Origin of the sequence: Gluconobacter cerinus, assembly GCF_002723935.1 — a bacterium.
Classification (GTDB): Bacteria; Pseudomonadota; Alphaproteobacteria; order Acetobacterales; family Acetobacteraceae; genus Gluconobacter; species Gluconobacter cerinus.
In genome coordinates, this window is record NZ_BEWM01000008.1 from 1 (window position 1) to 55,299 (window position 55,299).

Annotated in this window: 48 protein-coding genes, 4 pseudogenes and 1 other annotated feature; of the genes and pseudogenes, 28 read left to right on the forward strand and 24 right to left on the reverse strand. The window is 55.4% G+C overall.

Features of this window, described 5'->3' with window-relative positions; all coding sequences use genetic code 11:
* Positions 1-446: 446 nt before the first annotated feature.
* Complete coding sequence (locus GCE01_RS17200) at positions 447-908, reverse strand: Fic family protein (protein WP_244591252.1); 462 nt, start codon at positions 906-908, stop codon at positions 447-449.
* Positions 909-1,712: 804 nt separating this feature from the next.
* Between GCE01_RS17200 and GCE01_RS14495 the strand changes: the two genes are divergently transcribed.
* From GCE01_RS14495 to GCE01_RS14515, 5 genes are read left to right on the forward strand one after another with little or no spacing between them, the layout of a single operon-like run.
* A complete protein-coding gene (locus GCE01_RS14495; protein ID WP_099213420.1) occupies positions 1,713-2,270 on the forward strand; it encodes a hypothetical protein in 558 nt (185 codons plus the stop codon).
* Entirely contained in the window at positions 2,248-4,401 is a 2,154-nt protein-coding gene (locus GCE01_RS14500) for a hypothetical protein (protein WP_099213421.1), read from the forward strand. Before GCE01_RS14495 ends, GCE01_RS14500 begins: the two co-directional genes overlap by 23 nt.
* Positions 4,388-4,807 (forward strand): endonuclease toxin domain-containing protein, encoded by a 420-nt coding sequence (locus GCE01_RS14505; protein ID WP_099213422.1) that lies wholly within the window; start codon positions 4,388-4,390, stop codon positions 4,805-4,807. Before GCE01_RS14500 ends, GCE01_RS14505 begins: the two co-directional genes overlap by 14 nt.
* Positions 4,804-5,043 carry a hypothetical protein gene (locus GCE01_RS14510; protein ID WP_145995807.1) on the forward strand — a complete coding sequence of 80 codons (240 nt, stop codon included), beginning with the start codon at positions 4,804-4,806 and terminating at the stop codon, positions 5,041-5,043. Before GCE01_RS14505 ends, GCE01_RS14510 begins: the two co-directional genes overlap by 4 nt.
* Positions 5,040-5,642, forward strand: coding sequence for a contact-dependent growth inhibition system immunity protein (locus GCE01_RS14515; protein WP_145995808.1), 603 nt, complete (start codon positions 5,040-5,042; stop codon positions 5,640-5,642). Before GCE01_RS14510 ends, GCE01_RS14515 begins: the two co-directional genes overlap by 4 nt.
* A gap of 383 nt (positions 5,643-6,025) precedes the next feature.
* On the opposite strand, the gene GCE01_RS17480 is transcribed toward GCE01_RS14515, so the two are convergent.
* Positions 6,026-7,789 (reverse strand): Hint domain-containing protein, encoded by a 1,764-nt coding sequence (locus GCE01_RS17480; RefSeq protein ID WP_099213424.1) that lies wholly within the window; start codon positions 7,787-7,789, stop codon positions 6,026-6,028.
* Between the two features lie 439 nt (positions 7,790-8,228).
* Here GCE01_RS17480 and GCE01_RS14525 point away from each other — a divergent pair.
* Positions 8,229-9,397, forward strand: a pseudogene (locus GCE01_RS14525) (IS3 family transposase).
* Positions 8,510-8,626: a sequence feature (AL1L pseudoknot), on the forward strand. Its footprint overlaps the pseudogene before it by 117 nt.
* 254 nt (positions 9,398-9,651) lie before the next feature.
* Here the strand turns inward: GCE01_RS14525 and GCE01_RS17215 are convergent.
* Positions 9,652-9,959, reverse strand: a pseudogene (locus GCE01_RS17215) (transposase); the annotation flags it as partial.
* Positions 9,960-10,154: 195 nt separating this feature from the next.
* Between GCE01_RS17215 and GCE01_RS14530 the strand changes: the two are divergent.
* The 3 genes and pseudogenes from GCE01_RS14530 (at position 10,155) to GCE01_RS14540 (ending at position 14,266) form a co-directional block, all read left to right on the forward strand.
* Positions 10,155-11,403 (forward strand): annotated as a pseudogene (locus GCE01_RS14530) (autotransporter strand-loop-strand O-heptosyltransferase).
* 1 nt (position 11,404) lies between these two features.
* The gene (locus GCE01_RS14535; protein ID WP_167386176.1) at positions 11,405-13,666 is read left to right on the forward strand and encodes a Hint domain-containing protein; all 2,262 of its coding nucleotides are present in this window, start codon (positions 11,405-11,407) and stop codon (positions 13,664-13,666) included.
* A gap of 57 nt (positions 13,667-13,723) precedes the next feature.
* Positions 13,724-14,266, forward strand: a complete 543-nt coding sequence (locus tag GCE01_RS14540) for a helix-turn-helix domain-containing protein (protein ID WP_244591255.1) — start codon at positions 13,724-13,726, stop codon at positions 14,264-14,266.
* A 12-nt stretch (positions 14,267-14,278) separates the two neighbouring features.
* On the opposite strand, the gene GCE01_RS14545 is transcribed toward GCE01_RS14540, so the two are convergent.
* Positions 14,279-15,358, reverse strand: a complete 1,080-nt coding sequence (locus tag GCE01_RS14545) for an IS5 family transposase (RefSeq protein ID WP_099213426.1) — start codon at positions 15,356-15,358, stop codon at positions 14,279-14,281.
* Between the two features lie 332 nt (positions 15,359-15,690).
* Here GCE01_RS14545 and GCE01_RS14550 point away from each other — a divergent pair, with 332 nt between their 5' ends.
* Positions 15,691-16,221, forward strand: a complete 531-nt coding sequence (locus GCE01_RS14550; protein ID WP_099213427.1) for a hypothetical protein — start codon at positions 15,691-15,693, stop codon at positions 16,219-16,221.
* Positions 16,222-16,631: 410 nt separating this feature from the next.
* Here the strand turns inward: GCE01_RS14550 and GCE01_RS14555 are convergent, their stop codons facing one another.
* The 5 genes from GCE01_RS14555 to GCE01_RS14575 all read right to left on the reverse strand — a co-directional run bounded on the left by GCE01_RS14555 (position 16,632) and on the right by GCE01_RS14575 (position 22,723).
* Entirely contained in the window at positions 16,632-18,041 is a 1,410-nt protein-coding gene (locus GCE01_RS14555) for an FRG domain-containing protein (protein WP_211516783.1), read from the reverse strand.
* A 53-nt stretch (positions 18,042-18,094) separates the two neighbouring features.
* On the reverse strand, positions 18,095-18,811 hold the full coding sequence (locus GCE01_RS14560) for a hypothetical protein (protein ID WP_099213428.1): 717 nt from the start codon (positions 18,809-18,811) through the stop codon (positions 18,095-18,097).
* Positions 18,812-21,664: an HsdM family class I SAM-dependent methyltransferase gene (locus tag GCE01_RS14565; RefSeq protein ID WP_211516784.1), complete on the reverse strand. Its 2,853-nt coding sequence runs from the start codon at positions 21,662-21,664 to the stop codon at positions 18,812-18,814.
* Positions 21,665-21,691: 27 nt separating this feature from the next.
* Positions 21,692-21,886 (reverse strand): hypothetical protein, encoded by a 195-nt coding sequence (locus tag GCE01_RS14570; protein WP_099213458.1) that lies wholly within the window; start codon positions 21,884-21,886, stop codon positions 21,692-21,694.
* A gap of 429 nt (positions 21,887-22,315) precedes the next feature.
* Positions 22,316-22,723 (reverse strand): MerR family transcriptional regulator, encoded by a 408-nt coding sequence (locus GCE01_RS14575; protein ID WP_099213429.1) that lies wholly within the window; start codon positions 22,721-22,723, stop codon positions 22,316-22,318.
* A gap of 64 nt (positions 22,724-22,787) precedes the next feature.
* Here GCE01_RS14575 and GCE01_RS14580 point away from each other — a divergent pair, with 64 nt between their 5' ends.
* Positions 22,788-23,540 carry a cation transporter gene (locus GCE01_RS14580; protein WP_099213430.1) on the forward strand — a complete coding sequence of 251 codons (753 nt, stop codon included), beginning with the start codon at positions 22,788-22,790 and terminating at the stop codon, positions 23,538-23,540.
* A 556-nt stretch (positions 23,541-24,096) separates the two neighbouring features.
* Here GCE01_RS14580 and GCE01_RS14585 read toward each other — a convergent pair.
* Positions 24,097-25,434 carry an aminotransferase-like domain-containing protein gene (locus GCE01_RS14585; RefSeq protein ID WP_099213431.1) on the reverse strand — a complete coding sequence of 446 codons (1,338 nt, stop codon included), beginning with the start codon at positions 25,432-25,434 and terminating at the stop codon, positions 24,097-24,099.
* Positions 25,435-25,714: 280 nt separating this feature from the next.
* On the opposite strand from GCE01_RS14585, the gene GCE01_RS14590 reads away from it, so the two are divergent.
* From GCE01_RS14590 to GCE01_RS14615, 6 genes are read left to right on the forward strand one after another with little or no spacing between them, the layout of a single operon-like run.
* The gene (locus GCE01_RS14590) at positions 25,715-28,105 is read left to right on the forward strand and encodes a TonB-dependent receptor (RefSeq protein ID WP_099213432.1); all 2,391 of its coding nucleotides are present in this window, start codon (positions 25,715-25,717) and stop codon (positions 28,103-28,105) included.
* 23 nt (positions 28,106-28,128) lie between these two features.
* Positions 28,129-28,980, forward strand: a complete 852-nt coding sequence (locus tag GCE01_RS14595) for a carbon-nitrogen hydrolase family protein (protein ID WP_045541378.1) — start codon at positions 28,129-28,131, stop codon at positions 28,978-28,980.
* Positions 28,981-28,989: 9 nt separating this feature from the next.
* On the forward strand, positions 28,990-30,234 hold the full coding sequence (locus GCE01_RS14600; RefSeq protein WP_045541379.1) for an MFS transporter: 1,245 nt from the start codon (positions 28,990-28,992) through the stop codon (positions 30,232-30,234).
* Positions 30,224-31,021 (forward strand): N-formylglutamate amidohydrolase, encoded by a 798-nt coding sequence (locus GCE01_RS14605; protein WP_052427071.1) that lies wholly within the window; start codon positions 30,224-30,226, stop codon positions 31,019-31,021. Before GCE01_RS14600 ends, GCE01_RS14605 begins: the two co-directional genes overlap by 11 nt.
* Positions 31,018-31,479 carry a hypothetical protein gene (locus GCE01_RS14610; RefSeq protein WP_099213433.1) on the forward strand — a complete coding sequence of 154 codons (462 nt, stop codon included), beginning with the start codon at positions 31,018-31,020 and terminating at the stop codon, positions 31,477-31,479. Before GCE01_RS14605 ends, GCE01_RS14610 begins: the two co-directional genes overlap by 4 nt.
* Positions 31,463-32,992 carry a S10 family peptidase gene (locus GCE01_RS14615; protein WP_167386177.1) on the forward strand — a complete coding sequence of 510 codons (1,530 nt, stop codon included), beginning with the start codon at positions 31,463-31,465 and terminating at the stop codon, positions 32,990-32,992. The genes GCE01_RS14610 and GCE01_RS14615 overlap by 17 nt, the downstream gene beginning before the upstream one ends.
* 122 nt (positions 32,993-33,114) lie before the next feature.
* Here the strand turns inward: GCE01_RS14615 and vapC are convergent, their stop codons facing one another.
* From vapC to repC, 5 genes are all read right to left on the reverse strand, one after another.
* Positions 33,115-33,519 (reverse strand): type II toxin-antitoxin system tRNA(fMet)-specific endonuclease VapC, encoded by a 405-nt coding sequence (gene vapC / locus GCE01_RS14620; RefSeq protein WP_099213435.1) that lies wholly within the window; start codon positions 33,517-33,519, stop codon positions 33,115-33,117.
* Positions 33,519-33,743 (reverse strand): type II toxin-antitoxin system VapB family antitoxin, encoded by a 225-nt coding sequence (gene vapB, locus GCE01_RS14625; protein ID WP_099213436.1) that lies wholly within the window; start codon positions 33,741-33,743, stop codon positions 33,519-33,521. Before vapB ends, vapC begins: the two co-directional genes overlap by 1 nt.
* A gap of 336 nt (positions 33,744-34,079) precedes the next feature.
* Positions 34,080-34,271, reverse strand: a complete 192-nt coding sequence (locus GCE01_RS14630; protein WP_244591256.1) for a hypothetical protein — start codon at positions 34,269-34,271, stop codon at positions 34,080-34,082.
* Between the two features lie 69 nt (positions 34,272-34,340).
* The gene (locus tag GCE01_RS14635; protein WP_099213437.1) at positions 34,341-34,625 is read right to left on the reverse strand and encodes a DUF2312 domain-containing protein; all 285 of its coding nucleotides are present in this window, start codon (positions 34,623-34,625) and stop codon (positions 34,341-34,343) included.
* A 52-nt stretch (positions 34,626-34,677) separates the two neighbouring features.
* On the reverse strand, positions 34,678-35,922 hold the full coding sequence (gene repC, locus GCE01_RS14640) for a plasmid replication protein RepC (RefSeq protein ID WP_099213438.1): 1,245 nt from the start codon (positions 35,920-35,922) through the stop codon (positions 34,678-34,680).
* A 988-nt stretch (positions 35,923-36,910) separates the two neighbouring features.
* Between repC and GCE01_RS14645 the strand changes: the two genes are divergently transcribed.
* Positions 36,911-37,210 (forward strand): hypothetical protein, encoded by a 300-nt coding sequence (locus GCE01_RS14645; RefSeq protein ID WP_099213439.1) that lies wholly within the window; start codon positions 36,911-36,913, stop codon positions 37,208-37,210.
* Between the two features lie 33 nt (positions 37,211-37,243).
* Here the strand turns inward: GCE01_RS14645 and GCE01_RS14650 are convergent, their stop codons facing one another.
* Genes GCE01_RS14650 through GCE01_RS17220 form a run of 9 tightly spaced genes read right to left on the reverse strand, consistent with a single transcriptional unit; the run spans position 37,244 to position 45,741 of the window.
* The gene (locus GCE01_RS14650; RefSeq protein WP_099213440.1) at positions 37,244-37,771 is read right to left on the reverse strand and encodes a hypothetical protein; all 528 of its coding nucleotides are present in this window, start codon (positions 37,769-37,771) and stop codon (positions 37,244-37,246) included.
* Entirely contained in the window at positions 37,768-38,781 is a 1,014-nt protein-coding gene (locus GCE01_RS14655) for a thiol:disulfide interchange protein (RefSeq protein WP_099213441.1), read from the reverse strand. The genes GCE01_RS14650 and GCE01_RS14655 overlap by 4 nt, the downstream gene beginning before the upstream one ends.
* Positions 38,782-38,829: 48 nt before the next feature.
* Complete coding sequence (locus GCE01_RS14660) at positions 38,830-39,258, reverse strand: hypothetical protein (RefSeq protein WP_244591257.1); 429 nt, start codon at positions 39,256-39,258, stop codon at positions 38,830-38,832.
* A 13-nt stretch (positions 39,259-39,271) separates the two neighbouring features.
* The gene (locus tag GCE01_RS14665; RefSeq protein WP_244591258.1) at positions 39,272-41,602 is read right to left on the reverse strand and encodes a DotA/TraY family protein; all 2,331 of its coding nucleotides are present in this window, start codon (positions 41,600-41,602) and stop codon (positions 39,272-39,274) included.
* Positions 41,603-41,605: 3 nt separating this feature from the next.
* A complete protein-coding gene (locus tag GCE01_RS14670; protein ID WP_099213443.1) occupies positions 41,606-43,150 on the reverse strand; it encodes a hypothetical protein in 1,545 nt (514 codons plus the stop codon).
* 1 nt (position 43,151) lies between these two features.
* Positions 43,152-44,345 (reverse strand): hypothetical protein, encoded by a 1,194-nt coding sequence (locus GCE01_RS14675; RefSeq protein ID WP_099213444.1) that lies wholly within the window; start codon positions 44,343-44,345, stop codon positions 43,152-43,154.
* Complete coding sequence (locus tag GCE01_RS14680) at positions 44,345-44,887, reverse strand: hypothetical protein (RefSeq protein ID WP_099213445.1); 543 nt, start codon at positions 44,885-44,887, stop codon at positions 44,345-44,347. Before GCE01_RS14680 ends, GCE01_RS14675 begins: the two co-directional genes overlap by 1 nt.
* Entirely contained in the window at positions 44,884-45,270 is a 387-nt protein-coding gene (locus GCE01_RS14685) for a hypothetical protein (protein ID WP_099213446.1), read from the reverse strand. The genes GCE01_RS14680 and GCE01_RS14685 overlap by 4 nt, the downstream gene beginning before the upstream one ends.
* Positions 45,271-45,324: 54 nt before the next feature.
* A complete protein-coding gene (locus GCE01_RS17220) occupies positions 45,325-45,741 on the reverse strand; it encodes a hypothetical protein (protein WP_099213447.1) in 417 nt (138 codons plus the stop codon).
* A gap of 163 nt (positions 45,742-45,904) precedes the next feature.
* On the opposite strand from GCE01_RS17220, the gene GCE01_RS14695 reads away from it, so the two are divergent.
* From GCE01_RS14695 to GCE01_RS14740, 10 genes and pseudogenes are all read left to right on the forward strand, one after another.
* Entirely contained in the window at positions 45,905-46,681 is a 777-nt protein-coding gene (locus tag GCE01_RS14695; protein ID WP_099213448.1) for a helix-turn-helix domain-containing protein, read from the forward strand.
* A 98-nt stretch (positions 46,682-46,779) separates the two neighbouring features.
* Positions 46,780-47,823 carry a hypothetical protein gene (locus tag GCE01_RS14700; protein WP_099213449.1) on the forward strand — a complete coding sequence of 348 codons (1,044 nt, stop codon included), beginning with the start codon at positions 46,780-46,782 and terminating at the stop codon, positions 47,821-47,823.
* A 127-nt stretch (positions 47,824-47,950) separates the two neighbouring features.
* Positions 47,951-48,580 (forward strand): DotI/IcmL/TraM family protein, encoded by a 630-nt coding sequence (locus GCE01_RS14705; RefSeq protein WP_099213450.1) that lies wholly within the window; start codon positions 47,951-47,953, stop codon positions 48,578-48,580.
* 11 nt (positions 48,581-48,591) lie between these two features.
* Positions 48,592-49,569, forward strand: coding sequence for a DotH/IcmK family type IV secretion protein (locus tag GCE01_RS14710; protein ID WP_099213451.1), 978 nt, complete (start codon positions 48,592-48,594; stop codon positions 49,567-49,569).
* Positions 49,566-50,852: a DotG/IcmE/VirB10 family protein gene (locus tag GCE01_RS14715; RefSeq protein ID WP_099213452.1), complete on the forward strand. Its 1,287-nt coding sequence runs from the start codon at positions 49,566-49,568 to the stop codon at positions 50,850-50,852. Before GCE01_RS14710 ends, GCE01_RS14715 begins: the two co-directional genes overlap by 4 nt.
* A gap of 67 nt (positions 50,853-50,919) precedes the next feature.
* Entirely contained in the window at positions 50,920-52,101 is a 1,182-nt protein-coding gene (locus GCE01_RS14720; protein ID WP_099213453.1) for a hypothetical protein, read from the forward strand.
* A 10-nt stretch (positions 52,102-52,111) separates the two neighbouring features.
* On the forward strand, positions 52,112-52,645 hold the full coding sequence (locus GCE01_RS14725; RefSeq protein ID WP_015074964.1) for a hypothetical protein: 534 nt from the start codon (positions 52,112-52,114) through the stop codon (positions 52,643-52,645).
* Positions 52,646-52,748: 103 nt separating this feature from the next.
* Positions 52,749-53,180, forward strand: coding sequence for a hypothetical protein (locus tag GCE01_RS14730; protein ID WP_015074963.1), 432 nt, complete (start codon positions 52,749-52,751; stop codon positions 53,178-53,180).
* A gap of 6 nt (positions 53,181-53,186) precedes the next feature.
* On the forward strand, positions 53,187-53,834 hold the full coding sequence (locus GCE01_RS14735) for a hypothetical protein (RefSeq protein WP_062028331.1): 648 nt from the start codon (positions 53,187-53,189) through the stop codon (positions 53,832-53,834).
* 13 nt (positions 53,835-53,847) lie between these two features.
* Positions 53,848-55,299, forward strand: a pseudogene (locus GCE01_RS14740) (ATP-binding protein); the annotation flags it as partial.

A 55,299-nucleotide genomic window follows, 5' to 3' on the forward strand; every position in this document is an offset into this window, starting at 1 on the left:
AGTTTTTACTACTCGAAAGACAAAATGTAAGGTCCCCTGTTCGCTTGCCGACAACGATCAAAGCAAGGGCATTAGACTTGGGTACCTGCGCCTAGAACGATAGGATCTTCCGCAAAGGGTCGGTTCAGGATATCAAGCACTTCATCTGCAGCGTAAATCCGATTGCGTGCATAGCCAGTTCGTTCTCTTAGGATACCAGCCTAGCAAAGCTGGCCAATCGCCGTGTGAGCAGCGGGTGGCGTAATCGACAGCAAAGTTCCCAGCCGTAAAGCCGTCAGAACCGGATAATTCCAAAGGATATCAAGCGCTCGTAGAGCTGCTGATGCCTTTCGGAATTAACGGCGGATCAACCATGCAGCATTCAGGGTTCTGAGAGCTTCACGGGCGATGCGTAACTCCTGAACCGTTTGAACAATGGCATTCGATACAAAGCCGATCAGAGAAAGTCAGTTTAGTTTCTGCTGTGCTTGTTTGAGAACTGCATAATCAGCCTGTTTGTGGAGCTCTATATACGGTGAGAGATAGAGCGGAACTTGTTTCTCAGCTGCCATCATCAAGGGTAGCAGGAGCCGACCCACGCGACCATTCCCGTCTCGGAACGGATGAGCAGCCTCGAAATGAGTATGGGCTAACGCCATTCGGGTAATCAAGGACTGGGTCATCATCTGCATCCCGTCTTCCCGCATGTAGTCCAGGGTCTCTTCCAGAAAATGAGGGACTGCAGCCGGAGGTGGAGGATTATAGACGGAATAAGCAATGTGCCCATTGCCGCCGATCCATACGACCTCCTGCCGGAAGTCTCCCGGAGTATCTCGGTAGGACGCATCATGGCCGAGTACACTACGATGCAGGTTCTGGATCAGATCGACCTGAAAGATTTGACGGCCCTTAATGAGAGCCGATGGCACAAACCGCTCCAGAGCCAGCGCGCAATCTCATCAGCCTGTGCCAATGCCAACTGGGCCTGGGAATGCAGTGCTGCGATCTCTTCAAGAGGAATTCTTTCCTCCAGAAGAGGAGAGGAAGAACACCGTAGTGATGCTAATAAGGGGCTGGAAGACGGATCAGACGCTCACGGACACCACCGGATAGTTCAGTTCGCTTCATGCCCTAAAACCTTTATCAGAGAACGCAAAAAAGATTTTTATTAAAGGTTATGGTAAAAGACTTTCAATAAAATTTTCTGGTGGAGATTTCTTAAAGGTTTGTGACCACTGGTCAGCATACTTTCAGAGCATGAGAAAAGCAGCCGCGATATTGACGAGCGCATCACAGAACACGATCAACAGAGGCTGTTTAAGCGCCGCAAACGAAAGCCTGATGACAACAAGTATGGTCGAAGATAAGGAAACCCTCCTGAACTGTGAACATGGGCGTTGTCAGCCAACCGGGCTAGCCCAGATTTTTCCGGCGATATTGGATAAGCGGCCGGCGTTAGTAAATGAGCTGCATTCTGTCGCTCGCTGATTAAAGAGGCAGATTAGGGGGGTAGCAGAACGTCAGCTTTGGGGTTAGCCGTGGGCCTAAGCAGACAGTAAAGCATTCGAGCGTGGAGCCAGGAATTCCGTTCTATCGCCTGTAAGACGTGCTCCCAAAGAGAGATTGAAGTAAAATTTTCACACTTTGCCTAAGAAATAGTACGAAACCTGTTCTTGACGTTCTGTTACACTAGAAACATTCTGTCACTCATAATTTTACGGTGAGATTTCAAGATGACAGATCAGTCCCTTTTTCCAGCACAAGTCCCTCCAACTGATCATCTTGAAGGGGTTCTTTCTGGAAAATCGGGAGCGTCTGTCGCGACACACGATCAGACCTACGGATCTCTCCCTACGCCTCAGGAGATCAAGGACCTTTTAACGGGCCTGTCAGGAAAGCAGGTGGGAAGCTCCGGTCAGGACCTGACGTCAGGTGTCGACTACTGGAAGAACTCCCCGGAGGTCGAAAAGCTCAAGACCGAGCTGCTTGCGTCCGGGCAAAGCAATCCGGCTTCTGCACTTACTTCAGACAAGACGGCCCTTTCAGAAACAAAGACATTATCGGCAGCCGTCTCACCATCTCCGGCACTGGTGAGTCGTGCCGCCGTCGCGCTTTACTCGACGTCCATTGATGAACCTCTTTACAACCAGGGCGGCGCAGGACCGACAATCTGGTTTGCTAGCGCGAACCCCTTTGCGTCCAATACTGTCATGGTAGAGCATTCCGCTCTGGTCAGCAGTCATCTCACTGAACTCAAAATTTTGCGGAATGACGGATATTCGGTGGGCTAATGGAGACCTGGATATTGCTCATGGCGGACTTCCCGACGTACCTCCAGGATATAGTGATGCTGCAACCAACAAATATTTTCTGCAGAGCTTTGATGGGGCGGTAGGATACCACGGTTCCGGGTACTACGTCGCAGAACATCTTCTAAACCGAGATTTTACTGCTCAAGAACATAATAACTGGGTCAGCGTTATCAATCAGGACATCAAACATAACGGATGGACACCAGCAGAAGTCTGGCTGAAGTTCTATGTTACCGTCTCTAATTATCCTGAAGTGACCACGGATCTGAACGGCTTTCAGCGCGATATTCTCAGCCGCACAGACGGCAGTTACGATACCGGCTGGAACACGTGGGCCCAGAACATGATGGCGCATGGATACTCTCTTACGGAGATGCGATCCAATATTGCACACAGTGATGCGGCGCAAGCAGCCCTGAATGCAATTTATCAGGCGGACTTCTCTCGGAATATCGATGCTTCAGGCCTTCTTCATTACGAAGACAAGCTGGCCAGTGGGTGGACCTTGCAACAGGTCCGGACTGAGGTGTCCCATTCAGACGGAGCTACACAGCGTCTTTCCCAGGCCATCACAGACATTCAGGGGCGTGCGGTTACGGAGAACGACAAGACCTGGATCCAGGCCCAGGAAGACGCTCTTATAAACAGTTCGACAACACTTACACAGATCTATCAGGGCACGGCCCTCTGGACGGGCGAGCATGGCGGTTACAATGGCCTGATTCAGAACATTCAAAACCGCACGCCGACAGATGCGGACAAAACCTGGATCCAGGCTACCGAAAGTCTCATCGGAGGCCGTCAGCAGACCTATTATCAGGTGCGTCATGATCTGGCCTATTTCTCGGGTGAAGATTACGTCATCACAGCCTACTATCAGCGCGTCCTGGGGACCGGTCCGACAGCAGATCAGATCGCCAGCGCCAAGCAGGATCTTGATAACGGCGGGAGCATTACAAACCAGCAGACAGCGCTTGCCATGTCAGATGCCGGGCGTGCCGTGATTCAAGGTCTGTATCGTGACCTTGCAGGGCTGAATTCACCCAATGACGGTCAGAACACTTATTACCAGAACCAGTTGGCCTCAGGGTATGGCATCCCTCAGGTTCGTATCAATATGGCGCACAGTGTCGAAGCACATACGGCTCTGAACCAGCTTCAGCATGACATTATTGGTCGTACGGACGGTCAATATGATGAAGCCTATGATCAATGGGCTGAAAACAATATGGGATCATACACGGACTGGACGTTGCAGCGTGTTCGGCAGGATATTGCATTTACATCTGCCGCGCGCACTGCATCCACAGGCGTGATCCAGAAAGAAGCCGGGATCCAGTCTCCGTCAACGCAACTTCTTGATTATTTCTCGTCACAGTTTTCTGCCGGTAAATCCCTGGCGGACATGACCATTTCGTTTGCCTATGGTGGCGAAGTGCGTGGCGCAGCGACAGCGATCATTCAAAAGGAATCTGACATCCAGGCGCCATCAGGCCAGCTTCTGGATTACTTTTCACGCACAATCGCCGGAGGTCAGTCTCTTCAGGAAATGACCATCTCTTACGCGTATGGAAATGAAGTCACAGCCGCGCTCGGAGAAGGTTACAGCTTCTTCCTCGGACGGCCAGTCTCCGCCAGTGAGCTTTCGACAGCACAGGCGACGATCGCTTCCGGCACAAGTCTCGCAGGCATTTATAGTCCCCTCTCACAGTCCTCTGAAGCCTACACCCAGTACCGGAACCTTTATGCAGACTGGGGCCAGGTCCCTCCCACCGATAGTCAGCTACAGACTACAGGAACCGCCCTGTTTCATCTTCAAAGAGCCTGGGTCATAACGCAAGCGCAGACATCTGCGCAGCTTCAGGCTGAAGTCCAGCAATATCAGTCGCTTCCTGCAGCGGCGACGTTCCAGGACTATATCAGCGCGCTTGCTGTTTCTCAGGACCAGGCAACGGATCTGACAGCCAGCATGTGCGCAGAGCCCATGATGGAGGAAGCCGATACCGCTGCAGACGTTGACAATCTCTCCTCGCAAGGGGGGGGAAGTCGTCCTGACTGCTGCCACAAATCAGGCCATTATCAAGACCGTCCAGAAGTTGGACAAAGATGACCCAACCCCACCGTGTAATGATGGAAACAAGTTCCGCACGACGGTTCCAAAACCTGTGGAGAACACCAGTCTGATTGCTGGAGCAAATATCCTGTATTCGCTTGTAAATCAGAAAGACTGGCCGGATACCTATAAGACCAATGGTATCACCTGGAATGATGCTGGCGCTGGTAACAACCTGTCCAAGCAGGGTCTGCCTTACGAAGCTTATGTTCAGCAGAAGCTGAACAACTGGCGTCCGGATGGCGGCTATGTCTGGCTGCAGGATCATCGCGGGAACTGGCCAACGTTCGATCATTGGAATCAGAAGTCAGGTGATGCCGTTAGCGACAAGACCCTCAACACAAAAAGGGAAAGCTACCAAGATCATCCCCCACAAATTAAATGCAGATCTGGTCAGACATGAAGAAAATGACCCTGTATCAAACAGGGAATAGCAGGGCGTCTTCAAATTCATATGTCGTGTTTACTCAGGCTGAAATTGAGTCTTACCGTTTTGAGCTGGGTGTCCGGTCTGAGAGCACGACCGAAGCCCAGTGGGAGCAGATCTGTCAGGCCTATCGTGGCGCAGCGGCCAAGATGGCAGCCTACACTCCGAACGGCGCGAAGCCCCTGACTTTTGAGATTGATGAAATCACATGACCCAGACCTATTTTACGCCCGAACGCATCCGGTGGCTGCATAACAAACAGGTCGGTATCATTATGTCTCCGGCATTTCTGGTGATCGAGTGCCGAGAAATCTGGAAAGGCAGTTATTTCTCGCGTACGGGTTGGAGTACGCATGCCCCCAAAGACGCTTCTCCGCTTTGGATCGGAAAGAACTTTCGCAAAGCTCTTCTGTCCAGCGAATATTTCAACAAGCCTGGAGAGCCTTTTCTAGACGGAGAAGAAGTCGATGCGATGTCGAAAGCTTCCAATGCGCGCCGTCTGGCTTTCTGGGAAGAAGTTGCCTCAACGTACGGCTATAAGAAACGTGAACAGGCAGGGTCCTGTTGCGATATGGTCTTTGCCGAGTGGCACTATCTTGTGGACGATTTTGTTATTTTGACGCCCAGCAAACGGACCACTGGTGGCCACTTTGCATGGCCATCCAATACAAAGCAGCATAAAGAAAAAGTCATGCATGTCCCTCTGTCTGTCTCAGATGAAGATCTGGGACTGGCGGTTCAGGAAGCACTTTCCCGATGTGAAGTCCCCAAGCGGCAGACGGTCAATATGCTAGGCCGCCAGTCGACCTGACGCCTGCCTGACACTTTGACAGAGTGGCGGCAGCTTTAGGTGTGACGTGATGGGGATCTGATGTCCGAGAGGCGTAAGCGGACCTACTGCCCTCGCCTCTTCACAGACATAATTTTTCCGAAATCGGCATCTACATATCAGACATAATGCGGCTCAATCTAAAAGCAGGATTACCGAAACGCAGGAAACCTAGGTGGACGACTTTTCGAGCCCCCACGTTGGTTGTCTGTGCATGGGACATGCATGAGTGCGATGGCTATATCCGTTCAATTGCAAGCCATTCTGGCCTTTAAGGTGTTGTTTATATCGCTTATTTAATCCCCGAAGTGCTTTCCAGAGAGCACCTTAACCCAGCGTTTTGTTGATGCTGGGTTAGTGTCACGTCAAGCCTGTAGAGCGTGTAGGTTAGCTTCAGCGTCTGAGGCCAGATATGGCCCCGCAGCGTGAACTTGAAGCGCCATGAGCGCAATACTTCCAATCGGCCGGGATCCAAGAGGCAAGAGCGCGCTTCCGTTTGTCCAGCGGCACAGGCCGTCCTCGACATTATTCCATCCGGACAGATTGATGTTCTGCAGATGAGATGTCAGGGTCTTCGTCGCGTGTCCCTCGAAAAGCTGGACGTCGCCGACCAGCAGGCCGAGCATACGGCGGTCATCCACGAACGGTCCGACAACATCACACGGGCGGCTTGCATTTGAAACGATCCGAACGTTTTCAACACCAGCCGGAATCATGAACATAATCCGATCATTATTCTTACGGATCGGGCGGAGCGTCGCACCGGTATCTGTGACCAAATGAAGATCGTTCTCCTGCGTCAGGGAGGGAGTATCAGTCATAAGAGGAGAATTGAGGTGAACAGCTCGTGTCTCAATCTGACGGAAGAGGGGTTCGACAAGATCACGGTCTACGGTCAAAGACGCTGCTGCATCCTCCCAGGACAGATTACGGGAAGGTGTCAGAGACACGACCTCTCCAGCCTGCCGAAACGCACTACGATTTCCAGTATCAAGATAACTCTCAGTCAGCATACCATCCGCCATGATAACTGAATGTTCTTCAGTTTCGATGTGGTAGTAATCGTAAGAGGTTATCGACGTGTCATAGAAGATCGAACGACCATTTACGAGCATACGCGCCAGAACGAATTTTCCATCAAAAAACAGACAGTGCTCGGCTGTGATGAGCATATCCTTGAACGGTACGCCGTCGGATACTGCGTCCTTTAGAATACGGACGGGATAGCCCGCCTGATCCAATGGAAGATACGGCCGCACCGTACAATGCGCATGTCCCGCCCACGTGACGATATCTGTATATATCACCTCGTCTTTACAACAGAGGACTTCGTCACCCATGACGATATCCTGCACGGCTTTTTTTCCATTGGGGACAGAAATAATAGAATCCCTCAGAAAGCAAACCAAGACCCCGTTCTGACTTGTATTATTTAACGGGGTCGAACTAATGAATAAATTTCCATCCTGATATGACTGGAATAAATTATTATTTTTTTCATAGTCATAAAAATCTCCCGATACCGTGATTGTTTTTCCATTATCTGTAACGATATTCGTACTATTTCCGTTCTTTGAAACGGAAACAACCTTTGTTGCGCCAGGAATTTCTATGGTTGATCCTGCGTTTCCAAATCCTGATATACTTTGAAAAGAAATGACGGATACATTACTTCCTGGGTTAATCAGAAGTGTACCACCACCATTTCCGAAAGCGACTTTCGACCCACTTAAGGCAGAAATCGCAGCCTGGTTCTGTACTGAATTCAGAATCAGCTTTCCGCCAGAAGATATATTATACGTCGAACCAGAAAGGGCTGATATCGTCGAGGCACTATCCATGGAAATGGTGCCTCCATCTGCTGTGAATGTCGCACCAGTCAATGCATTGACAACGCCACCAGTCAATCCAGTTACTGTAACAAAGGCGTTGTTGCTTGAGGTGACACTCCAAGGGTTTGCCAGGGAAATTAATGAGGGAGAAAAATTGACGGAAGCATTGACGTTTTTGCCTGAAAAATTAGCGCTCGCTCCGCCAATCGATACGAGTCCAAGGACAGGCAAAGCTGGAACAAGAGTGTAACTCCCGCTTTTCGTGACAGTATGGTTGTATCCATATATCAGCGACATCTTTTATCCTCTCGTTAATTTATCGTTGACGCGCTTTAACTAAATATGTTGCAAAGAGCAACCATGTGTTACTTTAAAATATTTTTATGTAATATAATTAGGTAATTAAAGTATTAACTGGTTAATAATTAATAATATATACTTAAAGATACAATAATTTCTTGAATATCGGTTGGTTATCATTTAAATTATATCTTATTATATATAATTATTTACCTAGTTTTATTTCAAAATTTAATAGGGTGCGAATTATATTCCGTTAGTTTTTCCATTTGAAGGAATCGAAAAACCGTTAATTAAGGTGCCTTGGCTCTGATTTTGGGCTTTTGGTGATTTGATTGACGGTTCTGTGGGCCACTTTTGATCTGCGTTTTGAGCCGATCGGGGACTGAACCGCTCCGGGATTGGCGGAGACCTATTCACCTGAGAAGAAGGTCTGATGAGCAATTCTGTGAAGAAGTTTTCTCCTGAAGTCCGTTCCCGTACGGTACGGCTGGTTCTGGAGCATGAGGGCGAACATCCGTCTCGCTGGACGGCGATGGTGTCGATCGCCGGGAAGATCGGCTGTTCGGCGCATACACTGAACGAATGGGTCAAGAAGGCCGAGATCGAAGCTGGCAAGCGGGCTGGTGTTCCGGCCGAGACCGCAGATCGGCTCAAGGCGCTGGAACGTGAAGTGCGCGAATTGCGCCAGGCTAATGAGATCCTGCGGAAAGCTTCAGCGTATTTCGCCCAGGTGGAGCTCGACCGCCCCTTTCGGAAATGACAGCGTTTGTCGGTGAGCATCGACAGGCCTACGGGGTCGAGCCGATCTGTAGAATTCTGCAGATCGCCCCATCAGCCTACTATGAGCGGCTGCGAAAACGGCGTGAACCAGACCGCCGATCAGCCCAGAGCAAACGTGACGAGGTCCTGAGGCCCGAAATCCTGCGCGTTTTCTCGGAGCATTTTGGTGTCTACGGCGTGCGGAAGGTCTGGCGTCAGTTGCGCCGGGAAAAGATTGAAGTCGCCCGCTGCACAGTCGCGCGGCTGATGCGTGATCTTGGCCTGCAGGGCGTTATCCGCGGCAAACCGAAGCGCACGACGATCAGCGACAAGAGCGCGCCCTGTCCGCTCGATCGCGTCAACCGGCAATTCAAGGCACCGGCGCCGAACCGGCTGTGGGTGTCGGACTTTACTTATGTCACGACATGGGCCGGGTTCGTTTACGTCGCGTTCGTCATCGACGTGTTCGCACGCTACATCGTCGGCTAGCGCGTCAGCCGGACAGCACATGCGGGCTTCGTGCTCGACGCGCTGGAGCAGGCGATCCACGCCCGATGCCCGTCAGAAGCAGGCAATCTTGTCCACCACTCGGATCGCGGCTCGCAATACGTCGCCATTCGCTACACCGAGCGCCTGGCCGAGACGATCAACGGTCTGTTCAAGGCCGAAGTAATCCACAGGCGTGGCCCATGGCGCTCGTTTGACGCCGTGGAATATGCCACTCTCGAATGGGTGGACTGGTTCAACAACCGACGCATCCTCGAACCCATCGGTAACATCACACCGACCGAGGCCGAGCAACAGTTTTATGCCGCTATGGACCACGTCCCACTGGCAGCATAACTTAAGAAAACCAGTCTCCGCCAATCCCGGAGCGGTTCAATACGCCAGGGCCGCGGCTTGAGAGACGACTTATGGACCTTTCCTTGAGACAAAGTCTGGTTCCTCTACGACGTCCTCATTGGCTTTTGAGCACCAGGTTGCACAGCAGCCTAGCGCCATCATTGGCAACAACATCCATCGTTCTCCATTTAGGAATTAACGTGGATTTCCGGCCGATGGGGATGGTGATTTGTAGCCACAGAACGGAATAGTTAGATCGTCTTGGCACCCGGCACCCGGTCCAACAGCCTCACCCAAAAAAAGCGCATGAAGGACAGACGATCGTTGATCAGGCATTCCTTCCGCTATCCAAATAAATTGTTCAACGCCTAGATCACCAGAACTTTACACATCAGCACGACATCAAACGGTGAACGTCCACCTTGAGTGCTCCCTGAATAAGCCAAATCCTGCTCCAGGTCAGAGCGGAACACTGTAGAATCTACGCTTCGAATTGATCGCCAGGCCCTCTGAACCGAGTAAATCTCTCTTTATCAACATCAAAGAACCTGGGCTGCTTCATAGCACCATGCCCTCCCCCAAGATCGAAGAAATAGAGTCACACAGAAAGCCTCAAAACCAGAGAGTTTCCGACCCTTCCCGCGGGAGGCAATGTTTTTGTCATTATAAAAAAAAACATTAACTTGATGATTTTTGTTTTATTAACTAGTAACTGATCGTTAGCGCCTCGCGATAAAAATTCGGAACTTCTTAATTAATGCCTCAGAGCCAGATATCGAGTGATCAAGAGGCCGCTTCGAGCGGTGCGAACCCCCTTGGTTCCAAGCTTTCTGATAAGCCCGCCTATCCTCCTTCAGCGTCAGTCCCGACTCAACAGACGCATCATGGCATTCGGTTTGATTTCAATTTTGGGTGTCGTGTTCAACTGCCACTTCTGGGAGACGGGCAATATTCTCTTTGAGAAAACCGGGATCCCTGCAGGTCTTATTCATTCCAGCAAGCGTTGGTATGTCCGATTTGGCATAGATGTTTGGATCGAAAGTCAGTCTCAAGGTGGCGTCAAATTAGAGAAACAGGTTTTCAGTCATCACTTCGACCCACAAAACAAAGAGGTTCTAATCCAATTCCCGGTGGGGGCATTCGGCGACACATTGGCCTGGATGCCCTATGCAAACCGCTTTGCGAAAAAACATGGTGCCCATGTCACTTGCGCTCTTTCAGGCCTCATCAGTCCTCTGTTTGAGAAAGCGTATCCTCATATTCGCTTTTTACGCACGAGGAGGTCATTGACCAAAGGCTCGGCGACACATTCTACGGGACCTATAGTTTAAGAGTGTTTTTTGATGATGTGGCATGTGACTTGCAACCGACTGATTTTCGATATGTCGGCCTACATAAAACAGCCGCCTATATCCTCGGGGTTTCCCCTGAAGAAGAGCCTGCAAAGATTACTCTTTCTGACGAAAGCCGTCCTCTAAAAGAGCCTTATGTCTGTATCGCCGTACAGGCGAGTTCCCAATGTAAATATTGGAATAACCCGACAGGTTGGCGCGAACTGATCACGTGGCTTAAGGAGCAAGGGTATCGCGTCGTCTGTATCGATCAGAAAGCCGAACATGGAGCGGGTTTGGTATGGAACCACTTACCGCATGGGGCTGAAGACCAGACAGGAAATCGTCCTCTGACAGAACGAGCGCGCTGGCTTAAGCATGCAGCATTCTTTATTGGGGGCAGTTCAGGCCTAGCCTGGCTTGCATGGTCTGCAGGCTGCCCTGTGATCATGATTTCAGGGTTTACCCACCCCAATAACGAGTTTGAAACGCCCGGGCGCGTGATCAACTGGCACATCTGTAATTCATGCTGGAATGATCCGAAGGAGCGTTTTGATCACCACGATTTTTTTGTGGTGTCCGCGGCACAAAAACTTCGAAAGGCAGTTTGAGTGCACAAAGTTTATCACCTCCGCAATGGTGATAAATAAAATCAAGTTGATGACGGAACAATAAAATGAGCTCTTATATTGTTAGCAGCGGACAATATTTGTCAAATAGCCCTATACCTTGGACTTCTGGTGGTGATTATTACGATCACGTATCAGTTCTAAGCGGTGGTATAGTTAAGAATGAAACACTTATTTCAGGTGGATCTATCAGCGTTGGTTCGGGCGGACTGGCCGTAGGAACTGTTATTTCAAGCGGCGGTTCCCTAACATTTGCCGGCGGAGGAAGCGGATCATATACCCAACTTTTGCCAGGTGGGACACTCAATATTGGCTCTGGTACAACCTATGATAATCAGCATACCACGTCGCTGACGGCGACTTCCGGGGCACAGATTAATGTGTTGTCTGGCGGGACACTATCTAACGCAGATGCTGCCTCAGGTGGATCTATCAGCGTTGGTTCGGGCGGACTGGCCGTAGGAACTGTTATTTCAAGCGGCGGTTCCCTAACATTTGCCGGCGGAGGAAGCGGATCATATACCCAACTTTTGCCAGGTGGGACACTCAATATTGGCTCTGGTACAACCTATGATAATCAGCATACCACGTCGCTGACGGCGACTTCCGGGGCACAGATTAATGTGTTGTCTGGCGGGACACTATCTAACGCAGATGCAAAGCAATTTGGAAATATTATTGTAAAAAGCGGTGGGACGACAGAGAATGCAATCATTTCCAGTGGAGGCGGTCTTGGCGTTGCTGGTACAGCTTCTGGAACAATAGTTAATTCCGGGGGTGTTCTAGAAATTACTTCTGGTGGTATTGCTAATGATAATACCATTACCAGTGGCGGGGCCATTGATGCCGATGCTGGCAGCGTCGTGGGCACCACGACAGTGTCGAGTGGCGGATCGCTTACCGTTGCAAGTTCAGCAGCAATTTCAGGTGTTGTCACCATAGCCAATGGCGGCTCTGCAACGATCTGGAACAATGCTGGCGGAACCATTGACCTCGTAGGAGACACCAACCACGGACTGACCATTTCGGGTCTCGAAAATGGTGGTACAGTCAGTACGGTTATCAGTGGATATACAGGAACGGGGCCCGGTGATTCAGATTCAATAGATCTGGCCGGCGTTTCTCCTACGGGTGCAACATACAGCTATCCGTCCAACGATCAGGTGGTCGTAACGCTCAGCAATGGAAACACCATCACCCTTAATATCGAGGGCGTCAAAACGACAGGTTTCGCTCTCGTTAGTGATGGGAATGGTGGGTCCCTTGCTGAAGTCTGCTTCCTTGCGGGTAGCCTCATCTCAATCCCATCTGGAACGATTGCCGTCGAAAAGCTGGCGGTCGGTGATAACGTCACAGCATATGTCGATGGGACCGAGACAGTTCGCCAGGTGACATGGGCCGGCCAGGCCCGCTGCACGGTCCGTCCGCATCTTGCTTTAGATCAGGCAGGATATCCCGTTCGCATTCTCAAAAATGCGATCTCTGAGGGCGTTCCTTTTAAAGACATGCTGATCACCGCCGAGCACTGCCTCTTCTTTGACGGCAAGTTCGTGCCGGCTCGGATGCTTGTAAACGGTCGTTCGATCTTCTATGACACCTCGATCACGTCTTACGACTACTATCACATCGAAACCGCCGACCACTCCGTCATCATGACTGACGGTATGTTGACGGAGAGTTATCTCGATACCGGAAACCGTCGCGCTTTCCGTCAAAATAACGCTGTCGTCTCCATCCCTCTCAGCCGTAATCTCTCCTGGGATGATGCCGCAGCCCCTCTCACCGTGTCGCGTGAAGCAGTCGAGCCAATTTTCCGCCAGATTGAAGCCCGAGCTGAAAATCAGGCCTGCCCGGTACAAACCGCACCCAAGCCTCTGACCTATGACAGCGACCTGCACCTTGTGACTGATACAGGCGCAACAATCCGCGCAGCCCGGACCAATAATGATCAGGTTGTCTTCATGATCCCTGTCGGCGTCGACAGCGTCCGGATCGTCTCTCGTGCCAGCCGTCCATATGACGCACTAGGACCCTTTGTGGACGATCGTCGGACACTGGGGGTTCTGGTCGGCGATATCAGAATGTTCGAAAGCAATGCAACGCGTTTACTCAGCGCGCATTTGACTGAGGAAGGTCTTTCGGGTTGGAGTAACGTCGAAGACGGAACAGTGCGTTGGACTGAAGGAAATGCTTTTCTTTCTTTAGGACATCGCCCCCTAGGCAGTATCGCTCTGTTATCCGTTCAAATTCTTGCGTCTGGTCCCTATCTGGTGACAGACACGACTCTAGACGTGGCTCTTCAGGCATAACAAAAAAAAACCCGGTGACTTCACGTCACCGGGTTTTTCTTATATGATGCCACAATCATGCCACATAGAACCTTGCTGACTCTAGGACAGATCTGGACCCCCAAAAATCAACAGGAATTCCCTAGAAAAATTGTTGATCTGGTGAAAAGCAGTATCGAATTTCAGGTATTGAACAATAAATTAGATATAAAAAGATGCGCTCACTCTCTTTTTCGAAAATGGATTAAAAGTACCCAAGCGTCTCTTACTGAAATTGATGAAACCCGCGTATCTCCAACACTCGCGTTGGCACAAAAGCTCTTTGCTCTTCGCAAGTCCGCAAAGATGAGCCAGCTTGCGCTTTCTGAAGCGCTCAATATCAGTCGCTCTGCGGTTGCTGCGCTTGAAACGGGACGAACTGGAGATCTTCAAAAATATCTTCCAAAAATTTCTGAAATTTTTGATGTTCCCATCAATTTTTTTCTGGATGGCCTCTCAACTAAACCAGTAAAACGCCTCATCTCATCAGATGAAGATATTTTGATTGATCTTTACAGAGCTCTCACGCCAGAAAAAAAAATCAGTGCCCAGAAGTATATGGAGAGGCAAAAAAATACATAAATGATCAGGTTGCTACGCAGCGGGGCTGATCCGCTCCAGAAAGAGGAAGCGGCGCATATTATAGACGATGTTGGCCAGCCCGATCTTCATGGTGGCCCGCTTTATGCCTACGGTTCCGACGAACAGCCCCATCTGTGATTTCTGATCGGCAAAGACGTGCTCGACGCGGGATCGGATCACCGACTTCCCCGCATTGGACCGCTGGATATGCCGGGGCATCGGTTTGAGATGCGGCTTTTTGCGATGAACCTTTGAGATAAAGCTCTGCTTTTCCATAAAGTCTTCGTTGGCTTTTGAGCGATAGGCCGTGTCAGCCCAGACGCTGGAGGCCGTATTGGTTTTATCCAGCAGCCCCTCTCTCAATCGCGCGCCATCATTGGCGGCGGCATGCGTTGTTTTCCATTTCCGGATGAACCGGTATTTCCGATCGATGGAAACATGCGATTTACAGCCAAAGAATGGGATAGCGAGATCGCTGGATGGCATGGTTCCATCGTCCTGCCGCTTCGCCTTCGTAAACTTCAGCGTCCAGCGCGCATGCCTGTCCTTGTGTGACAATCTGGATGGCTTATCCTGCCAGTCTTCAGGAAGACGCCCTGCCCGGAGGTCGGCTTTCTCAGCATTCGTATTGCGCTGCTTTGGAGCGGTTACCAATGTTGCATCCAGGATCTGGCCTGACATTGGCAGATAGCCTGCGTTCCGCAGGGTTGTATCAAAGCGATTGAACAGACCCTCGATCGCTCCCGCCTGCGTCAGGCGTTCACGGAACAGCCAGACCGTTTTGGCATCAGGAACACGATCTGAAAGCCCCAGCCCAAGGAAGCGCATGAACGACAGGCGATCGTTGATCAGATATTCCGTCCGCTCATCAGACAAATTGTTCAGCGTCTGGATCACCAGGATCTTGAACATCAGCAGCGGATCAAATGGCGGTCGCCCGCCCTTGCTTCCATCTGAATAGGCCAGAGCCTTCTCCAGTTCTGGGCAGAACACCTCAAAATCCACAGTCCGGGAAAATGCTTCGAGCTGATCACCAAGCCCGCTTAACCGGGCCAACCGCTCTTCAACATCAAAGAAACCCGGCTGCTTTATAGCGCCATTCCCTCAGTTAGAACCAGACGAATGGAATCACATAGCAGGCCTCAAAACCAGAGGGTTTTTCGAACCCTCCATCTCCAAAAACTGCAGTTTTCCGCCATAAATCTATGTCCGTTTTTTTACTTTATCGGACATAGGGGGTGGGACACAAAAAAGGCCCGCAAAGGTCATTTCGAGGCGTGTCCCACAGGCGTTCGTCCAAGGATGAAGTCTGCTGCCGGAGCGGATGTCTGATCGGGGAAAGTTTTGGCTTAACCTTTTACGTTAATCTATCTCGACCAATCCATGTGCCAGACCTACTCTGCCGTTAGGAAGCTATAAGGAGAATGTCAGTCGGGGCTTGGGGCCCGCTCATCATGAGTTTCTTCGTGGCGGTCTTCGCGTCGTTGACGTTGTATTGGCATCTGGATCTTTCCGGGATCGCGTTAGCCCTCCCTTTCTTGGGCTTCCTCTTGATCGGCCTCGCGGCGATGTATGTTATCCGTTTACCCGGGCATGGGATCAAACCTACTCCGAAAGAAGAGCGTGCCATTATGTGGAGTAGCATCGGCGAAGGCATCGGCCTTTTCCTCGCTTCTAACATTGTCATAAATCTGCATCGGCCAGACCTTCTCCGGCCTTCAATGGCTCTGGTTGTCGGGCTTCACTTCCTTCCCATTGCTTTCTCTGCGGGCTTCTGCCCGTTTTATGTTCTGGGAGCGGCTTTGATTGTCGCGGCGACCGCCGGCTTTGTGATGGGAGCGCCTATGGGCGGCAAGGTCGCTGGCCTTATGGCCGGAGGAGCGTTGTGGCTTGCGTCAGGCATAGCGATACGTCGCGATTGGCTGGCAAAGGGCAAGGCATCCGCTACAGCTTGAACTTCTCTCGGCCAACCGTTCGTCTGATAATAAGGCGACGGCCCCTGCCTACTGCTGCATCTGTAAGCCAATAGGCCGACCAGGGGGGCAAACGGAATGTCGGCTTTGTGTCGGGCGCTCGATAAAGTCGGACATTCACATGGATGACCCTCGCGAAGGTTTTCACCCCATTCTGGTCGTTCAAGTAACCTATGCGACCTTTGAAAAGCCGACATTTGCTCACAAAACAACCAAGAACCAGCCAATTGATCCAGTATAAGCGTTCGAATCCCACATGGTCCGCTATCCCCGCGGATTGCCCTCTATGGCCCAATATTGCCGCCGATCGCCGCACACCACCATGCGCGAATTCACTCTATAGCCCGACATTTCATCATCAACTCATGTCTAAGCCGGGCGACACTATCAATTCAAACGGCTGGAAGATTGTTAGGCGCAGTCCTCGGCTCGGTTCTGACAGGATTGGGCGACTGGTGCTGATCCCGCAAATGAACTGCGGTCTGGTCGATGCTCGGATAGACAGTCGTGGCGTTGATATTGATCCGGTCAAGCTGGTTGAGTATGTGCGCCTTATTCTTGATCGTAACACGACTGATCTCGATGCCTTCCTCTCCCGCATCAGGCAACGCGGCCTCGTGCCCGAACAGCAAGAAGGCACCGGATTGCGATTTGATGCGTGTATTCGTGCGCTTCGCCTTCACGCAGATGATAGACCGGAGGTCGTCGGGAATGATCCGCCCCTCGAAAAAGCCTTTCTCCGACTTGATGTGATGGAGAAGTTTACCGGCGACATCCGTTGCGTTGAAGGCATCTTGGTCGAGACTGAGGTCTATGTCGTTCTTCTGCACATAGGTCAGGTTGGAAAGGTTCGACAGGCAGCTGACGGTGTCGGAATCATAGTATTTTATGACGTTCGATGCGATCCGGAAGACAATGACCTCGCCGTCAATTCCGAGCTGATCCGGCCTACACGAGCAAGCGAAGAACAGAGCCACTAGCGGATTGCCGGAAATATCGAGTAGCCGCGTTGGCAGACCGTAATGTTGCATCCGTACGAGACGGTCGAAGCAATAGTCATCGCCTTGGAACTCGTCGTGATGTGCAATTAGCAACTCTTTGCAGAGACGGTCCTCGTTGGGCATAAACTGCCAATCACCATTTTCCCATTTGCGCAGCAGGGATGGGGTCAACTCGTAACGGGCGTCGCTGTGTCCTCGGAAGAAGGGGTCGGTTCCGGCCTTTGCCGGTGAGCTATAGAGCAGCTCAAGAAACCGCTCCACGCTGTCGGCGTCTCCGATAATCTTCTTGTCGCGCGGTGGCGGTTGGACTTCTCCATCGCCAACGGCTGGAGCGGCCTTCGCCGCAATGCCCTGGCCAAGACCTGGCTTGGCCTCGGCCAATCGGTCGAGGATGTCACGAACATCGCCCTGGCGGACGGCCCAATGGGTTCGATAAAGTTGGAACTTATCCGTACCAAACATCGCGCGCGCCGCATTGATATCCTCAAAATCGACCTCACCGAAGTCGATCACAGTCTCGAAGGCAGCGGAGACCTCCTTGCGCCCGGAATCGATGTTGGAAACTCGGCCGTATTTGATGAGCATGGAAACGGTGTCTCCACTCGACTTGATCTCGCTGCATAGGAATGTCGGCAGCTTTTCCAGAAAGGCGATCGCGGTACTGTCTAGACTCTCAAGCCTCTTCTCTGTGTCAGACGGTGTGTATTCGAACATACGTCCTCGCCCCATAGCGACGACATCGACGTTCCCTTCGACATTTTCCCAGTTACCGAACGAGATATAGTTGAAGCTTTCCGCCATGCGTCCTCATTCCGTTCGCTTGCTGAATGGTATCGATTAAATGCGTGGGACCGCTACATCTCGATCCACAGATGCCGCAGACCAATTCTTGGCAAAGTGAGTTCGCGTTCATGTTCAGACGAAAGGACAGCTACCCGTCGAAGTGCATCGTGGCTGACCGTGTTCAGACGGTCATCACAGCTCCAGCCCGATATGCCAGCACGCGATAAGGTGCGTATCCAGCAATCGAGACGTTGGATCCACGCCGCTATGCCGCCCGCTTGAACATAGGCGATCATTACCGCCTGTTCGTGCGCCGCGCCGTGAAGGCCTGCTTTGAAGCGCTGCACACCACCGGTGCTGCCGTTCGCCACGCGAAGATATTCGCGCTTGTCCCGATCTTTACCCTTAGGCGTAGGGAGACGTTTGCATTCGATGGGAAGAAGCGGATCGAAATCGTCATGCCGCCGACCTTCGATCCAGATGACTTCTCCCGCTGGGGCCGCGATCAGATCGATCCGCCGCGCTAGCTTTGTTTCATCCGGTTCCTCGATGCGGAACTGGAGGACGTCCCAGCCCGAGGATTTACGGGCAACACCGTTCAGGTGGGCGCAGAGCTGTGAGGTCAGTTGTGTCTCTGAATCCGCCGCCCGTCGGCCGGGTCGATCGCGCCAAGCAGGCAATTGGTCCAAAATGAAATCGATCAGTTGGTGAAGCCAAGCCTTCGGATGATGCAAGTCAGGCGAGAAGCCGCCACTCTGAACATCGGCGCCGTCATCATCCGCCAGCATTCAGAACCCCTGCGTTCGGAGGTCGGCCAACACGTCGTCGCTGTCGCGTAGCGCTACTGAACGCAGCCAGTACCGAAGGCGGTCCGGTTTCAGCAGGAAGATAAAGTGCCCATCATAGATTCGCGCGATACGCGTGATGGAGACCGATGCGCCCTTTTGTTCGCGAAGAAGAGCATCGACTTTCCCGTGCAGAGACTCCTCACCTTCCCAGTCAATCATCCCACTCCCGAATACGAAGGGATGGCAGACGATGCCGGGCCAGCGTCGTGGAGGCAGGCTGACCAGCGGCTTTGCACGATAGACTGCTCCGATCTGCTTACAGAACAGACGCGCGAAGTCTTCGAGTGCCGGTCCGGCGTCCTCACGCAGAAGGCGGGATTCACTGCCTTTGCGAATGAATTCCCGATATTGGAAGACGATATCCTCGGCGATGATCCGTTCATTGTCGCTAAGGTCGAGATCGCCGTCCTCGGGGAAGGGCAAGGCGAGCACATCGGCTCCGGCGACATTCGTCGCCTTTTGGGTGAAAAGCTTGGTACTGATCCCGGCGGCATAGGCGCGTAGCGGAATCGACTCCGCCTCCAGCCAGCGCGCTAGTACTTCGAGATCATCGCGTTGGGCCTGCGCGAATCCGACGATCTGGTTCTTGAAGGTAAGGTAATCTGCGGACCAGATTGCATGAGGCAAGTCCTCATGTTCTCTTACTAGAAGCATGGGCGGCGTAAAGAGCTCGGCCGAACGAGGCCCCTCGATCGGCTTGTCAGGCACAACGGTGATCTGGCTTTTGTCGATGCCGTCCAGCGTCAGGGCCGCCGAGGGCAAAAGCGGCTTTCCGATCAGATGGTCCGCGCTGCGAGATACGCCTTTCTTGCCCTCGACGAATCCTTCTCGGACATGCCAGCCGCGCTCGGCCGCATGCTGCTTGAGCGTGCGATATCGTTTGAGCCGTTTTACGAGGCCGTAGGCTCGAGCGCCGCCGAGAAGGCCGGCGCGCCAAATATCCGGGCTAGGTTCAGACAGCACCTCACTGCGCGGCAGCCAGTGCAGATCATAATAGTCGATGTCGAAACCCTGTTCGGCGTCGGCACGTCCGGCGCGACGAAACACCGCGTGCAAGATTCTGCGATCTTGCGGCGCCTCGCTCGCTTCCGCTACCACGGCGACGATCTTGGTGTCTGCGCCCCCTTTACTGAACAGGCCACGGATCGACACGAAGTCAAGGATTTCGCGCACATCCCAACGCTTAAAGAAGGCTGCGCGTACGGGCGCGGAGCTGGCGTTGTAGATCAGGTTGTACTGCTGAAGCATGGAGAGCACGCCGCCCGGAGCCAGCAGTTCCATGGTCTCCGCCAGAAACAGATAAGCCACCTGCTTGTCTGCCCCGGCACCGAGCGCTTCTGTGAAACGTGCATAGCTTCGCTGCGCGCCCTCGGTCTTGAGGGCCGATTCAAACGGCGGATTTCCAACCACAACCCCCACCGGGCCATCGATGCGTGCTTTCTCTCTCGCCTCGAAAAAGCAGGCTTCGATCAGGGTCCGGTCCGTGAGCTTAGGAAAAAGCTGAACGCTTGCCCGGATATCCTCGGGCTCCAGCGCATCACACAGCGCCAAGCACAAGCTGAAGGCCGCCAGTTCTATCGCGCCACCTTCGACGTCAATCCCACGAAGCCGTTCGATCAATGTGCGCAAAACATCGACGCCTGGCTTGGCCCAGCCGTTTCGGCTTCGCCAGTGCAGCACCAGTCGCTTATAGGCCTCGACCAGAAAGATTCCCGAGCCACAGGCTGGATCGAGAATGAGTTCACCCCGGTCGATCAGCCGGTCCAACCGTCGCCAGCTCAAGGCCTCGTCTAGCATCAATCGGACAAGTGAGGGAGGCGTATAGACTGAACTGTCGGTGTCGGAGACGAACAGTTGATAGATATGACTGATAACCTCGACCGGTAGATCGCGGAACGAGTAGAGCGCCCATAGGTTGAGTTGCCCCCCAACCTCCTCGCGCCCCTCTAACAGAGTGCTGAATCCATGTAGTTCGGTGCTGTTTTCAAGAGCAGCCCGGTCTTCGTCCTCAATCCTGAAAACATGGCCGTTAAAGCGGGTTTCAAGGGCGCGAAAAATTTGGACCAGTGCTGGGCCGTCCGCCATGACATGGAAAAAACGAGTGGCACCTTCGCTGAATTGCCCGAAAAAGTCAGCAGGCAATGCGCCACGCTCTTCCAGATAGGCAATGAGCAGGGAGAGGATGAGCAGCCGACGACGAAGCCTGGCGTTCAGCAGTCCACTTTGTTTCAATCGGTTATGCAGATCGCCGACCGCATCGACCAGACGACGATGCGCGGATTTGGACGAGGAAAGCAGTAGCTTGCACGCGGCCGGGTCATCCCACAGGGTGCTATTCCGAAGCCGTTCGGCGTCCCACCACGCTTCGCGAGCGTTGATGCGTGCGGCGAGAGCCAAAGTCTTGACCGGTTTGCAAACGAGATCGCCAGAAGCCGAAACAAAATCAGCCTTGTGGGCGCAGCGGAACAGCTGAATCAGACCCGGAAGGCGGCGATAAAGAAGTGGAACTCCGCCCCAACTCCAGATCCGCTTATGCAGTTCTGCGAACGCAGGATCATCGGCCGGACCATTGCCAACGAATATGAAGGCTTGTGGCGCACCCGCCCTACCTTGGGTTTCCGCTTCGAAGAATACCGCATAGGCGCCGTATGAGGCGGCCTTCTCCATCGCCACGACTTCCTCGGGCGGACGCCCTTCGGGCAAATACCCCGCAATCCGAATAAGACCATCGATCTGGACATCGCTGACATCCAGTTGTTCGATCCAGGCCGTTCTATCGCCGATGGCGGACATGTTATGTTCCGTTCCTGATCGGCTGCATCACGACTTACGGCTGGCTTTGCTGAATTCAAACCCTTCACGCAGCAAGTCGACCATCGTCATACCTTGGGCGACGGCGTATCCTTTAAATGCCTTCTTGAAGTCGACCGGAACCTTGAAATTCAGGGTTTCAAGCTTCTCGGCTGAGGGACGGTTGGTAGAATCCAGCGCTTCAGTCACTTTGCTGTTCGCCATGATTCCGTTCCTCTCATCAGCGTAAGTTAGCAGGCAGATAACAGAATTCTGTATGGCCAGCAATCTGGCAACACAGAATAACTGAAATCTTGCTGACACACTTGGCGTGTCAAGAACGGCGTGAGGGCCAACGGAGATGGCCGTCCCCGTTGGCCCGCCTGGTGAGATTCGAACCTCAACAGGATAAAATGTATGCGTAAGTCCGCTATCCGTCTTTGTCGACAGAGCGTCGGATGATTCATGTCGGCTTTCCGGAAACTCTCCCAACCGCCTGTATGACCGAGATGAAGGCGACTGCCGCCTGTCTGCTCTTTTCTGCTGAGCCGACAGGCGGCTTAGGGGGATTGCAGTCGGCCCGCTTCGAGCGAACGACCTGTGGAAGCGGACATTCTGATTCGGTGTGACAGGGGTACTCTGAGCGGCCTTTCGCTAAACCTTGTCGCTCCCGTCGCCCAGCACTTCGATCACTCGGCATTCCTCGACCGTGCCGTGCGCACACCGATCTAGCGAGCGTTGCAGCTCGGCGCGCAGTGCCACCAGCTCCCCAATCCGTCGGTCAATATTCTCGACGTGCCGGCGGGCGATGGCGTCCACCTCGCCGCAGGGACGCTCCCGCTGCTCGCTGAGCGTCAGCAACTCACGAACGTCGGCGACCTCGAAACCCAACTGGCGGGCATGGCGAATGAAGTTGAGTCGGGCCACCTCTTCCGCGCCGAAGCGCCTTTGGCGCCCTTGCGTTCGGGCCGGTGTCGGAAGAAGCCCTACGCCTTCGTAGTAACGGATCGTCGGCACCTTGACCCCAGTGCGCCGCGCCAGCTCGCCAATCGAGATGCTCATGGTGTTTTGCTCTTGAATCTCCAGTGGCTAGAGATTGTAGGGTGATCCCGAGAAGGAGTCACCCATGTCCAAGAACTGCTGCAAATCCGAGCCCGCCTGTTGCGTTCCGTCACCTCTGGCCGCGCCCACGAAAACCGTCACACCAACCGTCGAGGTGACGACATGCGGCACTGTCGCGGATAGCTGCTGCCCGAAGGGTGTCCCGGTCTTCGACGGTGTAGACCCGCGCTACAAGCGCGTCCTGTGGACGGTGATCGTGATCAATGGCGCGATGTTCTTGACCGAAATGGCAGCGGGACAGCTCGTTGGCTCGCAGGCCCTCAAGGCCGACGCGCTAGACTTCCTGGCCGATACCGTCACCTACGGTCTGAGCCTGGCGGTGATCGGTGCGAGCCTGCGCACGCGAGCCACGGCGGCACTCGCCAAGGGCGTCTCGCTGTCGCTAATGGCGCTGTGGGTGTTCGGGTTCACCGTCTACCACACGCTGATTCTCGGCGTTCCACAGGCCGAGGTCATGGGTGCGATCGGCGTTCTGGCGCTGGCCGCAAACCTTGCCTCGATGTTCCTGCTCCTACCCTACAAGGATGGCGACGCCAACGTGCGCTCGGTGTGGCTCTGCTCTCGCAACGATGCGATCGGCAACCTGATCGTCATGGGCGCGGCGCTCGGCGTCTGGATCACTACCAGCGCATGGCCCGACCTTGCGGTGGCCGCGATCATGGCTGGCATTTTCCTGTCGTCGGCGGTGCAGATCCTGCGGCAGGCATGGGGAGAATATCGAACCGAAGAGACTGGCACAAAGGTAGCTGCCGCATAGGGTGAGGATCCGCCCATGTCCGCTTCCCGGCAACGCAAAGCAGACATGCTGCTTACGCTCTCATGTCAGTCATACAGTCACTCCGGGGTGCTTTCCGCATAGCGGACACTCTGCCATCCTGTAACTTGGTCAGGCTATTGCCTCCGGGAAGATTTATTCTTCTAAGCCGCGAGTTGTAGACCATTCAGTTCGCGTCGTTTCTCTCTACAGCGAGGTATTTCCCGATCAAGGATTGCTGCGAAGCGATCATCATTTTTTGAGAGATCAAATACGCGAGTTCATGAACTTGACGTAACCAAGTATCCGATCAGCTAGATAATCCGTCTATCCGGATTGCAGCTCCCCTACTCGGTTTCCATCGGACGTATGCCTTACTTAGTGGGTGATAGGTTCATCCGGTCTATCCAGATATGATATCGGTTATTAGCAAGCATGGCTGTTCCGTGCATACGCTGAACGAATGTGTCAAGAAAGCCGAAGTTGAAACTGAAAATTCTACAGGCTTTCTCGGAGCATTTCAGCGTCTATGGCGTGCGAAAAATCTGGCGTCATTGCCTCATGCGTAACTCGCAGATTTCACGATAAGATTTCCAATTAATTCGTAATCCTTCTCGAGGTTCGAATAGGAAACACGGATATAGGATGATTTTACAAGAGAGTGCTTCGAACCGGATGAAACAATAATTCTGTTTTTCTTTAGAAAATCTATTGATTTTTTTTCATCATCCACTCCCATCCAAAGGGAAAGACCACTTCCAATCCTATCTACCGATAAATTATATCTATTCAATACGTCAGAAAGGCATCGCCTTCTATTTAGATATACAGAACGTGCATTCTGTATGCATTCCTGAGCAGTTTTGTTTGCAAGCAGATAAGCCGTGGCCTCCTGAAGAATACGACTTGTCCAACCCGCCCCGAAAGCCCGAAATTCCTGAATTTTTCCTATGACTTCAGAAGATGCGGACACAACGGCAAGCCTCAGATCGGGAGACATGCTTTTGGAATAAGAGCGAATATGAACCGTGTAATACGGATGCCACTTGCCCAAGCTACAAGGGGGAACGAGGGAGAGGGCGTCCAAGGCGTCCCACTCGATGATCCAGAGCGGCTTTACACTGAAAGTTTCTGCTATGGCCTTTAACCGGTCCGGGTGGACGCTTTGCCCCGTGATACCATTGACGCGTGGCTGAAAGACAAACGCAGCTGGCTCATGTGTCAAAGCTGCCCTTAGAGAATGAAGACACGGCCCGTCAGCGTCGCAGACGACTGGAATGATTTTTACGCCCAGACGCTCAAGTATATCGAGAGTCGCAGTTGCTGTTGGTGTCTCGACCGCGACAACACTCCCGCGGGACAGGAGCACCGAAAAAGTTTCATTAAGAGCGCAGAAGCCGCCGTTAGTCGCAAGGAAACCTTCGCTCTCATAAGGCCAGGTTGTCCTGCACACCCTCTCAAGAGCGGCCGTAATACGGATCTTTGCGTAGGAATTAATGTCTGGGGCCTGAGCCACGTGCGCCAGAGCCTCGTTCAGAGGTGGCAGCAGGGATCGGTCAGGGATGGCGGCAGAGAGGTTGATGATGTCTTGCCCTGCATGTTTCTGAACACCGCGCCGCTTGGGACGAGGTGACGAAGATGATCGACAGACCCAACTGCCAAGCCGCCCTCTCCCTTCAATGAGGCCGTCTTCCCGAAGCTCTGCCCAGGCAAGACATAGGGTTGCTGGACTGATCTGCATGCAGAAAGCCAGATCCCGAAGAGAGGGCAGACGGCTGCCAAGAGGTAGCAGACCGGATTGAATGAGAAAACGCGTCCGGCGGCTGATGCCAGCAGATGTTCGATCGGGCAGATGTCCCGATAACCACTCAGAAGATACGTTATTTATATTATTCACTTCAAGGTCCGTATTTTAAATGTTCAATAACAACATATCACTTGATATGCACGTTATAGGATGGAAAGAATTGTCATCGGAAGAGAGCACCACTTCCGGGGCAGGTGTCCGGAAACGGCTCTGTTCTGCTGGTGATCATTAAAAACCAGAATTAAATGTTCAATAACAACATAACATTTGTGAGCTCCATCCAGGTTCGTCAATACTGTTCCGGGACGGATATGAAATATGTGATCCTGAAGCTTCCCGGGATCCGCCTTCTGCGAAAGAGGAAAAGGGCGTGCGGAACAAGACTCTATTCGTGCTGATGTCCATGACTGCACTATCCAGCAGCATCGGTGAGGCTCGGGCGAAAAGCTTATCAGTAGCAAATAGCCGCGAACGTCACACTCCTGTGGCGTCTCAAAAGACTGCTGCTGATGGAATTCAGGCGCACGGTAACGCGGAAGAGTTACGGGTGTTTGCTGAAGGTCTTCATAGCCCGACCGGGGTTACGAACCAGACACCTGGCGGGGGACTGCTCCCACCACGTGATGACGCGGCAATGGTCAGTGGTGCCAGCCGGGATTTCATCGCAAAACAGGTGCCCACAAGCAACCTTTTTAGTTTGATGCAAATGGCACCCGGCGTAACAGTGGCCAAGACCGATCCTCTTGGTGTCAGCGATCGTTCCAACGTGATGATCCGCGGAATGCAACAGAACGAAATTGGCTGGGAATTCGAGGGAATGCCCGCTGATGACCAGATCAATCATGTGGCGGATTCATCAGAATGGTCGGATTCAGAAAATATTGGTCGTTTCGAGATCCGTCAGGGCTCACCCGACATGTCTGCACCAGTACTGAATGCAGTGGGCGCGCTTGTCAGTTCATCCCTGCGTGATCCATCCTTTCATCGCGGCGGATATCTAGGTTCCAGTTTTGGCACCAACAATGCGTTCCGCGAATTTATTCGGCTTGATTCCGGCGAGATTGGCCACAGCGGGATCCGAAATTTCACGTCTTTTTCTTACACAACCAACGACAACTGGCGTGGTCCAGGCAACAACACCCGCTATCATGTCGACAGCAAATTCGTGAAAGAATGGGGAAACGGCAACCGTGTGGCTGCCGTTGTGACCTATAATCGCCTACAGAACGCATGGCAAAATTACCTGACATTAAGTCAGTGGCAGCAATACGGGACGCACTATAATCTCGCTACGTCTTTCAAAAGCGGACAAGCGAATTATTATAAACTCTGGATCAACCGCCGATCACGCGTAATGATTTCTTTACCGTCACAGTTTAATCTCGGCCACGGCCTCTCCCTGACAGCCACACCTTATTATTTCTGGATGAGCGGCAGCGTTCCAAATGGTACGACGCTCAGCAATAGCGGGAGCTATTCCGGCACACAGGCAGCAGGCGATCTCGGGCTGGAAGACCTGAGCACTGGCCGTGGTGTCGTCGCGGCGATGGCTGCCGGTTATACGTTCTCCAGTGGCATTACGACGGGACTAGCCTATCGCAGGGGGATCAACCTTCTTGAAGTGGGTGCGTGGTATAATAACGTCGATCGTAGGGCCATGACGTCATATGCTGCTGTCGGCGGGAATGGCCAAGCCGCCAATCTTTATGGCGGCTATGCCCTCACAATGGCCAATGGATCAATCCTATACAGCACCAATCTGCATGAAATTCAGCAGACGACAGCACTTTACGTCCAGGACACCGTTTCTCTGCTCCATGACAAACTGAAAATATCCGCAGGTTTCAGGGAAGCCATGGTGGATTTACGTGGAACCAACATGCTTCCTGGTGCGCGTTATTATGCTGGAGCCAGCTATGCAATCCCCTTGCCCCGCATGAGCATCCATTACAGGTTCAATTCCGAGCATCAGGTTTTCTTCAACGTCAACACAGCGTTCCGAACGCCAGTCGGTGACACGCCATTTTATGATACAATCAGTGTCTCAACCGGCAAGATCACATCTCATGGCAGTTCTTCAGTTAAACCTGAATACTCTATCTCCGAGGAACTCGGATATCGCTACACTGGGATTTTCAACGCTTCTATTGGGGTATTCAATTATAACTTCAAAAACCGTCAACTTTCCGCAACTGCTCCTTTAAATGGCGTCCTAACTACGCAGTATCTGAATGTTGGCGGACAGACGACACGCGGCGCGGAGGCCGAGATCGGGCTGAAGCGTTGGCATCATATCTCGCCCTATGCGTCAATTTCGTACCTGCATGCGTCCATCGATGACAACTTCTATACCGGCGGGACTTACCTTCCCACGAAGGGGCGAGTGGCTCCTATGAGCCCGAAAGCCACGGCAGCAGTCGGTATCAATTATGATGACTCCCATTTCTTTGGCGGCCTGCAGTTCAATTGGGTGGATGCAATGTATTCCTCCTTCATGAACGATCAGGGGATTCCGGAGCGCAAAACCCTGGACATCAACGCAGGATACCGGATGAGCGACGTCGGCTTTTTCCGGAAACCTCAGATCCAGCTCAACATCATTAACGCTGCCAACACCAAATATCTGTCCGGTGTCGTCGCTCCTGTGGCCAACGCCAAGGCTCAGAAAGGAGCGAATGGAAAGACCATTGCAGCCTCTACGCCTACATATGATGTCGGTGCCGGCTTCGCCGCTCTTGTTTCGATATCGACAGGTTTCTAAAAAACATCTGAGGATATTTAATCATGCTTGTTACCCTGATCCAGTTCAATGCCGGCAACAAAAAGGCCGAAAATATTGCAACGGTTCGCCGATTGGTTGCTGAGTCATTTTCCCGCCAGAAATCTCGTGTGATCAGTCTGCCGGAAATGTGGCCTTGTCGGAATGCAGACCGTCCTACGCGTTTTCAGGTTGCTGAAATACTCCCGGCACCAGGCAGCGGCGCAACCGGAGGCGAAGTTTACCAGACGATGGCAAAGCTCGCGCGTGAATACGGTGCCTATGTCCACGGTGGATCCATTGCTGAGCTTGACGGTGAGCGTCTGTGCAACACGACCCTGATGTTCAATCCGGAAGGACAGGAAATCGCGCGCTACCGTAAATTACATTTGTTCGACGTTACGGGCCCAGATGGCACAGTGTACAATGAAAGCCGGGACTTCAATCACGGGAAATCCCTGAGCATCTGCGATATAGATGGCATCAAGGCGGGATTCACGATCTGCTATGATCTGCGTTTTCCCGAGCTTTTCCGCGCCCTGCGCGACGAAGGGGCAGAAATTATTTTTCTCCCTGCTGCCTTTACTCTTCAAACGGGAAAAGACCACTGGGAAGTTCTGCTTCGAGCCCGTGCCATTGAAAATCAGGTCTGGATCGTGGCGACCGGCATGTACGGCTCACACCGCAACGACAAGGGAGAGATCCGCACAACATTTGGTCATTCCCTGATCTGCGACCCTTGGGGCCATATCGTAGCGATGGCATCTGACGGAGAAACCTCCGTCACGGGATATCTGGATCACGCACTGACACAACGTATCCGCCAGTCCATCCCGCTGGGCAATCACCGGCGCCTTCCCCTGCCTCTGACAGACTGAGGTAACGCCATGCGGGAGAAAAGCTGGATCGTCCTGATTTTTTTACTAGCACCGATCAATTTCCTCATGTCGCTGGACAGGCATGCCATTTCGATAGCCATGCCTGTCATACGCAAGGATCTGGGGTTCAGCATCCCAGAAGCTTCGTTCATCCTCTCCTGCGCGACATGGGGATATGCGCTCCTACAACCGCTTTCCGGTTGGCTGGCAGAAAAACTCGGCCCGCGCCGCGTGCTGTTCGGAGCCGCTTTCCTATGGTCGCTTGCAACTCTTGTCAGTCCCCTCTGTCTCGGATTTGCACCTTTCCTTCTGGCCCGCTTTGGCATGGGAGCAGCTCAGGCCCCAGACTGGGCCAGTAGCATGCTTGTTCTCAGGAGACATTTTTCTACCGTCACCCGAAGTCGCGCTAACGCGCTTCTGCTGGGGTTCATCTATCTCGGGTCTATTATCAGTGGGCCGCTGACGTCCTGGTTAATGCTGACCTATTCCTGGAAGCTGGCTTTTGCAATTTTTGGCGCATTTGGCATTGCCGTAAGCCTTTATTGGCTGGTGTTTTACAGGGACAAACCCGACAGCATTTCGTTGCAACCCGACTTGTCCATCCCAGCCCCCTCGTCCGCTCTCAGTCGCAGCAAACTCTTACGGACCCCTCGCTTCTGGCTTATAGGATTTCTCTATTTCTGCACCATCTGCGTACAGGGATTTTACGCAAGCTGGTTTCCGACTTGGCTACATGAGGTGCATCATGTCCGCCTCAAGGATCTGGGATGGCTCTCATCAGCGCCATGGGTAGCCTTGTATGTCTCAGTATTACTAGCTGGCATCATAGCTGATTACCTCGCTTCACGGGGTTTCAGCCTGCGCCATGTCAGAACAGTTCCCCCGATATTCGGCCTTGTTCTGAGCGCAGTGTTACTAGCCATCGCAAGCCATGCACAAGGCACCATTCTAGCTCTGTGCCTCATGACAGGCTGCCTTGGTGCAATCGGCTTTGTGCAGGTTTCACTGTGGTCCAGCGTCCAGGATATCAGTGGCGCCTACACCGGGTTTGTTACGGGTTGCACAGCATTCTGGGGCAGTCTTTCCGCCAGCATCATACCGCTTGCAGTTGGTTGGGTCGTGACACGAACCGGCTCTTGGGAAGACGTACTGTTTTTGCCTTCGACTGCAGCCTGCGCCGGAGCAATCGGCTTTTTCTGGCTGCGACCTGACAGACCTCTTCTTGAAGCAAGGGAGCATCATTGTGAGCTCTGAACATACGTCTCCAGCTTGTTCTGAGGCCATCATTTTTCACAACACCGCTTCCCGCAGTCCTTATGTGATCGTCTGCGAACATGCCTCATCTTTTATACCCGACGAATATAATGGTCTCGGGCTCTCCCCCCAGGCGGCCAAAGAGCATATCGGCTGGGATATCCATGCCATGAACATGGCGACCATAGTGGCCGGACTGCTTGATTCTCCCCTCATAAGCGCCCCTGTTTCCCGCCTCGTAGCGGATCTGAACCGTCCGGAAACCTGTCAGGAATGCATTCCTACCAGAAGCGAAACAACATCCGTACCAGGGAACCTCTCCCTCACATTGCACGAACGCGAAAACCGACTTTCACGATGGCATCGCCCTTTTCATCAGGGCCTGAGTACATTTCTGGAAGACCGTATCGCGCGCGGGATTGAAACCTTCCTAGTAGGTATTCATTCCTTTACCCCGGTCTATGCTGGTGTTCCTCGTCCATGGGCGGCAGGCGTCCTGTATCGAGCCTCCCATTTGCACGGCGAAACCGTAGCGCAGGCCATGGAAAAACAGAGCGGCGCGCTCGTCGGCCGCAACCAGCCCTATGATCTGTGGCAGCACTCGAACCATACGATCCCTTTCCATGGGGACAGACGTGGCCTCGCCGCCGTCATCGTCGAAATTCGCAATGATCTTCTGGCGACTGCTCCCGGTCTTACCCGATGGGCCAGGATCACAGCCCAGGCCCTTCAAGAAGGCCAGACCTGCCCTCTCCCTCCCGATAACACACAGGCCAAAACTGCATGACTCCTTCCGCGAAGCCGAGCATCAACGGTACCTGGGCCATCGAAAGGCAGCTCTCCAGCTGGAGCAACGGCCTTTTCCCTCATGAAAGCATGGACCTGCGCGTTTCACTCCGTATCGAGAATGGAAATCTGTTCTATCACTCCGTGAACCGAACCAACCCGGATGCTCCCCCCTCCCATTTTCGGTTCGATATTCCCCTCGATAACCGCCCACATCCCTTCAAAGGGAGTCAGCGCTTCGATCATCTCCGCGGGCGCCTGCTGCCGAATGGCGCACTGGAAATCCTGAAACTCAAGGACAGCGCAGTAGTCCTTGCGGAAATCTGGCGTAGGGATAGCGATCATCTGTTATTCCGATGGGGTGTCAGCTGCTCTGCACCCCGAAGCCCGAAAGCGTATACGGAATATTTCAGTGCCATCGATCCCAATGGAGTCAGGTCTCATGCTGCGTCGTTCTGAACCCGGAAGACAGTGTTTCCTGCCTGGGCTATGCCTCATCGCAACAGCACTGTTTCCTCTCACGCTCCATGCCGCCGAAAGCTCACCCTTTGCAGCCTGCGCGCTGAACAAAGCCATTTCGGGCAAACTTTCCCTAAAGGGAAAGACATGGACTTACGAACGACGCCTTGCCACACTCACGCTGCACGATGCGAAAGGTAATCCCACGGCGTGTCTGTCGTATGTCTCCTATACCGCAGATCGCTCGCCCTCCCGACCTGTCACCTTCTTCTTCAATGGCGGTCCCGGCTCATCAGGGCTGTTCCTTCAACTTGGATCGTTCGGGCCCCTGCGCGTCCCTGCGGAAGCCAGTCGCCTAGCTGAAGATGCCCACTATAACGCTGCCACTAACCCCATGACGTTACTCGACGCCTCCGATCTGGTCTTCGTCGATCCGGTCGGAACAGGCTTTTCCCACCCTCTGAGAGACAATAAAAATGCGGATTTCTGGGGCGTGGATCAGGACGCCGCAGCGTCTGCTGATTTCGTTGCGGCCTATCTCGATAGCGCCCGAAAATGGAACGTTCCGCTCTATCTGTTCGGCGAAAGCTACGGAACAACCCGGATTTCCGTCACAAGCCGAGTGCTGGCCGAGCGCGGCATATTCCTGAACGGATTGATTTTCATGTCCACCGTCCTCAATTACGGAGAACGGCTCCCGGGAATGGATATGACCACTCTAAGCTATCTTCCTACCTATGCCGCAATCGCGTGGTTTCACCGTAAAAGCGGCTATCAAAACCTTAACCTGAACGCGTTGATCTCGCAGGCGGAATCCTTCGCCGCAACAACTTACATGCAGGCCCTCTGGCAAGGCAAAAATCTCGACCTGACAACAGAACGAGCTGTAACAGGAGAGCTTGCCCGCTACACGGGGCTATCCATCGAAACAATCAGGGCCCATGCGCTTAGACCGGACGTCAATACCTTCCGCAGCGAACTTCTGAAGTCTGACGCACTGATTACAGGCCGCTACGATGCGCGGGCTACTGCTCCCATGTCATATCTCGCGCCCGATGCGCCGGACTTCGATCCCTCAAACGAAAATGTCCGTACCCCACTCACGACCGTCTGGAACAAACAACTTGGACAGGATTTCGGCTATGATGGTGAGCGCCCCTATGTCATATATGACAACACTACCAGTTCAGTCTGGGACTGGCGTCATAAGGCGAAAGGACGGTCCCGTCTTCTTGAAACTGCGGTGACCGGTGGTGACCTTGCAGAAACGATGGCCAGAAACCCTGGCATGAGGGTCATTTTTCTAAATGGCCTCTACGATCTGGCCGCACCGTTTTCGCTGACGGCTTACGATATCCGACATCTCAATCTTCCAATTAGCCAGATACAGGAAATATCATTTTGCCGTTACCCTGCAGGGCATATGATGTACTTCGATAACCATGCCCTCAAAATAACTTCGCAGGATTTACACAAATTTTATGATAATAAGAAACCATGCTATTATAAATAGTATTGTTTTATATAAGATCTAAATTTTTCATTTATTTTAGATATTTGAAGTAGATTTAATATGATCTGAATGTCAGCTTCCACTATCAATATGTCTCCATAGCAGACCTTCCGCTCTCCCTCCTAATCTGCCGTCCAATCCTCAGATCGCAACCCATTTACACGCGTAAATTCTCGTAGGTTTCCGGTCACGACGACAAGCCCCCTGCTTCGCGCATGACCGGCAATCATCAAATCGTACGGACCGATGACACAGCCACGCGTTTCCAGGTATGCCCTGATTTCCGCTGTATGGACTGCGGCATCATCATCAAACGGCAACACAGACAGACGGGCTGCAAAATGCTCGACTTCACGACGGGTCTTGAGCGGATTTTGAGACTTTTCAGCTCCGTAAAGAAGTTCGTAAAGAACAACGTCGGAGATGCAGAGCGCCTCAGCGTTATCATTGAAACGTTCGCGCAGACCTTGTGGACGATCACGCAAAACGCGAATACAAAAGTTTGTATCCAGAAGATAACGAAGCATCAGAAGCTTTCGCGCTCCTGCATTCCGGGCTGATCGCGCTCAGGCAATGGAGTGCCCGAAGCCGCAAAAAAATCGTCCCATGCAACATTTGCCGGGGCGATGATGCGACGCGGACCATCCGGGATGATCACGACGTCTTTTAGGCTGACATCAAACGCCACTGCTTTGGGAAGGCGCACGGCCTGAGAGCGATTGGACAGAAAGAGCGTCGTGCGGGTGAGCATCCTAACCTCCATGCGGGATATGTCGAAAGTATATCCACACGCTGGTCGGGTGGCAATAAAGTTTGTGTGTCATGCAGGCCCACCCATTTTTTCGGAAAAACCACTCTTACGGATCGGAGACCAACGACCAGAACGCCAGTTTGCGCCTATGTGCAGCCTTCAGCCGTGTCCAGAATGCATCCTGATGTTCCATGCCTTCTGCCATGGTCAACGTGGTGGCTGAAGCTGACAGGACGCAAGATCCTTTGAGGCGCAGGCGTAGTAACGGGACTGCGCCCTGTCCAGAACATCTTCTTATCGTTTCCGACTCTTGAGCGGATTGGCTGGCAACCACGCTCAGAGGGTGAGGAAAGCGACGGTGATGTTGACGAGCGTACCGCAGAAAACAATCAGAAGAAGTCGCTCAACCGCCGCAGACGACAGGCCTGACGAGGATGGGTTAGACCGCAGATACTTCACCCGCGCATAGCCGGCCAAGATCAAACTGATCCCAACACTCCCGGATACCATGGCCACACGGTAGGACAATGCCGCTATTGCTGGCGTATAAATTTGGTCTCTCCTTCGAGGTGTGTCCGCAATGGACACACCAGTAAGTCACATTCCCAGAGCACGGCGATAGATGTCCAGCAGGGTTTCCTGTTCCTCGACCTGGGCAGGCTCCATTTTCCGCAGCTTCAGGATCTGTTTGATGGTCTTGACGTCGAACCCGGCCGACTTGGCCTCGCTAAAGATGTCCTTGATATCACCGGCCAGCGCCTTTCGTTCTTCTTCCAGGCGCTCAACACGCTCAATGATGGATTTGAGACGATCCACCGCAATTCCTCCGGTCTGAACGGTGGTCTCAGCAGATGCCGTGTCCTGTGCTTCATGTGCCAACATACAGTTCTCCTTTCACTCGCCCAGTTTGCAGGCTCAATCTGCGACTGATGCGTCAATGGTAGGTCCCATCGGACGAAAGATCCGACGCTAGCCCATAGAGGGTCCGGTCCAGAGCAAGCGTTCCGTCGAGGTGGCGCTCGATCATGGCGCGTAGCAGACCACCAGCCGATCTGACTTTGCCCTTTCGTGCCTTTGCCGAGATCACGCAGACCGCCACGGCCGCTTCATAACGGCCCATGACGCTGCACGCCTGACGCCAAGCATGAGACGAAATTCCCAGAGAGCCTGTCAGCATCTCGACGGCCTCGATCAGCTCGGCCTCATGTGGGCGACTGGTTGTGCAGAGATCTCGCAAATCAGGAACAAGCTGGAGAAGGAAATTCGGTCCGGCCTTGAAGCCCCGAAGCGGTGAAGCCTTGGAACGGGAGGCACTGTCAGACCCAACTACCACCTCTTTTATGCCAACGCCGGCGCAGCCGGCTCCGCTTACAGTAACTTTAGTTATAGTATTTGGGTTTGTATCAGTATTATGGGGTCCATCAGTGCGCCCCATGGGGTCCATTTCCACAGGGTCAGCCCCTGCAATCATGGCTTCCAGACGCTCGACCAAGCCCTCCATCTGCTCAACCAGCGGCGACAGGATGCCCAGATCGTGGTCAGTGCCACGCAGCGCCAGGAGCTGATGCCCGTTCTGCTGGATGCTCATGACCGTCGGCTTGTCAGCCGTCGTCTCCAGGGCCGTAGCACAAAGGGCCGTAATGCGGCGACCAAGCACCATCGCCCGCTTGTGCAGCCGTTTTCCTTCGCGCTCCCGCTCTCTGAAGGCCTCGACGCGTTGGAGCATTTCGTCGTAGCGCCGAGACAGCGGGGACAGATCGAACCCGTATCCCTCTAGGATCGCACCATTGCGGCCCTCGCGCCTTAGCCAGCGCTGCTGATTCGGGCTATCGCGCATGATGATCCAGCCCAATTCGCTGAGGCCGCGGAGCCAGCGTTTGACCGTGGATCTCTCGATCCCAAACCGCTCGCAGATGTCGCGATTGCGCACAGAGCAGATGGTAAGATTGTCGTCTTCCCAATCCACCGGCTTCGTGCGGCTGATCAGAAAGCCAAGCAGATCGGACTGGCGCGGCTGAAGGCCAAGCGCCCGGGGCTCTGTATGCAAAGCGCTTAGGATCTGCGCCTTGGTGGCACCGCTGCGGGGCAGGGCTTCACACTGCATTTCGGCCAGGATCATGGCTGGAGTGATGCGTCTCACCCCAGCCTGATGGGGGTCATGCGAAAGAGAACAGGTCATGGAAAACTTCTCAGGATTTCGGGTTTCCGAAGCCCTGCTCTCCAACCCTTCAAACAAGCCCCTCCCGTTTGCAAGAAACTCTTGCATTCGAAGCTGAAATGTAGGATTGAAAAATCAGCGGTGAATTTTCAATCCAGTTCAATCGGTTTGGCGACCGATGGGACTACGTTCTTAGGGCCTCGTGAAAGCGGGGCCTTAAACGTATCTGGGCTCTGGCTAACTCACTCAAACAATTCCTTCTTCAGGCCCAAATAGGCGATTTGCCTTTATGCGTTCACTCCCAGTGGAAAGGAAGGCTCTTTCAAGAGGCTCTTTATGGCGCTGATAAAGCCACAGGCATCTGCGACTTATCATGCTCACAGGGCGGTGTGCGAAAATAGAAGATTCAAAAAAGAACAAAAGCAGCACTCCGTAATTTTTTTTAATAATTCGTTAAGGGAACCTTTTTTCTTTGCGCGACCTCGTGCTAGGACCGAAAGTGAAAAAGAGCAGATAAAGGCGATTTATAGCTTTTATCCAGAACTCTGGTACGGTCTGACCTCAGGTTCGTCTAGTAATTGCAAAGGTGTTGGATGGGTTCGGTTGTACGGCAAGAGAATAAGCAGTCAGATTCTCTACTAAATAGCTTCGATGCATTATCTTTTTGTGAACAAACACAATCTTGTGTTGATAGCGTTATTCACGTTCTTGCTATAATTTCTGAGATGACCTTTACCTCTTCTGCCTTGATAAACGACTATGTTAGTCAAGTTGAAGAGTGCGAAATCCACGTAGGCAGGCTCAGAAGTCTAGATTGCTCCGATGCCGTATTTCTCGAACTCAAGAACGAATGTCTGAAGAGATTCAGTGCATTTGAAGCTGACAGAGCCGGAGAGTTCAGCGTCGCGCACAAAGAATCAGTATTCGATTTCAAAGCTTAAGACCGCTTTCTCGTCTTAGTCGCAGATGAGCGTGCCAGTCTTCGTGTTATCGAAACGGAGACTGGTCAATGAAACTAAACTTCCTTGCTGCAATCACCCTGCTCGCTTTAGCGGCTTGCTCTGGCAACGTCTCGGCCGATCATGGTCACGGCCCGAAGCCGCCGCCATTCAAACACGCTCGCTATGAGCCAGGCGCGGCCTATGGATCAGCCCGAGCGGTCTGGGCGCCTCCCGTCTATGATCGGCAAGGTCATATCGTAAAGGTGGAAGATCCCCGCAATTCTGGAGGCCGTGAAGACTACGAGCACGCGGCCTGGGCCGTTGGTGACCCCAACAACAACTCCACGCCCTCACCCGGAACCTTCTAAAAGAAAAGCGGCCCTCTGGGGCCGCTTCCTGCTTCAGGACCGTTTAGGGAAGAGGGTATCGGCCTCTCTGATATAGGCCAGCATCCCGGCCTTCCTCCGCTGACGAAACTGCCAGTTCATCCACCCGTTCTGCAGAATATAGAGCCCCAGAGCGAACCAGAACGGCATCATCTCGATTGCGGTCACAAGCGTCTGGCTCCGCCACGACCCGCTGAGGCCGACAATGATCCACGCTGCGAGAAGGCAAGCCCCTATGAGGGCTGCGGCCCAGGCGCGCTGATACGTCCTGGCCTGCTGGTTCTGGAGATAGATCTCTACCGCGGCCGGACTGACGTCATACACTTCAGCCGTCGCAACAATGTCGATGCGACCCGATTCATCAACCTGAAACCCGTCCTCCGCTTCAGGCTTTCTCCGGACGATGCCCCACAGTGTCCGAAGCAGACTGTAGCCGTCACGAATACTCGTGGCCCCGACTGCGACAGATGGAGAGCCTACAACCAACCGGGCTGCCCGGCCTGTTTTGGCCAGGACTCCCTTCTTTTCGTTCGCCCCGCTCACTGGCTGACATCCATCAGGAACTTGTTCAGGTCTGGAGGCACGCCGTCGAGACGCCCCAGAGACCCATCATGATGCTTCCAGAAAAAGGTCGGTGTGCCCGTCAGCGATACCGCTTTAGCGGCTGCCATATTGGCATCAAGTCGAGACTGGGCTTCAGGAGACGGCTGATCCAGCACATTCGAGAGGCCGCCAGACGTCCAGGCCTGAACCATACTCGCATCCGCAGGCAGCGAGGTCATGGCCTTGGCGTAACGCGTACTTGCGCCGCCATCCTCATAGTCCAGGAGCGAAAGCGGCACGACCCTCAAACGTAGCTTCCCACTGTCAACGGCGGGCTGAAGGAGCTGCATGGCCCGGCTCGAGAACGTGCAGCGTGGATCAATGAACATGATCACTTCCGGCGCACCCTTCTGGCCGATCACACCGGCATAGATCTGCTCGGACAACGAACCGGCGGGGGCCTTTCCGCCTCCCGGGACGTCGATCCGAACCGTGGGAACGGCCCCTGGAATGTAGCGGATCTGCTGTCTTGTGATGTTTTTGCCTGCGGTGTCCCACATCGTGCCGGCAATCGCGGCCTGACCGTCTGGCGTCGCATAAACTACCTGGAAGCGATCGCCGTTGCGCACAAACATGCCCCTGGTGCCGTGCCAGACCTCCAGATCTGTCGCCCGCTTGCCCATCAGTTCATGAAGACGGTCATAGGGAACGGGAATGAGCGTCCCGCCAATAATGAAGCTGTGATTTTCAGGCGTGAAGAATACCAGAAGCTGGTTATCGCCATGAGCAACACCTGTCTGTAGGCCGTGCTGAGGCTCTGCCCACAGGATCTCACTGCCTGCCTGCACCAGCCGCTGGATCGCGTCAGTCGGCTGAGGCCCGAGCGGAGCGGTTTTTTGAGGTGCTGATGTTTGGGCAGGCGAAGAAGGAACAGCGCATTGGGTCTGCGCCATTGCTGGTGCTGCCAGGAACAGAGATCCGACGAGATAAAGAGAGGTACGAGAACGCATAATGGGTCTCCTGAAGAATTAAGGAGACCCTATCGGGGTGAGATGCGACTAAGAGCTGCTTTTTGGAGCGTCTGGCAGAGGACCGTAAAGGGAGCGATATTGTTTGAGCGAAGCCTCGGCTTTATCTGCCCAAGCCTTCAACTCGTCGTAGTTAGCCTCCGACTTATCGCCAAAATCTTTCCACTGGTTTGTTAAAGACTGCTGACGCTCCAAATCAGAGCGCGCCTGGACCAGATCTGCCTCAAGAGCCGCAATCTGGTCCTTGCGGTCTTTCATGATTCCTTCTTGCCACTTGATATGGTCGAGGAACTCTTGCCCTTTTGCTACAAGGTTCTGAATACGAACCTCATAGCCGTTTTGCGCCATCCGGTGCTGCGTTTTGGCGACGAACAGGTTTCGCGACTGCTCTGACTCGGCTGCCATTTGCCCGAGCATGTATCCTGCCCAGCCACTCATTCCAGAGCTGTCACTTCCCACCGTCAGCCTCCGTTCAGGTGATTTTGTTCATCGTTGTAGCTACCATCTGCTTTTCTTTTGCAGAAGTCGAGTTGGCAAGTTGCGAATTTCCTTTTGCAGGCAGTCCGTTAGTTAATGAGCTTTGGATGCCCTTCAGCGTCCCAGCCATACCGACGACGGCCGCGTCCCTAGAAAACTGATCCAGATCGACGCGGTTCCCTTCATGGAAGCCAATCATGGCAGGAACACGCTCAGGGAGGATCGCAATCAGCCTGAAGCACATGAGGGCAAGCGTGATGTGGACTGTGACATACATGCCGAGCATGACGACAACGCCGATGAGATTGGTCACGATCCAGCCATGCGACAGCACGAACCCTGCTGCCACACCAAATGTCTGGTGGATCAGCCAGGACATGGCATCAAACACGAAATAGCCGAGGAAAAGCCCGAACAGCATCAGGGTCGGTCGAAAAAGGACGTTGAAGATCAGCGCATATCCTGCTTTCGCGTGCCCATGCAGACCTTCCCCGGACATTGTCATGTGGGCCAGCATCCAGAGCGGAACAGCGATCACGCCTTCGCACACCAGAATGAGCCAGCCAGCAACGCCCGCCATCCACATCACCCAGGGGATCATCGGCAGCACGAACGCGAGTGTAAGGCCCGGAAGCAGAAGCGCCATTGCGCCTGTGAGGATTGGCGTGCTGAGGAACTGCACGACGACGTGCCCCACACCGATCTCGGCAGCCCCCGCAAAGTTGCCCGTCAGGGCTGCTCCTGCCGCCGTCACCGCAGATCCAGCGTTCGAACTGAGAAGTGCGGCGGACGCCATGACCAGAAGGGCTGTGGTAATCATCCAGTTCCCTAGCCCCATGAGGTTCCCGAACGGATCCGTCCAGTAGCCTTCAGCGCCAGAGGGCTCGATAAACGCCATGACCGTCTGAAGCGTGTAGTCACTCAGGTGCAAAGACCGCGCGACCTGCGACAGCACCCCCGCGCCATCACCGCTCGGAGTAACGCCGGCATAGAGATCACTGCTGCCGCCTGGAGCATTCATGCCGTCCTGCGTGGCCACCATATTGGAGATATTGGCCAGAAGTGCGCCAGTGGATTGCATCATGGGCGCGATGTCGCCATGGACGTCCTCACCCAATCCCACGTAGGTCGGGGCACTGACAGTCGGGGTGGATGCCATCAGGGACATGGTTTCCCCATTGAGACGGGCAAACTCCAGGTAGTACGCCCCCGCACCGGTCCAGCCGAGGCTATCCAGACGGCCCTTGGTGTTGGCCGCGTCTCCGTTGGTCCCGCTGTTCCACGCCTGGAAGCTGGTACTGCGCTGTGCGACGGCCGCCTGAACCTGCTGGCGGATATTGGCAGCCTTGGCCGTCAGCTTGCTGGTGTAGTCATTGGTTGCCTGCGTCATAAGGGTTACAAGCGGGGCAAGACTGGAGGACTTTTTGGTTTGCCAGAACTGGTTTGCAACCTGCTGGACCTGCGGTCGGATTTCGCCCACCAGAACGCTATCCAGAATCTGCTGCTGCATAGAGGCCGTATCGACCGTGATCCCCAGGATCTTCGTCGCGGCGCGCGGAGCCTGGATGGTGACAGAACCGCAGACCGGCTGCCCGTCTCCCGTGGTCATCTGATACGGATAGGTAATCATACCCAGATCGGAGCCGGATACGGCCTTCACGGTTCTCCCGGTCGGGGCTGGCACGAGGCTCGAATTGGACGAGGCCAGGTTGACCAGATCCCGGCACATTTCATTGGCGATCAGGCCAGCCACAATGGTTTTCGTACCCGGTACCATGGGCTGTGCGATGGTTTTTCCGTCCGGACCAATCGCCTGCACGGCGGAGGAATAGACCGTCTTCGCCATGCCGACCCCCCAGAGCGAACCCTGAACGAACGCGGCCTGCCCCGCACTGAAGCCGCCTGCAACCGGAAGCATCATGATCGCCCCAAAGGCCATACGCACGATACTCATGGAGGTCTGATTGGATCCAAGCACCTTCGACGTCTCGGCCGAGCGGTGCATGTTCATCATCATGACGTAAGAGACAAAGGCCATGGCTAGCGCCATGACGAAGCCTGACAGATCGCCGAGCATGGTCCCGATGACCGTGGCCTCTGTGCCGGTGGACGTCGAGGACGATCCGAAGACCGGAAAGACAGACTTGATCATGGTCGCGGCCCAGTCATCACCGGGATCAAGCATGTTCCACGTCACGCCATAGGTGGAGTTTCCCGACGTCGAATTGCCTGTGACCGACTGTGCGTGAGCCATCCCTGTTGCAAAAAGGAGGGGCAGGGCGCAGAGCGCCCCGCCTGTTCTGCTGAACCGTCTGAAGGAAATCATTACTTATAGTCCCGGGCTTGCACTGGCGGACGCGGACGGAGACGGCCGGAAAACGGAGGCGACGGCCTCAACCGCCTTTTTCACCAGCTCACGCGCCTTCTCTGAGAGATCTTCGACCATGCTGGTCCCGGCTTCCTTTCCCGGCACCCCCTTGGCGAGTTCGCCAATTTTGCTGTCAAGGCCGTTGAAGCGCTGCTCGACCTGAGCCTCTGTCCCACGCTGCACCCCAATATCGGCGGATTTCTCACGATGAGCGCCATAGGCCGCGACGGCTTCACCCGCTTCCTTCAGTTGCGCTGCGAACGCCTGGTTGGTGCTCCGTTCGGCTTGAAATCGCGATTGCAGGCCTTCATGCCGACCTCCCGGCCGCATTTCGCTCAGCACACCATCCATGCCGTTTGGCTCGGATTTTGCGGCCTCAGCGATTTCCCGCATAACCGAAGACGCCGGAGTATTCTGCACGGCCTCCAGAGCACTCTGGGCCTTCAGGCCCAGGGCCTCGGTCTGATCCAGATGGTTGGCGTCGGCCTGCTGCCCGTGGGCCGCATTCATCGTCTGGGCCTTGGCCATCCAGTTAGACCCGGGCGTGACGGTCTGCTGCACGGCCTCAGGACGAATGGCCTGTGCGAGACGGGTAAAGAGACCCGGGCCGCGCACCTGATAAACGACTTTCTCATCGGCTTCCTGTGCAGGGGTTTTCGCCTCCTCCCTCGCCGGCCTAGGTCTATTCTGCGCTTTAGCTCCGGTGTCAGCTTTGTTCGATGCCTCTGGTGCAGCCTTCTTGTTCTCGGTTGCGCCAGCATTTACCGGTCGCTCAGGGCGTTGGGCCTGTGGCTGGTCTGCTCCCGGATCCCCGCCTCCAGGAGAGGCATGCATCCGTGGATCCGCCTTTTCTCCCGAGGGGTGAGTTGGGGTTTCACCCTCTTGCACGCGTGGATCCTCACTGTCCTCTGGCGCAGGGGCGTCCGGAATATCATCGAAAGGTGGTGGCTCAGGACTTCCATCAAACTCGGAGGCCGGTTCCACAGGTCGGACGTCTGCCTGTTCGTCCTGTGTAACGGCCTGCGCGTCAGGGTCGTGCGTCGAGAACCGTGCGGCAGTGGCAACCCGCTCCGACAGGGACTGAAGAACCTCGTCAATCTCCGGATTGCCCTGCTGGTCGGCCCCCATGGAGGCGACGCGCTCCGACACAGAGCGTACGGTGTCCACCAGTTGCTGATCCATCAGATCAGGGGTCTGCCCCATAAAGCCCTTGAGGGTCTCAGACGACAGGCCGGGCACGGTCATGCCGCGCTGTGTCATCTCTTCGCGTAGCCCGTTCTCCTGCGGCAGGATAGGCCCAACCAGACGCTCGGCGTCCTGAAGCACATAGGCCACGTTGGTCCGAAACCGGTCATTGGATGCAAGGTCCGGGTCCTGATGCTTCTGGGCAAGCAAGGTGATCTGCCCGGCCAGTTGGGGCGCATCCTTCTCCAGTTGGGGCCGCACACGCTCCAGGCTCTGGAAGACGTCCGCGAGGGCAGGGATCTGCGTATCGTTCTGGGCCATGTCAGCCTCCGGGATTAACGTTTGGGGATGGGATGGGGGCAAGTCTCTTGGCCTCGCTTTCCTCTTCGTGCTGGGCCACCTGCGTTGCGGCGAGCGAAGACTGGAAGAGGCCGAGACGGTAAGTCTGCAGGGCGAGGTAGTTGGCCTGCGCCTGCTCGATCGCCAGCTCACGCATGACCGTTGCGGGCGGCATCTGCTGAAGGTTCTTGTTCCAGGTCACGCCAGAGACACGGCGATTGACCTCAAGACTCATCGACGTCAGCCACGAGGCCTGATCCGAGACAGTCATGCCCTCGGCCTGCATCTCGGTTTTCTGCACGTCGGTCAGGTTGATCGACGGGATCTCCAGCGAGGTGATGAAATTCATCACGTAGCGCGAGAGCGACATGCGGGCGTTGTAGGCGCGACGACGCAACGCAGCCTCGCGTCCGGACGTGGACGTAAGCTGCTCGCCGCGCAATGCGGCCGGAGCCACAGGCTGGATAAGTGTGGTGCTGTAATCGTTGGCGGCGTCCACACCGCCGTCAGCCGACAGGGTGTCCTGCCCGAACAGGGAAATGGCCCGCTGGTCAGCATTGGGCAGACGGGAAAGAGCCGAGCAGAGACCGGCTGTGACGTCTTCCTGCGAGCAATACCTCCGCCCGTGCAACGCCATGCTCGATGCCACGCCCTGGCCCTTGCCATAGTAAGACGGCGTGCCGGCGTCGGCCTCTCCGCGACTGTCCGTAATCGTCGCAATCGCGCGGGTTGCCGTTCTGGCCGACTGAGACGCGCCCTGGGTGGCCTGCGCCCCGACAATCCCCGTGCAGAACTCCGGGTTCATCATATGCTCGTCGCGGATCGTCGTATCCTGCTGGCGGCGAGCAAACTCCGCCATCGCTGTATTGGACGCATCCGCAATACGCTGCTCGGCGGCGACACCCGCCTTTTCGTAGTTACTGAGCTGAGTGAAACCCTTGTTCAGCATCGAGCTAACGGAGTTCGGGTTGCTCAGGCTCTCCATTGAGCTCGTAATCTGGGACGTCAGCGTCTTGGTCATGGAAGACAAAGCGTTGCCGGTAAATTTTTGTAGCCCGCTGATGGCCGCAACCACGGCGGCTTCACCGATGAACGCGTTCGCAGGCTTCGGCATCACAACAAGAACGGTCGTGCAGAGGAGCATCGTTGCGATTGTCGGATTGAGGCGGATCTTCATCAGAATACCCCATCCAGAGAGGTGCTGGTGTAGCCGGTCGGCAGACGTGGCTCCCCCCGGACATACCCGTTTGAGTCGCCATTCCCGAGGCTCCCGGCCGCAAGCTGCGGGCCGCTGCCGCCAAAATTCAGGGAGGGGCACATGAGGCCGTTTCCGCCTGACAGGCCGAGACCGACATTCACACCGTTCAGGCTCAGGCCACATTGTTGCGCGGCCCCGACGGTATTGTCCCATTCGGTCTGGGCGGCCGAGCAGATTTCTCCTTCGACCTGCCCGACAACGTCATTGATCAGCGCTGCGGGGTTCGCAATGTTCGTCAGGAGATTGAGGCCCGTACCATTGAAAAACTTGTCCAGGCAGGAGAGGCCACTGACACTTTCAGGCTGCTTCTCATAAGCATTGTTAGCCTTGATGCGCCCGTTTACGGCGTCCGCTGCGGCCTGCGTGAGGGTTGCGCAGGCCTGACTGCCCTGTGTTGCGGCAGATGCGCTCAGAGGGACCGAAAGAGTAGCGGCCACGAGAAGAAAGGATGTCCGTTTCATGCGGCCGCCCTCTCTGCTTCTGGATCGAGAAGGTCGCGCAGAAGCGCTAGACGATCGTCAGAGAAGACGCGCGCGGACAGCTCTGCCCTTTTCTGACTGTCTGTCCATGCGACCAGTTCAGCACGGCTGGAGACCGCAGATGCTACAAGATCCTCTCCGCCTCTGACGGTCGAGACCACTTCGGCAACAAAGGTCCGTCGCTCCTCATTCGGTAAAGACACAAGGAGGTCGGCCAGAGAGGCGATGATCGCCCCGTCCGTGCCGGAAGTGTGTCCATTCCGGACACGGAAATGCTCAAGCAGATTGTGCCGTGCAAGAGCAAGGTTAGGGGCCAGAGAACTCTGCGGGGTGTCCCTGTGCGGTGTTGGATCGTCTGGTGACATGCCTCTCTCCTGGGTAAGTACCAGAAGAAAAGCAGCTCGATCTGCGACTAACGCTTATTTCTTCAAAATAGTGACGTGTGCGCGTCCGACCTCGATACGCTCGCCGAGCGGGCTGACCGTTGTGGCCAGAACCTTGTTCCATTCCCGACCGCCCTGCCAGTCAACGGCCTCGCCTGGATCAACGCCCGCACCGTAGGTGACACGCACACCTGATGGCACGATCTGCCTGATCGCAAATGAGAGTGGCACCTGATGGCCATAGCCGGACGTCATGCGGAAGTGATGAACCACCTTCGGCGGATCCGTCTGCACGGATGGTTCTGCGGGAGGTGCAAGAGAGGCCAGTCCCGAAGGGGCTGCCGAAGGAAGGGGCGGGGGGGCGTGACTGATCTCGAAGGCAGCTTCCGTCAGTATTGCTTTGGGCATCTCTGGAGCGGGCTGCACATGGGCGGGGGGCAGCATTACAAACATTCGGTTTCTCCTGGAGTAACTTAATATTCTAAATCGCAGATCGACATGCGACTGAGGAGAAATGTTAAATTCGAACTCAGTTGTCAGGGGCGCTCTCGTGGGTATTTTGCAGTATCCGGACCCGAAGTCCGGTGCGTAAGCCTGCCGAGAGAGAGAACTAGCCATGAACAAGAAAACAGAGACGCAGGTAAGTGACGGCCAATCTGATGAATACCTTGTGGAACTAGGACAGCGAATTAAGGATGTCCGGGAAGGCAAGGGAATGAATGTCGTAAATATTTGTTTCGTAACAGATTTGGCCGTTGGGACGATTTCAAATATCGAGAGGGGTAAAAATGTATCTTATGTTACCCTGCATAAGATACTTCTAGCCCTTAAGACGCCTCCCAATGAAATACTCCCCCCTGATGATCACGATATACTGCCGATCGAAGTCAAAGTAAGCGAAGAGGATACACAGAAGTATCTGGACCTGGTCAGTGCCTTCCAAAAATCCTCTACATCTTTATCTCATCTGATACATAAGCTCCATTTAGCACGCGAGCATGACGCGGCCGAAAGCAAGAATGCCACCTCGTCAGAAACTGACCCACGAGAACCAGTTGTGAGGCAGCTTGGTGAACGAATCAGAGATATTAGACTTGCCCGCGGGTTGAGTGTGTCTGAGTTGGGCGCGGCTAGCGGACACCAGACGCCCGCTATGCAACTAATCGAAATCGGCCTCAGAAAGCCCTCAATCGAGTCTCTTCGACGGATCGCAGCGGCCTTGAAGGTCGCTACAGCCGATCTATTCCCTGGCCTCCCCAACCAAAAAGACATTTTCAATTCTCTCCGCACGCTTGGGCTCTACAGCAACATTCAGAGCGTCCGCGAGCAGGTGGAATTTTTTAACGATAGCTTCATCGCATTAGGCGCAGCTGTTCAGAAGACAGTGAACTAACAAAAAACTTTTCTTCGTTTCTTGTAATAAGACTTGAAACGGATGATCTATCGTCGGATAAGACCTTACACGTTGAAACGCGATAGGGACTTCCGACGATGTTTGCACACACCCTCTGCTCCCCACTTCCGGCTTCCGGCGTCGTAGCAGGTGGGCTTTTCCAATCATCACTCGTAGAAGGCAGCAGTACGCATTCCCCGATTTCCCTTGGGAAAAACCCTGAGGAAATCAAAGCGCTCGTCGTCACAATGGCAACTAAGGGCGTAAATGTCGCGCACATAGCGGCCGCACTTTTCATAAGCCGCCTGGAAATCGAGGCCATTGCGCGAGAGGAGGGACTTCCTCTCAAGCGCACAGCGCTGAGGAACAGCCCTCGGGCATGGTCTCTTCTCGACATCAGCCGCCTCAGCCGCGCATGGGCCGAGGGCGAAGACCTTTCCGCCATAGCAAAGCGCCTCGACCGCACAGTCATGGCGGTTCGCAAAAAGCGCGCTGCCCTCGGCTTGCCCGCGCGGGAACGCTATGCCGAGGTGGTCTGGACGGACGCCGACGTTGCCACTCTTCTGGCTCACCGTGAGCGTCGCATCGGGCTCCAGCGCATTGCCAAACAGATGGGCCGCAGTGTCCGCAGCCTGCAACGAAAGCTCGTCAGCCTCCGCCCAGGTGCTGACTCTTGCGCCATTCCGGCCGACCCATCCGTCGTCCTGACCTGGGAACAGGCGTCACGCCTGACGCCAGAAGAGCGTCGGGGCCGCAGATGGCAGGTCCGGAACTCACCAACCGGGCTAATCATCGGCTTCAGCCGGAATGCCTGCACCACGCGCTGGTCCGTGGAAATGCAGCACGAGCTGGCCATGCGGCATTTTGCCCACCAGTCTCCTGACGCAGTGGCCGAGGACTTTCTCCTGACCGATCGCACCATCGTCAGTCAGTCCGGATGGCTCCATCTGCCGCGCCGCTCCAAGAAAGACATGCGCAACACGTTCGATCCGGACCTGTATGAGGTCTATCTGAAGAAGATGGATTACGTGCGCCGCGAATGCCTCGGTAAGGCCGGGTTCTATTTCTGGACCACCCGCCGTAACGGCCGCCGTATCAGCCGCTTGCACCAGCAGACCGCCGTCATGCGCTCGGGCGATTAATCCGCAAATATCGCCATTTTTTCAGCTTCAGTCGCAGATCAACGGGTCACGGTGACGATGACACAGTCATCATGAGGTTTGAAATGCCATCCGCAGCCCCGCTGTCGTTCCACGGAGACATCGCGCCATGAGCCGCTCCTCGGGATCCCTGAGCCGACGCCTGACCGATCCTGATTTTCAGGGAAAGATCGTTGAGCGTTCCTTGCAGACGTCCATCGCCCTCGCGGCTGTCGTGGTCGTTCTGGCCGTTCTTCTGGCCCGCGCCTGGTCGTATCATCCACTCCCGAAGTATTTCTTCGTGGATGGGATCAACGCCCCTCGCCCGGCTATCGCGCTAAACAGCCCGATCCTTAGTCAGGAAGATTTCCTGTCGTGGGTCATCAAGTGGTCGCTCAAGCCCTACAACATCAATTACCGGGATTATCCGTCGCAGCTTAACGCAGCCGGGTCGCATTTCACCATCAATGGCTGGAATACGTTCGCGCAGTCCTTCGTTCAGGACGGCAATCTGGCGAAAATGAAAGAGGCCAAGCTGCTCTGCTACGCGCAGCCGACGCGTGCCGCCACCATTCGCCAGCAAAGCATGGTCAACGGTCATCACCATTACGTCGTGCAGTTCCCGTTCGTTCAGACCTGCGAGAACGTCAATGTGGAAAGCTCCCAGACCCTGATGGCAACCGTGCATGTCGAGCGTGTCGATGACGCTGATCACCCTGACGGCATTGCCATCACCCAGCTTGTGGCCAGCCCGCAGTGAGGATCCGTGCCATGAAAACCCGTTCCTTTTCGTTAGCCCTCCTTGGCCTCATGGACTTCATGCCCTTCACCGCGCTGGCACAGTCGGCCGCCCCTGGTCCGGAGACCCCACCAGCGTCTCCCCCTCTCTCTGCCGAGCAACAGGATCAGCAGGCCGCCGAAGATGAGGCCATCCCCCTGACGCCGGAGATGATCCGTCGCCTCGGCAACCGTCTCAAGGAGAACCAGAAAGCGCGTGAGGATGTCGCTACGGAAGTCGCGGCTCCGACAAGCCGCCCGGCCATTCGCGTGTCTTTCGCCCCCGGCCAGCAGACATCGCTGATTTTCACGACCAAGGGCTATCCCACGGCCGTCTCGTTCGTAGACCGCTCCGGAGCACCCTGGCCGATCGCGTGGAACACGACCAGCACGTCCGCCAATCCGGATGGCCTGAAGAACTGCTCGTCTGACGGGGGTAAAGGGGGTTCCCCTGCCGTGCAGACCACGGGTTTTTACACCTGCGTTCCTTATGCTGGCAGCAACACCATCAACATCGAGCCCCTGTCGCTGTCTCCGCGTGGTGGCCTGCTCGTCACGCTCAAAGGCGCCATCAAGCCGATCTCGTTCCTGCTTCTGGCCGGTCGGGGCACCTATGACGACAACCTGACAGTGCGCGTGAACGAAGACGGCCCTAACGCCAAACAGGAAATGGGACCGGAAGCCGCCCCTGGCACGGCAGAGCCCTTCATGAATGCCATGCTGTCGGGGATCGCTCCGGCCTCCGCCGTTCCCCAGAGCGTCGAAGGTCTCTCCCCTGACGACGTGCGGGCATGGCGGATGGGGAATGAACTCTACATCCGCACGCGGCTGGCGCTCATGACGCCTGCCTGGGACAGTTCTGAGCGTGGTGAAGACGGCTACACCCTCTATGCCTTCCGCCAGACCCCCTACATTCTCCTGTCGGATTCCGGTCGGACCGTGTCCGCGTCTCTCAAGGACATGACGCCATGATGCCGAAGCTTCCCAAGTTCAAATCCGTCCTGTCGAGCGCGACACGCGGCGGAAACCGCCGCCTGGTCCTGCTCGGCGCCTCGGCCGTCTCCGTGATCGCTCTGGTGCTTGTCGTCTCACATCATGAGACCAAGCAGATGCCCAAGTCTGACCCGGGTCAGATCGCAGAGATGAACGCTCTGCCCGCTGGAACCAACACCAATCCGGAACAGGATCGTCTGCGTCATCTGCAGAACACCGAAACCGCACAGAAGTCCGAAGGCGCTGGCCAGTCCTACACGCCGGATCTGGCACCGGCCGTTGCGCGTGCCGACAAGGGCGAAAAGAAAGATGCCGTCCTGTCCTATGACGGCGCGCATGGTCAGCCGCAGGAAGTCGGGTACAACGCGCCGATTACCCCTCCTGCACCGCCGCCAACGCCGCCGCATATCGAAAATGCACCGCAGGCACCGCTTGTGCAGACCGATCCGGCCTATTCCTCTTCTGGTAATGGCGAAACCTCTCAGGCCGAGCAGCAGGAGCGTGAAAAGCGCCGCGCCCGCTATGTCGCCGAAATCGCGCGCATCGAAAGCGGGCTTCAGACCCGGCCCCCTGTCTCGGATCTTCAGGAAGCCGTGTTTAAGCCAGAGCAGGACGGCCAGCCTCAGGCCGAGAAGACAATGGCCACGCGTGGGGCAACGGGCGCATCCGCAGCGGCCACGGCCTCACACGATACGGCAGCTCCGCCAGCTCTGATTCCTGCCGGTCGCGGGATCTATGCCCATACCGTCACCGCGACGGACAGCGACCTGTCCGGTCAGATCGTGCTTGAGGCCGATAGCGGTCCCATCGCCGGCGACCGCATGATTGCGACTGTCGCAAGGGCACCCGGAAACGAGCAGCTCCTGGTCGTGCAGGTCAACAAGATCATTCATCAGGGCCGCAATCTCGCAACCAACGGCGTGGTGATGGCGCCCGACACCATGAAGCAGGGTGTCGCCTCCAGCGTCGATCCCCTGATTTTCCAGCGGTTCGTCATGCCGGCAGCGGCTGCATTCGTGCAGGGCCTCGGTCAGGCCATCGAAACCACGTCCAATGTCACCGGCAGCTACAGCGCCCTGGGCGGCATGAATTATATCCAGCGTCTGAACATGGGCCAGCAGCTCGGCGTCGCCGCAGGAAGTGCCGCCTCGGCCGTTAACAGCGCCCTGACACAGGATACGCCAACCCGCTCGCGGATCATTCTGGCCGCCAATGTGAATGTCGGCGTCATGTTCATGGATCCCGTTGTCGATAAGCCCTGAATTTCCGCACTCAGTCGCAGATCGTTCCCCGATCCTTCTGGCAGTCTCAGCCAGAAGGATCTTTTTTATGAGTTCCACAGTTCATCACCTGAACACCGAAACCACTCCGCGTCGGATGGAGCCCGCGTCGGCTGCACCCCCGCCGCCTTCTCAGCACGACACCGTGGCGGACGATCTGGACGGTCACGACGCCGACCCAACGGCCCATACTGACAGTCACACGGTCGAACCGGCATCATCATCCCGCTCCTCTTCTTTTCTCACGCCCCTGATCTCGCGCTACGAGGCGCTGACACCGCGCCAGAAGCTCTACGGCGGTTCGGGTCTCGGGATCTGCGGCGTCCTGCTCGTGGGGATTCTGGCGGCCAGTGGGCACCATCATCACCCTGTCTCTACGCCTGGCCAGGAAGTGGGCATGGATCAGACGGCAGCGCCCGTTGCTCAGGCCCCCGAACCGCCTCCGGTGGCGGCCCCTCCTGCCACCGCCGATCTTGCGGAAATGCAGACCCTCGGCCACCCGAAAGCTGCGGCGACCCCGTCCGCCACTGCGACGTCGCCGAAAGCGCCTCCTGCGGCCGCCGTTGCCACGCCGTCAGCCGCATCGCAGTCTGCGCCAGCCCAGACTGACGCCCCGGTCGTTGCTCCGCCCACACCTCCTGCCGATCCGGTCAAGACAGCGCAGACCCTTCAGGCCGCGCCCATGGCGACCCAGCAGCAGATCGACGTGCTTCAGCTCGTCACCGAAGAGGCCCGCGTCATCGAACGCGAGCGGGGCGAGGTCGAGAGCCTGCGGCAATCTCTGGCAGGGCGCAGTAAAGCTGAAGAAGACCGCCTGAACGATCTGACACGGCGCATTTCCCTGATTGAAGCCAATCACGCCGTCACGGGTGCTGAAAACTCCGGTGCGGATGAGGCCGCACAGGCCCACGCAGCAGCCGAAAAGGCGCGTGCGGCCTTGAGTGCTGCCATGAACAGGCCTGCGGCTGCGGCCCCGACGTCTTCGAACGCTCCACCCGCTCCGGCCGCCGTGGCCGGCCCGGCTCCAAAGCCTGCCTGGATCCATCACTACCGGATCGTTGCGGCCTCACCACAACTCGCCATGATCGAAGACAGCGCGGCCCCAAGCGGACAAGCCCGTCAGTTCGAGGTCGGCGTTGGCACCGTCATTCCCGGTTACGGCGTCGTCCTGACCATCAGCCAGCAGGGCGCCACCTGGGTTCTGCACACGGCTCATGGCGACCTGAACTGAGGAGGCCAGCATGGAAGGCCTTGTCAATCTCGTCCATGAAATCGCCGTTGCCATGGGCTGGCTTCTGCCCACGGCCTGCTACGCGGCGGCCGTGAGCTGCCTGATCTTCAGTCTGGTCGGGATCTATCAGTATTACCACCCGACCATTCAGGCCCTGCAGGACAAGCCGTGGCTGCCCTATCTGTCGCTTGTCCTGTGCGGTGTCTTCGCGTCGTTCAACGTCATCCTCACCAAGAGCACGGCCTCGGCCGGAACCGACGTGCAGGTCACTCTGGGCGACGCGGCGACCAGTTACAGCACGGCGGACAGCCTGATCACCGGTACCGGCCCCAAGGACGCGATCCTCGCGATCGTCAAAGACTTTGCCCTGTTCTTTCAGATGTTCGGGGCATGGACGTGCTTCTTCGCCGTCCTGACCTGGTTTGCAATCCAGCGAGGCCGTTCAAACCGGGAGCGCCTTGGCTGCGGCATCCAGTACGTCTTTGGCGTCATGCTCCTCAATCCCGTCAAGGACGCCACCTGGATCCTTTCTTTCTGGCCCTGAAACGGGCTGACGAAAAAAAACACCCCTCGCCCGCCTCAGTCGCAGATCACGCGGTCAGATTGGTTGGCAGAGGGGATTGTCCCTCACAACGGAGAAACAACTCATGACATCCCAGACAGCCCCGTCTTCTTCCCGCGCTCTCACCAAGATCGGCGCGACCGTCGCGACAGCAACCATGCTGCCGATGGTGATGGCTGGCACCGCTCTTGCTGCCGCAGGCGGTACGGCCTCCAGCAACGGCCTTGGCCATCAGATCCAGAACATGGCGCAGGAAGGTACGGACACCATCGGTGTCGGCTCTGCCGCAGCCCTCTACGCGCTGGCCATTGTCGCGCTCGTGACGGGTATCGTGCTGTTCTACAAGTCCCAGAAGGAAGAGACCAAGCGCCCGGGCATGGCGATTGCCGGCGTCGTCTGCTTCGTTCTGGCCGGTGTGGCGGCTACAGGTCCGAAGTGGATCAACAACTCTGCGAACACGGCCTCCAACGGGAATGCTGAAATCAGCAATACCGCCAAGAGCTACCAGTTCCAGTAAGCTGACATGACCTCCGATCCGTTCTTCCTCCAGCCTGGTCTCGACCAGGAGATCCGGCCCGGGAAAGACGGGTCGGATGGCTCGTTCACCTGCTCCTGCTGCGGTTTGCCGTCGCCCGGGGCAGGTCTTCCCTGGACTGGTCCCTCCTCGGGGGCCGGTCTCAGGGTCTGCCAGGTGTGCAATCTCCTGCAGGACACATCGCGTGCGGCCATCGACGCCGAGGCCATGCTGGTCTGGTGGCCGGAAATCTCCCAGTCGCGCCTGATGTTTCTTGTTCGCACGGCCCACCAGACGCTCCGCCTGATGGCCAGACAACAGGGTCAGTCTGACCGCCAGTTCTGGGACACCGTCCTGAAGGCTATCCCGGACCCTCTGCTCGGCACGCAGTTTTCCCCCTCTTTCCGGACGCCCATGACGCTCCTGCGTCTGCTGGAGTCCAGACGTGCGGAAGCCGAGCATCGACTGCAATCCGGCTCCATCCGTCAGATCACAACGGCCATGCGCCTGTGTGGCAGCGCCGATGAGGCCGTCCAACGCAATCTCGCTCTCCTCCGCGCAGGCCTGCGCATTCTGCCAACCGGCAGGCTGCTTGACGCTGGCGCTGACGTTTACCCGACCTTCCTCGACAAGGCCCTTGCCCTCACCCCATCCTGACGCGGAGTTTCCAATGTCTGGCTTTTTGACCGAGTTGCTTGCCAGCGCGAGCCTCTTCCTTCGTCAGCCCCTCGAATCCTTTTGCGATGTCGAGACCAATCATACGGACGCCGTCCATCAGGACCGGCTCGTGACACTCCGGGGCGAGTACGTCTCGGTTCTGCGCGTGAATGGTCTGCGCACCATGTGCTCGCGTGCAGATGTGGAAGCCGTCGCCGAACAGCAGCGCATCGAACTTCAGGGCCTGCTCGAAGGCACCGGTCATGTGATCGAAGGCTGGTATATCTCCGACCCGGATCAGGCCCGCGTCGCCGTGGATCTGCTGGCGCTCAATGGATGCGAGCAGATTTCGCGCATGATGAACGCTGACTTCCACGACATCATCAATGAGCGCCGCCTGCGGTGGCCTCAGGTGATGCGGTGGGAGGATGCCTGCTACATCCTGTGGACCCGACCGGCCGTTCTGACCCGCGAAGAAAAGAAGCAGGTGGCGGCCGAGAGAAAAGAGCAGGTCAAGGCGTGGCCAAAAGCGGGGAGCGGTCAGCGCTTTACCCTGCGCTCCGAACTCATGGCAGGCCGACATGATGCGTTTGTGGCGCGTGTGCAGGACAGCATGTCCAATCTCGGCATCTCCACAACGCTGCTCCGGGCCGATGAATCCATCACGCTGGCGCGTGAAACGCTCTACCGAGAGACGGCCGGAAGCGGCTGGAAGCCCACGCTGGTGGGCGACCCTGTCATGCCGCGTCTTCCGGATGACGAAAAACAGAGCAAAAAGACCGAAAACCTGCTCTGGCCGTCCCTGCGCGATCAGATTTTCAACGCGGATGCCGAAAATCAGGGCGGCCAGCTCGTGACGGTCGGTGATTACACCTATGCCCCCGTGGACATGCTTCTCGGCCCCGAGGATCCGCGCCCGTTCTCCGAACTGCTCAACACTCTGGGCCGCAAGCGTCTGCCCTGGCGCAGTTCCATGATCCTCGAAGGCGGTGGCAAAGCCGCGTTCGCCATCAAGGAAACAGGGGCCACCATGCTCGGCATGTTTCCGGGCAACAAAGACATTACGCGGGCTTTTCAGGCCATCAAGCGGATGCGCGAGACGGAAAACCATAATTCCGTCCGGATGCGGATGACCGCCAGCACCTGGGCACCGGTCGGCGAAGACAAGCTGCTGCGTCGCCGTGCGGCCGATTTATCTCAGGGCCTCGAAAGCTGGGGCGGCTGCAAGACCACCCGTGTTCCGGGCGACCCGCTTGAGGCCGCCATGGGGTCGGTGCCGGTGCTTTCTCTGGGTTCCACGGCCACCCCGGCTCTTGCGCCTCTGGGGGATGCCATGGGCATGATGCCGTGGATGCGAAGCGCCTCCCCCTTCCCGCAAGGTTCCATCCTCTTTCGTAAGCCCGATGGCGGGATCTGGCCGTTCGATCCGACTGGCGGCGGTGTACGTGAGCATATCGCGGATATC

Coding starts and splice junctions, on each gene's coding strand:
- GCE01_RS14495 (WP_099213420.1), top strand. CDS start 1,713: ATGACAGATCAGTCCCTTTTTCCAGCACAAGTCCCTCCAACTGATCAT.
- GCE01_RS14500 (WP_099213421.1), top strand. CDS start 2,248: ATGACGGATATTCGGTGGGCTAATGGAGACCTGGATATTGCTCATGGC.
- GCE01_RS14510 (WP_145995807.1), top strand. CDS start 4,804: ATGAAGAAAATGACCCTGTATCAAACAGGGAATAGCAGGGCGTCTTCA.
- GCE01_RS14515 (WP_145995808.1), top strand. CDS start 5,040: ATGACCCAGACCTATTTTACGCCCGAACGCATCCGGTGGCTGCATAAC.
- GCE01_RS17480 (WP_099213424.1), bottom strand. CDS start 7,789: ATGTCGCTGATATATGGATACAACCATACTGTCACGAAAAGCGGGAGT.
- GCE01_RS14535 (WP_167386176.1), top strand. CDS start 11,405: ATGAGCTCTTATATTGTTAGCAGCGGACAATATTTGTCAAATAGCCCT.
- GCE01_RS14540 (WP_244591255.1), top strand. CDS start 13,724: ATGCCACATAGAACCTTGCTGACTCTAGGACAGATCTGGACCCCCAAA.
- GCE01_RS14550 (WP_099213427.1), top strand. CDS start 15,691: ATGTCAGTCGGGGCTTGGGGCCCGCTCATCATGAGTTTCTTCGTGGCG.
- GCE01_RS14555 (WP_211516783.1), bottom strand. CDS start 18,041: ATGGCGGAAAGCTTCAACTATATCTCGTTCGGTAACTGGGAAAATGTC.
- GCE01_RS14560 (WP_099213428.1), bottom strand. CDS start 18,811: ATGCTGGCGGATGATGACGGCGCCGATGTTCAGAGTGGCGGCTTCTCG.
- GCE01_RS14565 (WP_211516784.1), bottom strand. CDS start 21,664: ATGTCCGCCATCGGCGATAGAACGGCCTGGATCGAACAACTGGATGTC.
- GCE01_RS14570 (WP_099213458.1), bottom strand. CDS start 21,886: ATGGCGAACAGCAAAGTGACTGAAGCGCTGGATTCTACCAACCGTCCC.
- GCE01_RS14575 (WP_099213429.1), bottom strand. CDS start 22,723: ATGAGCATCTCGATTGGCGAGCTGGCGCGGCGCACTGGGGTCAAGGTG.
- GCE01_RS14580 (WP_099213430.1), top strand. CDS start 22,788: ATGTCCAAGAACTGCTGCAAATCCGAGCCCGCCTGTTGCGTTCCGTCA.
- GCE01_RS14595 (WP_045541378.1), top strand. CDS start 28,129: ATGCTTGTTACCCTGATCCAGTTCAATGCCGGCAACAAAAAGGCCGAA.
- GCE01_RS14600 (WP_045541379.1), top strand. CDS start 28,990: ATGCGGGAGAAAAGCTGGATCGTCCTGATTTTTTTACTAGCACCGATC.
- GCE01_RS14610 (WP_099213433.1), top strand. CDS start 31,018: ATGACTCCTTCCGCGAAGCCGAGCATCAACGGTACCTGGGCCATCGAA.
- GCE01_RS14615 (WP_167386177.1), top strand. CDS start 31,463: ATGCTGCGTCGTTCTGAACCCGGAAGACAGTGTTTCCTGCCTGGGCTA.
- vapC (WP_099213435.1), bottom strand. CDS start 33,519: ATGCTTCGTTATCTTCTGGATACAAACTTTTGTATTCGCGTTTTGCGT.
- vapB (WP_099213436.1), bottom strand. CDS start 33,743: ATGCTCACCCGCACGACGCTCTTTCTGTCCAATCGCTCTCAGGCCGTG.
- GCE01_RS14635 (WP_099213437.1), bottom strand. CDS start 34,625: ATGTTGGCACATGAAGCACAGGACACGGCATCTGCTGAGACCACCGTT.
- repC (WP_099213438.1), bottom strand. CDS start 35,922: ATGACCTGTTCTCTTTCGCATGACCCCCATCAGGCTGGGGTGAGACGC.
- GCE01_RS14645 (WP_099213439.1), top strand. CDS start 36,911: ATGAAACTAAACTTCCTTGCTGCAATCACCCTGCTCGCTTTAGCGGCT.
- GCE01_RS14655 (WP_099213441.1), bottom strand. CDS start 38,781: ATGCGTTCTCGTACCTCTCTTTATCTCGTCGGATCTCTGTTCCTGGCA.
- GCE01_RS14665 (WP_244591258.1), bottom strand. CDS start 41,602: ATGATTTCCTTCAGACGGTTCAGCAGAACAGGCGGGGCGCTCTGCGCC.
- GCE01_RS14670 (WP_099213443.1), bottom strand. CDS start 43,150: ATGGCCCAGAACGATACGCAGATCCCTGCCCTCGCGGACGTCTTCCAG.
- GCE01_RS14675 (WP_099213444.1), bottom strand. CDS start 44,345: ATGAAGATCCGCCTCAATCCGACAATCGCAACGATGCTCCTCTGCACG.
- GCE01_RS14680 (WP_099213445.1), bottom strand. CDS start 44,887: ATGAAACGGACATCCTTTCTTCTCGTGGCCGCTACTCTTTCGGTCCCT.
- GCE01_RS14685 (WP_099213446.1), bottom strand. CDS start 45,270: ATGTCACCAGACGATCCAACACCGCACAGGGACACCCCGCAGAGTTCT.
- GCE01_RS17220 (WP_099213447.1), bottom strand. CDS start 45,741: ATGTTTGTAATGCTGCCCCCCGCCCATGTGCAGCCCGCTCCAGAGATG.
- GCE01_RS14695 (WP_099213448.1), top strand. CDS start 45,905: ATGAACAAGAAAACAGAGACGCAGGTAAGTGACGGCCAATCTGATGAA.
- GCE01_RS14700 (WP_099213449.1), top strand. CDS start 46,780: ATGTTTGCACACACCCTCTGCTCCCCACTTCCGGCTTCCGGCGTCGTA.
- GCE01_RS14705 (WP_099213450.1), top strand. CDS start 47,951: ATGAGCCGCTCCTCGGGATCCCTGAGCCGACGCCTGACCGATCCTGAT.
- GCE01_RS14710 (WP_099213451.1), top strand. CDS start 48,592: ATGAAAACCCGTTCCTTTTCGTTAGCCCTCCTTGGCCTCATGGACTTC.
- GCE01_RS14715 (WP_099213452.1), top strand. CDS start 49,566: ATGATGCCGAAGCTTCCCAAGTTCAAATCCGTCCTGTCGAGCGCGACA.
- GCE01_RS14720 (WP_099213453.1), top strand. CDS start 50,920: ATGAGTTCCACAGTTCATCACCTGAACACCGAAACCACTCCGCGTCGG.
- GCE01_RS14725 (WP_015074964.1), top strand. CDS start 52,112: ATGGAAGGCCTTGTCAATCTCGTCCATGAAATCGCCGTTGCCATGGGC.
- GCE01_RS14730 (WP_015074963.1), top strand. CDS start 52,749: ATGACATCCCAGACAGCCCCGTCTTCTTCCCGCGCTCTCACCAAGATC.
- GCE01_RS14735 (WP_062028331.1), top strand. CDS start 53,187: ATGACCTCCGATCCGTTCTTCCTCCAGCCTGGTCTCGACCAGGAGATC.